This is a genomic window from Novosphingobium mississippiense, assembly GCF_044029535.1.
Classification (GTDB): Bacteria; Pseudomonadota; Alphaproteobacteria; order Sphingomonadales; family Sphingomonadaceae; genus Novosphingobium.
Genome location: NZ_CP147003.1, coordinates 580185 through 636070, shown reverse-complemented (window position 1 = coordinate 636070; position 55886 = coordinate 580185). Strand labels below are relative to the sequence as shown.

Below are 55886 nucleotides of genomic sequence, written 5' to 3'. Positions count from 1 at the left end.
TTCGAACAGGTCGATGTCCTCCACCCGCATTCCTGCCTTGGCGAGCGCGTGCTGGGTTGCCGGGATCGGGCCGGTGAGCATCCACACCGGGTTCGCCGCCCGCACGGACAAGTGATGGATGCGCGCCCGTGGTTTCAGGCCATGTTCCTTCACCGCCCGCTCGCTGGCGATCAGCATGGCGGCGGCAGCATCGCAGTTCTGGCTGGCGACACCGGCGGTGATCGCGCCGCCCTCCCGCACCGGGTTCAGCGCGGAGAGCCCTTCCAGCGTAGTGCCCGGGCGGATCGTCTCGTCCTTCGCCAGCCCCTCGAACGGCGCAACCTCACGGTCGAACCAGCCGGCATCCCACGCCGCCTGCGCGCGTTGATGGCTAGCAAGGCTAAACTGCTCCATTTCCGCGCGCGAGATGCCCCACTTCTCGGCAATCATCTCGGCCGAGCGGATCTGGTTGACCTCTTCGTCTCCATAGCGCGCGTCCCAACCCTTCGAGCCTTGGAACGGGCTGTCGAAACCATAAGCGGCCCCGGCGAACATCGCCGCCGAGATCGGGATCGCGTTCATCGCCTGACTGCCGCCGGCGACGACCAGATCCTGCGTGCCCGACATCACCCCCTGCGCGGCGAAATGAACCGCCTGCTGGGAGGATCCGCACTGCCGGTCGATGGTCACGCCGGGAACATGTTCGGGCATGCCCGCCACCAGCCACGCCGTGCGGCCGATATCGCCGGCCTGCGGGCCGATGGTGTCGCAGCAGCCCCAGACGACATCGTCCACCAGACCGGCATCGATTCCGGTGCGCTCCACCAGCGCCTTGATCGGATGCGCGCCCAGATCGGCGGGGTGCACTTGGGCCAAGCTGCCCTTCTTGCGGCCGACGGGCGTGCGAACGGCGTCGACGATATAGGCTTCAGGCATGGATCATCTCTCTGGTGGCCGCGCCGGCATGGGCTTCGCGGGCGAAGGTCCGGTCGGGACCGACAGGCTGGGTGAACAGGCGCGTGGCGACGCGCGCGCGGTGGAATGCGGGCGTGCCCCAGCTTTGGGTCAGCGCGAGCGTGCGCTTGAGGAACAGGTGCGCGTCGACTTCCCAAGAATAGCCCATGGCGCCGTGCACCTGGATCGAGGCGCGCGTTGCCTTGTCCGCCGCTTCCAGCGCGACGATCTTGGCGTGGCTGACCCGCGCGCGCGCCTGTACGTCGCGATGCCCGATTTCGGCAGCCGCAGCGCGCACTACCGGCCGCGCGAACTCGATGGCGACCTGTGCGGAGGCGAGGTGGTGCTTCACCGCCTGATAGGAACCGATCGGCTTGCCGAACTGCTGGCGTTCCTTGGCGTAGTCCACCGCCATGTCGACCGCGCGCTGGGCAAGGCCGAGGCCCTGTGCGGCGGCGAACAGCGCGGCGCGATCCAGTGCGAGATCCCAATCGGCCACGCCAAGATCCTCAGCGTCGGCTGCATCCCACTCCACGCGGAACAGACGGCGCAGCGGGTCGATGGTTTCGGACGGCATCAGCCGTACGCAATCCGGGCTGGCCAGGAAGGCATGCCCGTCGCGTTCCAGCAAGATCGCGGCGGTGCGGCCCGCATCGGCCACTACCGGGTTCAGCGAATGGGCAATCGCAATCGTCGCGCCCGGATCGGCCAGCAGCGGATGATCGGGCGCGAGCGCCGCCAGCATCGGCGCGGCCACGCCAGCGCTTTCGACCAGCGGTTCCGGCAGCGCGACATAACCTGCCTCCTCCGCGATCAACGCGAAGTCCAGTTCGCCAAGGCCCATGCCGCCCGCCTCTTCAGGCAGCATGACCAGCGTGAAGCCGTTCTCGACGATCGCGTCCCAGCGGGCAGGATCGCTATTGTCACCGCGCTCCATCATCTTGCGCCAGTGATCGGGCGTACAGGTGTCGCCCAATAGGGTGCGCGCGGTTTCGGCGAACATGAGCTGTTCGTCGCTCAGGGTGAAATCCATGACCCGGTCCTCCTCAGCGCGGCAGGCCGAGCATGCGCTCGGCGATGATGTTGCGCTGGATCTCGTTCGATCCGGCGTAGATCGGCCCGGCGAGGGCGAAGATGTAATCGTCCAGCCAATCGTGCTGCCCCGGCTCCACCACCAGCTCAGCATCCGGGCCGAGGATCGAGAGCGCGGTCTGGTGCAGGTGGATGTCGAGTTCCGACCAGAAGATCTTGTTGGTGGAAGCCTCCGGCCCGATCTTCGCGCCTGCCATCAGCCGCGACGCGGTCTGGTAGATCGACAGCGCATAGGCATCCGCGTTCATGTAGGCGCGCACCACATCGGCTTCGAGCAGCGGATCGGCATCCGCCTTGCGTTCCTGCCAAAGCCCGGCCAGCGCCGCAGCGGCGACCTGATAGCGCGCCGGACTGCGCAGCATCAGGCCGCGCTCGAACCCTGCCGTCGCCATGCAGATGTGCCAACCCTGCCCTTCGTCCCCCAGCCGGTTGAAGGCGGGCACGCGCACGTCCTCCAGGAAGATTTCCGCAAAGCCGACATGGCCGTTGATCTTGCGGATGGCGTTGACCGTCACCCCCGGCGCATCGAGCGGGAAGAAGATCAGGCTCATCCCCTTGTGCCGCTCCGTGCCCGGTTCGCGGAACAGGCCGAAGGCCCAGTCGGCAAAGACCGCGCGGCTGGACCAGATTTTGTGGCCGTTCAGCACATAGTCGTCGCCGTCTCTGGTGGCCGTCGCGCGCACGCCGGCAAGGTCGGACCCGGCCTGCGGTTCGGACCAGGCCTGCGCCCAGATTTCCTCACCCGATGCCATCGGCGGCAGGAAGCGCTGCTTCTGTTCGGGCGTGCCGAACTCGATCAAGGTGGGGCCCAGCAGGAAGATGCCGTTCTGGTTGACCCGGCCGGGCGCGCCGGCGCGGTAGTATTCCTCCTCGAAGATCAGCCATTCGATCAGGTCCAGCCCGCGACCGCCATATTCCTTCGGCCAGGTGACCATGCCCCAGTCGCCGGACTTCAGCGTGCGTTCCCAGTCGCGATGCGCCTCGAACCCTTCGCGCGTGGCGTCGAAGTGTTCGAGCGGCTGCGCGGGCACGTTCGCCTCAAGCCAGTCGCGCACTTCGGCGCGGAACGCCTGCTGGGCGGGGGTGTAGGAAAGGTCCATCAGAACGAGGCCGCCTTGCCGGTTTCCACGAAGGCATCGCGCGACTTCTGGCTATCCTCATGCATGTACATTTCGAGGGTGAAGCCCTGCTCCCAGCGGTAGCCGCGATCGACGTCGCGCGATTCCAGCCCGTTCAGCGCTTCCTTGGCGATCACCAGCGCCTTGCGCGACTTGCCGGCGATGCGCGCGGCGAAGGCGCGAGCTTCGGTTTCGAGCTGATCGCGCGGGACGACCATCTCCACCGCGCCCAGCCGATAGGCTTCCTGCGCGGGAATATTGCCGCCGGTGAAGAAGGCCGCGCGCACCTTGTGGAGCGGCAACATGCGCGACATGTGGCTGGCCCCGCCCATCGCGCCGCGATCGATCTCCGGCAGCGAGAAATAGGCATCGTCCGCCGCGATGATCGTGTCCGACGCGCCGCAGATGCCGATGCCGCCGCCGATCACGAACTTGTGCACGGCAACCACCACCGGCACTTCGGCCTCGTGAATCGCCTTGAACGTCAGGTAATTGCCGCGATTGAGCAGCGGGATGCGTTCCGGATGGGCCTGCATCTCCTTGATGTCCACGCCGCCGCAGAAGCCGCGCCCATCGGCACGGATCAGGATGCAGTGGACGTCCGGATTGCGCGCCGCCTCGTTGATGATCGCGGGCAGGCTGAGCCAGGTTTCGCTGTCGAACGCATTGACCGGCGCCACGTCGAAGACGATTTCGGCAATCCGGTCCTGAATGGTGCAAGTAATCGGCATGGGTTCTCTCCTCCCCCGGTTTCAGGCCGCGACGGTGGCGGCGGCGGGTACGCCGAGCGCGCTGAGCCTTTCGCGCGCTTCGGCCATGATGCTGTCGACAAGCTGCTGGCAGCTTGGAATTTCGCGGATGCGGCCGCCGACGACGCCGGTGGCCATCACGCCGTTCTCGATATCGCCGTCGATCATCGCCTTCTGGATCAGCATCGGCGTGGTCGCGGCCATCATCGCCTGCTTCAGCGGCATCGCGCCGTGCGCGGTCATGCCGCGCGCGCTGCGCATGAAATCACCCCACGAAGCACCGGTCTGGCGCTTCATCGCTCGACCCGCCTCGAACGCGCGCAGCCACATGGCGAGCGGGCCGGACTTCTCGATCCGGTCCATCAGCCGCGTGCGCACCATGCGCTGGGGAATGCCGTCCAGCTTGGTGGTGACGACGATGCCGTCAGTGGAAGCTGCGAGGTAGGCGCCCTTGGCGCTGTCCGGCACCGGACTTTCCTGCGTCAGCAGAAAACGCGTGCCCATGGCGATGCCGACGGCGCCGTAAGCCAATGCGGCCACCAGCCCGCGCCCGTCGGCGAAACCGCCGCTGGCGATCACCGGCACCTGTACAGCGTCCAGCACTTGCGGCAGCAGCACCGTGGTCGGCACCGATCCGGTATGGCCGCCGCCCTCGCCGCCCTGCACGTTGATCATGTCGACGCCCAGTTCGACCATCTTCTTCGCGTGCTTCAGCGCGCCGACGGTAGGGATGCAGAGGATGCCGGCGTCCTTGAATGCACCGATCATCTTGGCATTGGGCCCGCGCCCGAACGAGACCGCGCGCACCTGATCGCGGTTTTCCAGGATCAACTCGACGATCTTGTCCGCGCCCGGCTGAAAGCTGTGGAAGTTGACGCCGAAGGGGCGATCGGTGCCACGGCGCACTTCCAACAGCTTCGCCCGCGCCTCGTCCGGCGTCATCACCGCCGCGCCCAGGAAGCCGAAGGCGCCCGCGTTCGAACTGGCGATGACCAGCGAGGGTTCGGCCACCCAGCCCATCGCGGTCTGGATCACCGGCACTTTGCAGCCGAGGCGTTCGACCAGGATAGTGTGTAGCGGATCGGTCATCTCAGCCTTCTCCCGCCTGCTTCTTGTTGGCCGCCGCCATTGCCTTGCCATCCAGCCCGGCGATGGAATTGCCCTGCACCAGATCGTTCTGGGCATGGGCGAAGTGGTGCATGTGGAACACGGCATCCATCGCCGAACGCTTGCCGCGCAGTTCTTCCACGTGGTTGACCGCCTGCTTGGTCAGCCAGTTGCCAAGGCGCGGCTGCGCAGCGAGTTTCGCGGCCATCGATGCCGCTTCCTCGCGCAGTTTCTCACGCGGGACGATCCGGTTGACCATGCCGAACTGTTCGGCGCGCTGGGCGCTCATGCGTTCGCCCAGCAGCAGGAATTCCTTGGCCACGCGCGGCGGCAGTTCGAAGGCGTGGGCGAAGTATTCGACGCCGGGGATTCCCATCCGGTTGACCGGGTCCTGAAAGAACGCGTCTTCCGAAGCGACGATCAGGTCGCAGACCCAGGCCAGCATCAGCCCGCCCGCGATGCAGGCGCCCTGCACCATGGCGACGGTGGGCTTGGGAATGTCGCGCCAGCGGCGGCACATGCCCAGATACTGCTCCTGCTCCCGCGTGTAGAGCAGTTCGGCCGCCGGCTTGTTGACGTGGCCCGGCACCATCAGCCGGTTGTCGAACGCCTTGTGCAGATCGCGTCCCGGCGTGCCGATGTCGTGCCCGGCAGAGAAGTGCTTGCCGTTGCCCGCCAGCACGATGACCTTCACCGCATCGTCCTGCACGGCGCGGTTGAAGGCATCGTCCAGCGCATAGGTCATCTGGCCGTTCTGCGCGTTGTTGAAGTCCGGCCGGTTGAGCGTTACCCAGGCGACCGGACCGTCCACCTCGTAAAGCACGGGGCTGTCGGTCTCGTAGACGATGTCGACCTTTTTCGGTTCGACCAGATCATCGCTCATGATGCCTCTCCCGATCCCGCTCAGGCCCTGACGGCCGGCGGGTTGTCCTTGATGACGGTGGCGCGGATGTCGTGCGGGTCGAGCGCGGCGATCACTGCCAGCGCGTCTGCATCCGGAAGCGGTGTGGTGCCCATCTCCGGCGCCCGTTCCAGCGCGAAGCCGGTTGCTTCCTGCACTTCCTCGAACGTGACGCCGGGGTGCAGCGAGACGACGCGGATTGCCCGATTGCCTTCAGCGTCGGTGCCGCCGAAGTCCATCACGCAGAGGTTGGTGACGATGCGCTTCAAGTCGACGCCGGAATAGTTGCCGCCCGCCACGCGCTTGGCCGGATTGTAACCGACGCCGGAGATCATATCGACTTCGCCCGGCACGAAGACGCGGGGGCCATGCGCCGGGAAGAAGAACGAATTGGCGTGGTAGATCGTATTGCCCGGAAAGCCGCGCACGCCCAGCATCTGCGTCTTGGGCTGGCGATAAGTGCCCCCCATGTACGAGAGGTTGATCTGGCCGAAACGGTCCAGCTGCGTGGGCGTGACCATCGCGTGGCGGCGCCCGGTCCAGACCGCGCTGTCGAAGAAGCGCGAGAACGGCAGGTATCCGGCCCGCTTGCGATCGTCATAGGCGCGCGGGCCGATCGGCACCGGCTGTTCGACCAGATAGGCCTCACCATCGGTCATCATCAGTTCGGGGCTGTGCGTCAGCTTGGCGAGCCCGGCGGCAAGCCGGGGCACCGGGCCGACGCCCGTGGCGATCACCTCACCATTATTGCGGAATGCCTCGGAGGCGGCGAAAATGCAGAGTTCTGCAAGGGTGATCGTCGTGATCGGGGTAACCTGATTCATCAGAATATCGGGAGCGGGAGAGCCGCCACCGCCTCCTTTCCGCCAATGCTGTCGAGATAGTCGGCCTCGTTCGCGCCGACGAAGCGGTCCTGCACCGCGCCCCAGTCACCCGGTTCCTTGGCGGAGGCCGCGTAAGCCTTGAACGCCTTCATGTCCCAGCCGTAGTGCGGGGGCATCGAACTGGGATGCGCGCCGCCGGGCATTTCGATCACGCCGCTGATAAAGCAACGCTCGATCAAGTTGTCGCGCGCCTGATCGGGGTAGTGGTCCTCCATCCGGTCGACCAGTTCCTCACACGATACGAAGGTCTTCGCGGCAGCCTTGGCGAACCACTCGTCGTAATAGGCGTCCGGCCCGAACACCTGCACATTGCCGCGCCAGTCGCTGCGGTTGACGTGCAACAGCGCGACATCGAGCTTGAGCGCAGGCATCGCGATCAGCGTCTCGCCATCGGCATAGGGGCTCTGCACCGTCTTCAGCCCGCCAAGTTCGGCCAGATCGGTGCCCAGCCCCACGCGCGTCGGCAGGAAGGGCAGCCCGAAAGCGGCGGCCTTGAGGCCCCACTGGAACATGCCTTCATCCAGTTCCAGCACGTCCAGCGCGCCGCTTTCCCGGCTCTTGCGGAACCACGGTTCCAGCGGAATCGCATCGAGCGAGACGAAGGCGAAGACCAGCTTCTTCACCTTCCCCGCCGCGCACAGCATGCCGACGTCGGCACCGCCATAGGCCACCACGGTCAGGTCCTTGACGTCGGAACGCAGCAGTTCGCGCACCAGCGCCATCGGCTTGCGACGCGGCCCCCAGCCGCCGATCCCGACGGTCATCCCGTCCTCTATCTGCGCGACGATTTCTGCCGCGCTCATGCGCTTGTCGAGCATCATGCTCCCTCTTCCTGTTTTTTCTGTTCCTGTTCCTCAAGCGCCTTCTGCCAGGCCCAGACATGGCCCCATTCGCTGGGCACGAGATGCGCGGTCGGCTCCCAGCTGGCCGGATCGATCACCAGCGGATCGGCACCGATCTCGAAGTCGAAACCGCCGGGCGACTGCATGTAGAAGCCGAAGGTCTGGTCGTTCACATGGCGCCCGATGCTGGCGCTTTCGGGCACTTTGGCCTGGCGCATGCGGTCATGGCATTTGCCGACGTCTGCCTGCGCCTTCATCTCCAGCATCAGGTGGACGCAGCCCGAAGGCGGCATCGGCATCTCACCCAGCGCGACGGAGTGATGGCGGCCGTTGTCTGCGTGCATGAAGGCGAAGCCCATGCCCGGATCGTCGGCCGCATCGCTGAAGTGGAAGCGTGGAATGTCGGTGTCGTGGAAGCCGAGGGTGCGATAGAATTCGTGGCACTCGGCAAAGTTCGGTGCCGCGAAGACCGCGTGACCCATGCCCATGTCGCCGGTAACGAAGCCGCTGACCCCGGCGGGCGAGACGAAAGCCACATCGTCACGGGTGTCGCCGTGGAAGAATTCCAGCCCATTGCCCGCCGGATCGCTGGTGCGGAAGAAGGCGGCCACGCCGCGCTCCTGCGCCTCCTCTGCCGTGCCATCCTCGATCGGGCGGCCGGCGGCGGCGACTTTCGCGCGCGCTTCCGCCAGTTCGCCGGCATCGCCCACTTCATAGGCGGCCGCGCGGAAGTGCTCCTTGGCCCCCGTCTCTATGCGGAATCGGAATGGGCGATCGTCGATCCGGTAGAGGGCGACGCCCTCCTTCCCGCTCTCCACGCGCATCGTGCCGACCACGTCGGCAAGGAATGCGTCCCACTCGGCAGGTTTCGCGGTTTCGATCACCACGTAACCGAGCGCCTTAATACCCATGGCCTTCAGTTTCCTTTCACGAGGTCGAGGAAGTACGGCCGCTCGCCGCCCCCATCGACGTTGATGCGCGCGCCGCTGACCCAGCTCGCCAGATCGGAGCAGAGCCAGAGAACCGCGCCTGCGATATCTTCGCCGCGCCCCATCCGGCGCAGCGGCAGCGAATGGCCGACGGCCGCCTGCGCTTCGGCATCGCCGTAAGTCGCGCCCGCCGTTTCGGTCTGCATCAGGCCCACGATCACCGCGTTCACGCGGATGCCGTCCGGCCCCCATTCCTGCGCCAGGCTCTGCGTCAGGTTCAGCAGCCCCGCCTTCGCCGCGCCGTAGGCGGCGGTCTGCGGCGACGGGCGAATGCCCGAAACGCTGGCGATGTTGACCACGCTGCCGCCGCCCTGCGCCTTCATGGGCGCGTGCGCGGCCTGCGCCATGTACATCGCCGCATGAAGGTTCAGCCGCACGATGGCGTCGAAGAAGCGCGGGCTGGCCGTGGCGGCATCGGCCTGCGGCGAACCGCCGGCATTGTTGACCAGGATGTCGATCCGGCCGTGTTCGGCCACCACCGCATCGACAAGCCCGCGCGCCTGATCCGCCTCGCGAATGTCCGCCGCGTGGAAGGTCAGCCCGGCGGGCAGCGATTCCGGCGCATTGCGCCCGCACACCACGACACGCGCGCCGCTGGCGGCAAGCGCCTGCGCCATTGCCAGACCCAGGCCGCGCGTGCCGCCGGTGACGATCGCGACGCGCCCTGAAAGATCGATCTGCTGCCTGCCCTGCACGGCGGCCCTCTCCCTCTGATCCCGTTCACTATTCCGATTGCAGGATTCGTTCCTGCACCAGATTCGAATTTGGCAATATCGAAAGCGGAATGGGTTTTCAATTGACGATTTGCGTATCCAATGTCATTTCAAATTACGAAGTCATCGCCAAAGGGCGCAAATTGATTCGAATGAAGGGAGAGATCGCAAAGATGGCCAGCGCAGCCTCCGCGCCGTCAGACGCCGCCGTGCCCAGTCCCGAGGAACTGGTTGCCCGTGCGCGCGCCATGGTGCCCACGCTTAAGGAACGCGCCCGCCGCTGCGTCGCAGAGCGCGACGTTCCGGCCGAAACCATGGCCGAGCTTCACGAAGCCGGCTTCTTCCGTATCCTGCAGCCGCGCCGCTGGGGCGGGTACGAGATGCATCCCAATGTCTTCTTCGATGTGCAGAAGACGCTGGCCGAAGGCTGCATGTCGACTGGCTGGATGTACGGCGTGGTCGGCTGCCACCCTTACGAGATCGCGCTGTTCCACGAAGAGGCGCAGGTGGAGATCTGGGGCGGGGATACGTCCGCGCTCGCCTCTTCCAGCTATCAGCCGGTGGGCAAGGTCACGCCGGTGGACGGCGGCTTCCGCCTTTCGGGCCGCTGGGGCTTCTCGACCGGGTCGATGCATTGCCAGTGGGTGATTCTGGGTGCCCTGGTGCCGCCCAGCGAGCCGGGCGGCGCGCCGGACATGCGCGCATTCCTGCTGCCGCGCAGCGACTACACGATCGATACCGACGCCTGGCATGTCTTCGGCCTGCAGGGCACCGGCAGCCATGACGTGATCGTCGATGATGTGTTCGTGCCCGAATACCGCACGCACCGCGCGATGGACGGGTTCCTTTGCGACAACCCGGGTCAGGAAACCAATCCGGGGCCGCTCTATACCCTGCCCTGGGCGCAGGTCTTCACCCGATCCGTCTCCACGGCCGCTTTCGGTGGCGCCCGCGCGGCCATCAACGCGGCGATGGACATCGCGCAGAGCCGCGTTTCGACGAACACCGGCAAGGCATCGAAGCACGATCCCTTCCTGATGGCGGCGATCTCGCGCGCCGAAGCGGAAGTGACCGAGATGGAGCAGACGCTGCGCCTGACGTTCGATGACCTGATGGCCCATGCCGAACGCGGCGAGGCGATCCCGATGGAGAAGCGCACCCGCTACGCCTACAATTCCTCCTCGGTCGTGCGGCGCATGGCCGAACTGGTGGATGACATGGTGAAGCTGCTGGGCGGCCGCGCGGTCTACATGTCCAGCGAGATCATCCAGCCCTGGCTCGATCTCCACGCCGGCCGCGCCCACGTCGCCAACGATCCGAACAACCGCACGACCGATTTTGTCGGCGGCATGCTGGGTCAGGCACCCACTTTCACGTTCCTTTGAGGGAAGGCGGCACGATGGCTACGTTGAAATCGGCCCGTTACCGGGTCAGCGGCGGTCACGAGATCGAAATCCGCGAGGCGGGCACAGGCCCCGCAGTCGTGTTCATTCACGGCAGCGGGCCCGGCGCATCGGGCGCGTCCAACTTTCGCGGCAATATCGACGCCTTCGTGGCGGCGGGCTTCCGCGTGGTGCTGCCCGATCTGATCGGCTACGGCACGTCCTCCAAGCCGGAGGGGATCGACTACACGCTCCAGCTCTTCACCGACACGCTGCATGAGGCGCTGGTGGCGCACGGCATCGATCGGGCGGTTCTGGTGGGCAACTCGCTGGGCGGCGGGATCGCCCTGCAGATGACGCTGGATCATCCCACCTTCGCCGAAAAGCTGGTGCTGATGGCGCCCGGCTGCGTGGCCGAGCGTGAGGCCTATTTCGTGATGCCCGGCATCGCCAAGATGGTCTCCAACTTCGGCGGCGCGGATTTCAATCTGGACGAGCAGCGCCGCCTGATCGGCAACCTGCTCCATGCCGAGGCGCATCACCTGATCACCGACGAACTGGTGGCCGAACGCTTCGAAGTGGCCCGCACCCAGCCCAAGGACGTGATCGTGCGGATGCGCACGCCCGATCTCAGCCCCCGCCTTGGCGAAGTGAAGCAACCGATCTTCGTGCTCTGGGGCCTGGACGACGAGTTCTGCCCGGAAAGCCACGCCCGCCTCTTCCTCGAACGCTGCCCGAACGTGCGCGCAATCACTTTCGCGCATACCGGGCACTGGGTGCAGGTGGAGCGCGCGGCCGAGTTCAACCGCTATGTCGTGGAGTTCCTGCGATGACGGTCGCGACACGCCACGGGCAGGAACTCTATGAGGCCCTGCGGGAACGCCGCACCCTCTCCCCGCTGATCGCGCGCGATCCGGCGCTGACGGTGGACGATGCCTATGCCATCAGCCTCGATTTTCTGAAGCGACGGCTGGCCGATGGCGAAAAGGTCGTCGGCAAGAAGATCGGCGTCACCAGCAAGGCCGTGCAGGACATGCTGGGCGTGCATCAGCCAGACTTCGGCTTCCTGACCGACTGGATGCATGTCGACGGCGATATCGACGTGGACGCCAAGGCGCTGATCGCCCCGCGCGCGGAGGCGGAGATCGCCTTCATCCTGAAGGAAGGACTGTCCGGCCCTGGCGTCACGGCCGAGCAGGTTCTGGCCGCCACCGAAAGCATCGCGCCCTGCTTCGAGATCGTCGACAGCCGCATCACCGACTGGAAGATCGGCATCGTCGATACCGTGTCGGACAATGCTTCCTGCGGCGTCTACGTGCTGGGCAAGGAGCGCCTGGACCCGCGCGCGTTCGATCTTCCCGGCCTGCATGTGGCAGTGACCAAGAACGGAGAGCCGCTGTCCGAAGGCTACGGCCACGCCGTGCAGGGCGATCCTGCGCAGGCAGTGGCGTGGCTGGCGAATACGCTGGGCGCCTATGGCGTCACGCTCGATGCCGGCGACGTGATCCTTTCCGGATCGCTGGTGCCGCTGGCCGCCGCCGTGAAGGGCGACAGCTTCGAAATGATCCTTTCCGACAGGAACCCCGCGGAAGGCGGCAAGGCGATCGGCCGCTGCCTCGCCCGCTTTGTGTAAGGACGCAGTACCCATGGCACGCGTGAAAGCCGCGATCATCGGCTCGGGCAATATCGGCACCGACCTGATGATGAAGATGATCAAGTATCCCCAGAACATGGAACTCGTTGCCGTGGTCGGTATCGATGCCGCTTCGGAAGGCCTCGCCATGGCGCGTGAGCACGGCGTGGCAACCACGCACGAGGGGATCGAGGGGCTGAAGAAGCTGCCCTGCTATCCCGAGATCGGCATCGCCTTCGACGCCACCAGCGCCTATGCGCACAAGGTGCATGACGAGGCGCTGCGCGCCGACGGCATCCAGGTGGTGGACCTTACCCCCGCCGCGATCGGCCCGTTCATCGTGCCGCCGGTCAACATGCGTGCCAATCTGGACGCGCCCAACGTCAACATGGTGACTTGCGGCGGGCAGGCGACGATCCCGATGGTCGCCGCCGTCAGCCGCGTGGGCAAGGTGCACTATGCAGAGATCGTCGCCTCGGTCTCCTCCCGCTCCGCCGGGCCCGGCACGCGCGCCAATATCGACGAGTTCACGCGCACCACTTCGCGCGCGATCGAGGCGGTGGGCGGCGCCACCAAGGGCAAGGCGATCATCATCCTGAACCCCGCCGAACCGCCGATGATCATGCGTGACACGGTCTTCACGCTATCCGAAGGCGCGGATGAGGATGCCATTCGCCAGTCGGTGAAGGACATGGTGGCCGAAGTGCAGAAGTACGTGCCCGGCTACCGCCTGAAGCAGGAAGTGCAGTTCGAACGCTTCGGCGACAACAATCCGCTGAAGATCCCCGGCATGGGCGAATTCACGGGGGTGAAGACGATGATCCTGCTCGAAGTGGAAGGCGCGGGCGACTACCTGCCCAGCTATTCCGGCAATCTCGACATCATGACCGCCGCCGCTAAGGCCACCGGCGAACTTCTCGCCGAGCGCCGCATGGCCGCCGCGACCGCAGCCTGATCCGCAGGAGTTAGCATAATGGGCAAGTTCAACGTCGATGCGGGCGAAAAGATCTACATCCAGGACGTGACGCTGCGCGACGGCATGCACGCCATCCGCCACATGTACGGCATCGACCACGTGCGCGCGATCGCATCCGCGCTGGACAAGGCGGGCGTGGACGCGATCGAGGTGGCGCATGGCGACGGCCTCAGCGGCACCAGCTTCAACTACGGCTTCGGCGCGCATACCGATTGGGAATGGCTGGAAGCGGTGGCGGACGTGCTGGAAAACAGCGTGCTCACCACGCTGATCCTGCCGGGGCTCGGCACCGTGGAGGAACTGCGCCGCGCCTACGACATCGGCGTACGCTCGGTACGCGTCGCCACTCACTGCACCGAGGCGGACGTTTCGAAACAGCACATCGGCATCGCCCGCGATCTGGGCATGGACGTTTCCGGCTTCCTGATGATGAGCCACATGATCGAGCCGGAAGCGCTGGCCGCGCAGGCCGTATTGATGGAAAGCTACGGCGCGCAGTGCGTCTACGTCACCGACAGCGGCGGCGCGCTGGACATGGACGGTGTGGCCGCGCGCCTTGCTGCCTATGACCGGGTGCTGAAGCCGGAAACCCAGCGCGGCATGCACGCGCACCACAACCTGTCGCTGGGCGTCGCCAACTCGATCGTCGCCGCCCAGGAAGGCGCAGTGCGTATCGACGCCTCGCTGGCGGGCATGGGCGCAGGCGCGGGCAATGCGCCGCTGGAGGTTTTCGTGGCCGCTGCCGACCGCAAGGGCTGGAATCACGGCTGCGACGTCATGGCACTGATGGATGCGGCCGAAGACCTCGTCCGTCCCTTGCAGGACCGCCCGGTCCGCGTCGACCGCGAGACGCTCGCGCTCGGTTATGCCGGCGTCTATTCCTCGTTCCTGCGCCATGCGGAGAAGGCGGCCGAGACGTACGGCCTCGATACCCGCGCGATCCTGGTCGAACTCGGCCAGCGCAAGATGGTGGGCGGGCAGGAGGACATGATCGTCGACGTCGCGCTCGACATGCTCAAGGCCGCAAAGGTCTGATGCGAAAGGATGCTGCCGGTCACCGACCGGCGGCATCCGCCCCGGCACAGCTTTCCGCGCAAAGACGGAAGCGTGCCACCCGAGAGGAAGCCCGAGGGAGAACCATGCCCGACATTTCGTTGCACAAGCCCTTCCCGGCGGCGCAAGTCCCGAGCTGGGATCATGAGACCGACGTGGCCGTGGTCGGCTTCGGTGCCGCCGGTGCCTGCGCCGCCATAGAAGCACGCGGCGGCGGCGCCCGCGTCATGCTGTTCGAGCGCAATTCGGGCAGCGGCGGCGCCTCCGCATTGTCCGGCGGCGAAATCTACATCGGCGGCAGCGGGGGCACCGACGCCCAGCGCAACGCCGGCTTCGAGGACAGCACCGAGGATTTCGCCCGCTATCTGAAGATGGCCGGCGGCCCTTGCGCGGACGAGGCGAAGTGCGACCTCTACGCCCGCGAAGCGCTGACTCACTACGAATGGCTGAAGGCGCAGGGCGTGCCCTATCGCGGCAACTTCCTGCCCGGAAAGCATATCGAGCCGACCGACGATTCCACCCTGATCTGGTCCGGCAGCGAAGCCGCCGCACCGTTCCGCGATCACGCCAAACCGGCCCCGCGCGGCCACGTGATCCAGCACGTGGGCTGGGGTGGCGGGCGCCCTTTGGTGGACATTCTGGAAGCCCGCGCGCGGGAGGCCGGGGTTGAGGTAATGACCGACGCCCGCGTGATCGCGCTGGTGGAAGAGGACGGGCGCATCGTCGGCCTCGTCGCCCGGATCGACAATGCGAACCGCTTCGTGCGCGCCACGCGCGGGGTCGTGCTGGCGACCGGCGGCTTCGCGATGAACCCGGACATGCTGCGCCGCTACGCCCCGCTCACCAGCAGGATCCACGATCCGATTGGCGAGAAGGACGATGGCACCGGCATCCTGCTGGGCATGGGCGCGGGCGGCGATGCCATCCACATGGACCAGTTCTTCACCACCTGCCCCTGGACGATGCCCGAAAGCCATGCCTATGGCGTGTTCGTCAACGAGCAGGGCCAGCGCTTCATCAACGAGGATTGCTACCACGGCCGGGTCAGCCGCACGATGCTCGACCAGTCGGGCAGCAAGGTCTACCTCCTGCTCGACATGGCGCATTTCGTGCAGCCGCTCGACATCGCGCGCATCACCATCGCCGCGACGGGGGAAAGCTGGGAAGAGGTCGAAGCCGAACTGGAGATGCCGCAGGGCACCCTTTCTGCCACGATGGCGTTCTACAACCGCCATGCCCGCGAAGGCCGCGATCCGCTGTTCGACAAGCAGTCGCCGATCCTTACACCGCTGGAAGACGCGCCCTTCGTGGCGCTGGAGCTGAATTTCGACAGCACCTACTTCTCATTCTTCACATTGGGCGGCCTGCACACCGATATCGATGGCCGCGTGATCGGCCGGGACGGGCAGCCGGTGCCCGGCCTCTACGCCGCCGGGCGCTGCGCGTCGGGCCTGCCGGCCTGGGGGCATGGCTACAGCTCCGGCCTCAGTCTGGCCGACTGCACATTCTTCGGGCGACAGGCCGGACGCGCGGCGGTGGCGGATACGACAATAACGATAAGCGCGGGAGAACTGGCATGATTCTGAAGGACAAAGTCGTCGTGATAACCGGCGCGGGCCCCGGCATGGGGCAGGCGCTCTGCCGCGCGGCGGCGCGCGAAGGTGCGCGCGTGGTCGTCTCCGCGCGCTCGCGCGATGCCATAGAGGCGCTGGCCGCCGATATTCGTGGCGAAGGCGGAGAGGCGATCGCCGTGCCTTGCGACGTGGCCGACATGGCACAATGTCGCGCGCTGGCCGATGCCGCGCTGGCGAAGTGGGGCCGCATCGATGGCCTTGCCAATTCGGCCTATTACCACCCGGACTGGCAGCCGCTGGAAAGCCACGACCTCGACCAGCTGCGCACCGCGCTGGATGTGATCGCGATCGGCGGCCTGCGGATGGCCCAGGCGGTGATCCCGACGATGAAGGCGCAAGGGGGCGGCTCCATCGTCAACGTCTCCACCCTCGCCACGCGCAAGCCGATGCCGGGCGAAGGCGGCTATGCGATGGCCAAGGCCGCGCTGGGCCAGATGACCCGCCAGCTTGCCGTCGAACTTTCGGGAACGGGCATCCGCGTGAATACCGCGCTGATGGGCTGGATGATGGGCGCCCCGCTGGACGCCTGGCTGGAAACGCAGGGCGACGGCGCCGATGCTTTCCTGAAGGAGCGCATCGCACAGATCCCGGTCGGCCACATCCCGCGCGATGCGGATTGCGCCAAGTCCGTGCTGTTCCTGTTGTCGAACTACGCCAGCGAGATCACCGGCGCCGCGCTGGACGTCAACGGCGGCGACTGGGTCGCACCCTGAGGAGATGCATATGTTGCCGGAATGGATCGACCTCGACTGGATGAAGACCGCGCGTTTGCTGGCCGAAGACCCGGTGGAGGGGCTGGACCCCGAAGCGGTGACCGTCAGCGATACCGTGGAAATCGCCGCCCCTGCCCGCGTGGTGTGGCAGGTGCTGACCGATCTCGACGCCTATGCCGACTGGAACCCGTTCTGCGTGCGCGCCCGCTCCACTCTGGAAATGGGCGCGCCGGTGGAAATGGCGCTTGTGAACTACGCTGCGCCCGGCACGCTGGTACCCAATTGCGAATTCATCTGCGGGTTCGAGCCGGAACGCCTGCTCTCCTGGTCGCTGCCGTGGTCGCGCGAATGGCCCTACCCCGCCCGGCGCGATCAGGTGATTGCCGCAACGGGCGCGGAGTCATGCCGCTATGCCTCCACCGACGCTTTTTCTGGGCGTGAACGGCATCCATGTCCAACGCTTCGCCGGCCCCTGGGTCAAGCGCGCGTTCGATGACAGTGGCCGCGCCCTCAAGACCCGTGCCGAAGCGCTCTGGGCCGCCTCCAAAGGAAACTGACATCATGGCCATGACCCTTCAGCAACTGACCGATCTCGAAGAGATCCGCATGCTCAAGCACCGCTACTTCCGCGGCATCGACACCGCCGACATGGCGCTGCTGGAAGGCCTGTTCACCGATGATATCGCCGTGGACTATCGCGGCGGTGCCTATCGCGTGACGTTTTCGGGCAAGGCGGAGATGATGACCTTCCTCGCCAATTCGTTCCATTCGGGCGCGCTGGCGATGCACCACGGCCACAGCCCGGAAATCACGCTGACCGGCGACAATTCGGCCGAAGGCGTGTGGTATCTGGAAGACATCTTCATCGATCTGGAACGCGGCGACCACACTTTCGGCAGCGCCATCTACCGCGACCGCTATCGGCGTGAGGGCGGGCAATGGAAGGTCGCCAGCACCGAGTACGACCGCGTGATCGAAGTGGTGCAGCCGATCGGGCCAGATACCCGCATCACCGAACACATGCTGGCAAGAACCGGCCTGAAACCGGCGGAGCGGACCGATATCACCCACCTCATCCAATGGGACGAGGTCGCCTGACTTTCGCGGGAGATTGCCCGATGCTTTCACGCGTTATCCTTGGCGGCACCGATCTTTCGGTCAGCCCGCTATGCTACGGCACCAACATGCTGGGCTGGATGATCGACCAGCCCCGTTCGAACGCCATCTTCGATACGTTCGCCGCCCACGGGGGCAACTTCATCGACACCGCCCGATCCTATGGCGACTGGATGCCGGATGCTCCGGCGGGAGCCAGCGAGCGCGCGGTCGGCGCCTGGCTAAAGACCCGCAAGCGCGAGGATTTCGTGATCGCCACCAAGGGCGGCTTCTTCGACTTGCGCAAAGGCGACTATCGCAACCGCTGCACGCCCGAGGATGTGGCGCAGGACCTGCAACAGAGCCTCGACCACCTCGGCATCGAGACTATCGACCTCTATTTCCTGCACATGGATAACGAGGATGCGCCGGTCGAGGTGATCGTCGATGCCCTCGTCCAGCATCAGGAGGCGGGACGCATCCGCCACTTCGCCGCTTCCAACTGGTCGGCCGAACGCATCAAGGCGGCCAACACGTATGCCGCATCGATCGACAAGCCGGGCTTCGTCGCGTCCGAGACGTTCTGGGGCCTTGCCGTGCCCGACACTGCCGCAGCCGCGCAGCAGGGCTATGTCCACTACTACGAGGGCGAGTACGAGGGCGTCCACGCCGCCGGCTTGCCGGTCCTGGCCTACGCCGCGCAGAGCGGCGGCTATTTCACCAAACGGGCCAAGGGCGCCGACCTCGGCGATCAATTGACCGCGCGCTATGCCAATCCGGTGAACGACGCCCGCCTCGCGGCAGCCAGCGCGCTGGCGGATCGGCATGGAGTGTCGATCAACGAGGTCGTGCTCGCCTATCTCACCAATCAGCCCGACCAGACGGTGCCGATCTTCGGCGGATCCAGCCCCGAGCAGGTGACCGAGAGCGTCAAGGCGGCGGCGCTGACCCTTTCCGCAGCGGAGCTGGCCCAGCTCCACGCGGCCTGACCCACGCGGACCGCGGGTCAGGTAACGGCGGGGAGCGGGGAGGCTCCCCGCCGTTTTTATTACCGGGAAAGCGCACTGCGCACGCTTTCGACCGCACGCATGGCCCGGGCCTCGCGCGGTTCGGCAAGGGCGTGATTGCGGGGAATTTCGACGCTGAGCGGCGTGCCCACAGGCAGGGCGCGCACGAAGCCGGCAAGGTCGAAATCGCCCTCTCCCCCAAGCCGCCGGGCCGACGATGCTTCCGCATCGAGATCGTCCGGCGCCGTGGCCGGGCCGTCGCAAAGCTGCCCGTAGAGGATGTACTCGCCCGGTGTCGCCGCCAGTTCCTCCAGCGTTCCGCCGGAGCGCATGAGGTGAAGCAGGTCGACATTGATCCCCACCTGCCCCGGCCGCCCGACCGCCCGAACAAGATCGAGCGCCTCCGCCAGCGAACGGACCTGCGAGGGCGGATAGAATTCGACCGCAACACGCAGCCCGTGCGCCGACGCGCGTTCGCAGAAGCGGCCGAATACATCCGTCCGCCTTGCCGGTTCGCGATCATAAGCCAGCACGTTGATGAAGCCCGCCTCCAACTCCGCCGCACATTCCAGCGCCTGTTCGAAACCCAGCGGATCGGTTCGCCCTGCCAGCGTGAAGGGATAGGCCAGGTCCAGTACCACCCCGCAATCGCTCAAGACGCGCTTGAAGTCGGCCCGGGCGCGGGTGTCGCCGATGATGTCGAACTGCGGCATCACCGGCAGCACCGCCATCGGCTCCATGAACAGACAGATCCCGCCGCACCCCGCCGCGGATGCCGCCCTGGCAAGCTGGGCGGGCGTGGCGTCCACCGTCGTGATGTGGTCGAGAGCGAGTCGGTTCGTCATACCTTTCGATAACGAACTTGCGTTGATTTAAATACGCAATCAATCATCCCGATTTCATTTTACATGCTATTCCGTGGATTTTTCCATATAATGATACGCAAACATTGATTCCATGGCGCATGACGTTCAATGTCCCGGCAATCTGTCGAGACGCGAGAGGACGCATTGCCATGGCCACGGTGCCCGCGAACGATATGACGAATGCCCTGCCCAGCCCCGAGGGTCGCACCATGGGTCATCTGGCGCTCCATTATGGCCCGGCCGGGGATGGACCAGCCGCCGCGCGGCTGCTTTCGCTGCTGGGACTTGTCGAAACCCAGATGCTGCCGCTGCCCCATGGCAACTTCTATCGCTTCGTGGTCAATCCCACCCACTTCGCGCGGGGTGACGGGATCGTCTATCTTTCCGCCCTGCCCGAACCGCAAGTCCGGCTGATCGAAGCCATGCACGCAACACTGGGCCTGGGCACAGCGCAGGAGCACCCGGCGGTGGGGGCGTACCGCGCGATGCTGGCTTCCGATCCGGAGGCCAGCTTCCACTTCGGCTTCCTGGTGCCGTCATTGGAGGATCTGGAAGACCTGGCGCTGGCCTTGCGCGATCTGGCCGAAAACGATCCCGAATTTCGCGGCCGCATCAAGGTCACCGCCAACCGCGCGCGGCGGGGCGATGCCGCCGTCGATGCGCGGCTCGATGCCTCACCGGTGTTCGGGGATTGCACCCGCTTCGCCTATGGCCGCAATGGCGTGCAGGTCTTCATCGAGACCGATCTGGTCAAGGCCGGCCAGCTTGGCGAGTGCATGTTTTTCGAACTGGACTACGTGTTCCCGGGGGATGGCGATCACATTCTCTCCGTGGTCGAAGTGTGAGCCGGATGCTCACACTTCCGCCAGTTTGACCACGCGGCAGCGCGGCACCGGATAGTCCTTCGCCCCGATCCAGCGCCACAGCCCCGTCCCCGAACGATGCCCGGCCAGATCGATCCAGTTGCCGAAGCCGGGATCGGCATCGGCGCAAACCACTACCACGCTGCCATCCGCCTCGTACCGCGCCTGAGAGCCATTGACCCAGACCTTCTGATGCACGTGATCCAGCGATTCCATCCACCAGTTGTCGATCTGGAAATTCCACATGCGGCATTCGGGCACTTGTGCCTCGATCACCAGCGCCTCCCCCGGCGCAAGGTCGAAATGGAGGTGGCCGTACCAGATGTTCGGGTCGCCGCCGGCCTTCCAGAACACCTGCTGATCGCCGTCATAGATCGCGTTGGATTGGCCCTTGAACCATTCGGACCAGTCCGCAAACGTATTGGCCGTGCCGCGTACCCATTGCGCCGCGCCCATCAGTTGCCCCTCGATCGCAGCGGGCGTGAGCACGGCGGGCGTCGCGGGGCCGGCACCGATCCGCTCGACATGAACGTCCGCCGCCACTTGCGTGCGCTTGTCGTCGAACGTCTGGCGCACGATCAGCAGCGACGTGTCCTGCGCCATAGGCAGCCAGTTGCCCGGATGCGGCGCGGCGCTGACGATCACTTCGAAGCTGCCGTCCGGGCCGAATTCCATGTCCGCGAATTCAAGCTCTCCGGTGGAGACCATTGTGCCGTCGGTGGCGTAGCGGTTCGCCTTGCTGCCGATGGAGAAGTAGGGAACCGTGTTGCGCTTACCGGTGATGCGATAGGTCCGGTCCGGGCTGACGACGCATTGCTGGTAGATATTGTCCGGGTTGTCCGCGCCGATCTTGATCCTGTCGTCACAGAGCATGAACAGGCGCGGGAAATCGGGATCGGCGGAATCCACCAGCATGTTCAGCGCCGTGCGCGTCAGGCGGCTGAGATAGCGCAGCCCTTCCGCCTGATCGATCGGCGTGGTGGGCGTGGCCGGCCGCGCCAGCACTTCGCCCGCCTCCGCCAGCGCGGCGCAGAACTGGCGCCAGACGCTATCAAGATGGCCGCTATCGAGATGACCGCTTTCGAAATTCCGGTGATCAGCCATGGCTGCAAACCCCTTTCCGATGGGAGGAATAATGTCCGAACTGCTTGAATCGCTGGCCGCGCGGCTGCGCGTGCTGGAAGACCGCGAAGCGATCCGCGATATGATCGCCAGCTATGGCCCGCTGGCCGATGCCGGGCAGGCGGCGGCACTGGCCGCGCTCTGGGCCGAGGATGGCATCTATGAAGTGGTCGGCTTCGCGCAGGCCCAAGGCCATGCCGCGATCGCCGCCTTGATAGAAGGCGAAACCCACCGTGCGCTGATGGCCGATGGGTGTGCGCATCTGCTGGGCCCAGTGGCGGTGGAAGTCGACGGAAACGCCGCTACCGCTCGGGGCCATAGCGTGGTGTTCCGCCATGGCCCCGCAGGGTTCGCGCCCTATCGCGTCGCCGCCAACCGCTGGACGCTTGCGCGCCGCACAGAAGGGTGGCGAGTGGTTCACCGCCGCAATGCCCTGCTGGACGGCAATGAGGCCGCACGCATCTTGCTGATCCCCGGTCAGCCTGCGAGCTGACCGCCATCCACGGTGAACAGCGCCCCGGTCACCTTGCTGGCCTGATCGCTGGCAAGGAAGGCGAACATGTTCGCCACGTCATCCGGCGTGCACGATCCGTCGCGCAACTTGGGCGCGTTGCGCATCACCAGCGACCAGTCGATATCGCCTTCCGGCACCGGCGTATCGCGGGTCATCGGCGTTTCGACATGGCCGGGGCAGATCGCGTTCACGCGCACGCCCTTGGCACCGTATTCGATGGCCAGCCCCTTGGTGATCGCCGCCACGCCATGCTTCGATGCCGAATAGGCGATCGTATAGGCAATGCCCTGAAGCGCGGCGGTGCTGGCGGTGTTGACGATGTTGCCGCCGCTCTTCACCAGATGCGGCAGGGCGGCCTGGCACAGCGCGAAGACGCTGGTGGTGTTGATCTTCAGCAGCAGTTCGAAATCGTCGAGCGAGAACGTCTCCGACGATCCCCACTTCAGCATTCCGGCGATGTTGCACAGCACGTCCAGCCCATCGCGGGCCGCCACGTCCACCAGTGCGCGGCAGGATGCCAGGTCCGTGGCATCGTAGGTCTGGATCACCGGCGCGATCGCCATCAGCGCGGCAGTCTCTTCCAGACCCGCCGCATTGCGATCGCCGATGGTGACCGCCGCGCCTTCCGCCGCGAAGCGGATGGCGGTGGCGCGGCCGATGCCCGATGCCGCGCCGGTAATCAGTACCTTCTTGCCTGCAAAGAGCATGGCCGTCTCCCGTTCTCGTTCTTGTTTCCGGCGCTGTGTCAGAACTTCACGCCGGCCGTCACCCCGAAAGTGCGCGGTTCGGGGAAATAGCCCACGACCATGCCGCCGAAGCTGGGGCCGAAGTCGATGAAGTTGCCCGGATTGGCTTCCTTGGTCAGGTTACGCACGAAGAACGAAAGTTCCGCATCGGTGCCCAGCAGCGGCAGCTTGGTCAGGCTGGCGCGCAAGTTGACGATGGTGCGCCCCTTGGACTGCGTGGTGTGCGCGTTCTGGTCCGATGGATTGTCGGTCACCAGTGCATAGGGGAAGGTGTAGTACTTCGCGACGTAGCTGACATCGGCGTAGAAGTTCAGCTGGCCCCAGTCACCTTCGGCAACACGCAGGTCCGCGCCGCCCGATGCCGTTACCTTCGGCGCATGCGGGAAGGCGCGATTGTCGGCCACGTTGGTCTCCACCCCGTTCACCAGATCCATGAAGCGCTTGTACTTGGGATCGAGCAGCGCCAGCGATCCGTTCAGCGTCAGCGCGTCGAAGGGATGGAACACCGTTTCGAACTCAAGCCCCTGGATGCGCGCCGCACCGGCATTGCGCACGATGGAGGCGGCGCCAAGGCCGGCAGTGAAGACTGCCAGCTGCATGTCCTTGTGCTCGTCCCGGAAGGCCGACACGTTGAAGATCAGGCGATTGCCGAAGGTCTTGGTCTTGATGCCCAGTTCGTAGCTGTCGACCGTTTCGGGCTTGTATGGATTGCACAGTTCCAGCGCGCCCGAGGGGCAGTCCGGCGTCGGCGCGACGAAGACGTTGGTTTCGCCATTGAAGCCGCCCGACTTGAAGCCCTTCGCATAGCGGGCATAGACGTTGACCTGGTCGGTCACTTCATAGCCCAGCGTAACCGCGGGGGTGAAGCTGTTGTACTTGGCATCGGGCACGCCGCCATAGGGGATGTCGGCCACGACGACCGGAGATGTGATGCCGTTAGCAGCATCGTAATTGACGCGGAAGAAGCGGCGGATGTCCTTCTTCTCATGCGTGTAGCGTCCGCCCACGGTCAGCTTCAGGCCGCGCAGCAGTTCGTAATCGAGTTGAGTGTAGAACGCGAAGGCCTTGGTGTGCGATCCGTAGTCGGAATCAAGGTTGGTGCCGCCGCCGAAATAGCTTTGCGGATTGTCGGTTGCCGCCTTCTCGGTGAAGTAGAAGGCCCCCGCCGCGTAGGACAGCTTGTCGGACAGCGCCTTGCCGGTGACCTGCAATTCCTGGCTGAAGGCATGATAGTCGGTCAGGCGCTGGGTATAGGCCACCGGCAGCGGCGATCCATCGAGATCCAGTCCGTCGTCATACTTCAGGTTGCGATAGGCAGTGGTGGACTTCACCGTCGCCGCGCCGAATTCGCCGGTCAGCGTCAGCGCGTGGCCGTAGCTGCGGGTCTTTTCATAGACGTCGGCATCGATCGACGCAGTCGTGACGCGCTTGGGATCAGTGTAGAGATTGAGCGGGAAATTCGCGCCGACGAAGGGATAGCTGGGCGAATTGGGATCGAAGATGTCCCGCGGATCGCCGTTCTGGTTCACTTGCAGAAGCTGCGACAGCTGCGGCGTCTGCTTGCTGCGGCTGTAGTCGTAGGTGTAATCCGCCGTGACGTTGTCCGCCAGTTCGGCGCGGACCTGCACCATGAAGCTGCCGCTGTTGATCGAGTCCGTCTTGTTCACGCGCAGCGGCTGCGCGGCCGGCACGTTCGGGATCGGATTGGGCACGATGTCGATCAACCCGCCCCGGCTACGATACTGGCCGGAGAGCTTGACCGAGAAGATGCCCATCTTCGGCAGATCCAGCACGCCGCGCAGCTTCATCTCGTCAAAGCTGGCGTAAGTCATTTCCATCGTGCCGCCCAGTTCGCCGCTGGGCTTGCGCGTGATCAGGTTCACCGCGCCGGCCAGCGCGTTGCGGCCATAGAGCGTGCCTTGCGGGCCGCGCAGCACTTCCACCCGCTCCAGATCGGCGATGTCGAAGATGGAGCCCTGCGCCTTGGCGATGTAGACGCCGTCGAGGTAGAGGCCCACTGCCGGTTCCCAGGTGATCGCGGGGTTGATCGTCACCGAGCCACGGATCGAGATCTGCGAAACGGTCTTGGAACCGGGCGCACGCTCGATCTTCATGTTGGGGGCGATGGTGCCCAGCTTGTCGATGGAATCGACGCCACGGCTATCGAGGTAGGCGCTGCTGACCGCCGAGATGGCAATGGGCACGTTCTGGACGTTTTCCGAACGCTTCTGCGCGGTAACGACGATGTCACCGATGCCGATCTCCACTTCCTGCTTCGCCCCCTGCGGCGCCGGCGCAGCAGCCTGGGTTCCATCCTGAACGGCATCCTGGGCAAGTGCCGGAACGGCGACGATGGACATGCTGGTGGCGAGGGCCGAGGCGGCCAGGAACCTATTCACGATCTTTCTCTCCCGAAACCCTTGTGCGCGTCTGCGCATCTGAATCCTTGTGCGCCCTTGCGCATCTGAATCACGGCACGCTTTCGCGCATCCGATTCACCCTCATTGAATATGATTTGCCTAATCATATGGCAATATGTTTCTTGTTCGCGCGTATTTTTGATGCCATATTTACGCAAATGACGGTTCGCTGCGCGCGTCCGCGAGAATGCGTTGGGAGAGAGCATGGACCATGGAATCGCCCCAACCGGCGATGTGCAGCGCTTTGACTTCGTCATTGCCGGGGCGGGCGTTGCCGGCTGCATCCTGGCCAATCGCCTGTCCGCCGATCCCGGTTGCCGCGTCCTGCTGCTGGAAGCGGGCGGAAACGACCGCAGCCCGCTGATCGCCGCACCGGGCGGTCTGCTACCGATCATGATGCGCGGCAGCCATGCCTGGCGCTACATGTCCGCGCCGCAGCGAAACCTTGATGACCGGCCGCTCTACCTGCCGCGCGGCAAGGTTCTGGGCGGGGGATCTTCCATCAACGGCATGACGTACGACCGGGGTTTTCATTCGGATTATGACCGGTGGGCGGCGACGGGCTGCACCGGCTGGTCCTTTGCCGAAGTGCTGCCCTACTTTCGCCGGCTGGAAAGCTATGCCCCGTCTCAGGATCGCTGGCATGGCGCCGATGGGCCGATCGCCGTTACCCGCGCCGGGCAGGATCACCCCTTTGCCCGGGCGTTCGTCTCAGCGGGGCAGCAGGCAGGCCATCCGTTCTGCGCCGACCTGAACGGCGCGACGCGCGACGGCGTGGGGCCGGTGGACCTCACGATCGGGCGCGGGCGGCGATCAAGCGCATCCTCGGCCTATCTCCGACCGGTGCGCCATCGACCCAATCTGACCGTGCTGACCGACGCGCAGGCCTTGCGCGTGCTGTTCGAGGGCAAGCGCGCTTGCGGCGTGGTCTATCGGCAGCAGGGCAAGCAACACACCGCCCTCGCCCGGCGTGAAGTGATCGTCAGCAGCGGCGCGATCAATACGCCGCAACTGCTGATGCTGTCCGGGCTTGGCGATGCGGAGCAGTTGCGCGGCCACGGGATCGAAGTGGTCGCGCATATACCGGAAATGGGCCGCAACCTGCAGGACCACCTTGCCACGCACGTGAAGTATCGGTCGACCAAACCCTGGTCGATGCTCCGCTATCTGAGCCCGCTGCGCGGCGCGATGGCGATGGGACAGTATCTTGCCACGCGCAGCGGGCCGTTGGCCGATCCCGGCATGTCGGTCGCCGCCTTCGTGCGCTCCGACCCGGCGCTGACGGAACCCGACATCAAGATGCTGCTGGTCATGGCCCTGTTCGCCAACAACGGCCGCACGATGGAGCCCAGCCACGGCTTCTACGCCCACATCAACGTCGCGCGCCCCGAAGCGCGCGGCTCCGTCACACTGGCGAGCGCCGATCCCGCCACGCCGCCGGTGATCGACCAGAACTACAACGGCACCGAGCACGATCGCCGCGTCATGCGTGAGGGAATCCGCGCCGCCCGCCGCATTTTCGCCCAATCCGCCTTCGACGCGTGCCGGGGCGAGGAACTGGCGCCCGGCGCTTCCGTAGAGAGCGACGAAGCGCTGGACGCCCACATCCGCGCCCATGCGGAGGCCGATTACCACTCGGTAGGCACCGCACGCATGGGCGCCGACGCAGGGGCCGTGCTGGACCCGCAATTGCGCCTGCGCGGCGTGGACGGGCTGCGCGTGGTCGATGCCTCCGTCATGCCGCATCTGGTGGGCGGGAACACGGCGATCCCCGTCGCCATGATTGCGGAGAAGGCGGCCGACATGATCCTGGGCCGCACGCCCCCGCCTGCCGCCCAGCTTCCGGGAGAGAAAGCATGAAAGTTCAAGCGATGGTCTGCCACGCGCCGGGCGCGCCGCTGGTGCGCGAGGAACTGGACCTTGCCCCGCCGGGCGAAGGCGAAGTCCTGATCGAGATCATGGCAAGCGGACTGTGCCACACCGATCTCAGCCAGTTGGACGGCAAGGCCGCGCCCTACCCCTTCCCCGTCGTCGTCGGCCATGAAGGCGCCGGAATCGTGCGCGCAGTGGGTGTGAACGTCGCATCGGTGGCGGTGGGAGACCATGTCATCGCGCTGGCCATCGGCGAATGCGGCGCCTGCGCAAACTGCCTTTCCGGCAAGACCAACCTCTGCGAAGTGTTCCTGGGTGAAATCGCCACGCAGCCGACACGCTTTTCGCTGAACGGCAGGCCGGTTTCCGCCTACTCGGGCGTGGGGTCGCTGGCCCAGTTCGTGGTCATGCACGAACGCAATGTCGCCCCGATCCGTGCCGACGTGCCGTTGCATCTGGCCTGCACCGCCGGCTGCTGCGTGGCGACGGGCGTGGGTGCGGCGCTGCACACCGCGCATGTCCACGCGGGCGCGAACGTCGCGGTATTCGGCCTTGGCGGCATCGGCCTCAACGTCGTGCAGGGCGCGCGATTGGCCGGGGCCCGGACGATCATCGGCATTGACCTGAACCCGGACCGCGAAGCGCAGGGAAAGCGCTTCGGCCTCACCCATTTCATCGATCCCACCAGCACCGATCCGGTCGCCGCCATTCGCGCCATCACCGGCGGCGGCGCGGATTTCGCCTTCGAATGCGTGGGCAAGGCAACACTGATGCGGCAGGCATTCGAAAGCACCCGGATCGGCTGGGGCTGCTGCGTCGTGCTGGGCGTGCCGGCGGATGGCGAGACGATGCAGATCGTGCCGTTCGACCTGCAATTGGGCCGCACGGTCAAAGGATCGTTCATGGGCAATGTGCGTGGGCGCAGCCAGCTTCCGGCGCTGCTCGATCACTATGCGGAAGGGGCGCTCAATCTCGACGATCTGGTGACGCATCGCCTGCCCATGGCGCGGGTGAACGAAGGCTTCGCGCTGATGAAATCGGGCGATGCGCTGCGCGTCGTGGTGAGCTTTTCGGAAGAATGACGCATCGCCCCCGGCGCAATGCCGGGGGCGAGGTTTTCCTCACTGGCGGGGCGAATGGATATTCCCGCCGTCCACCACGATTTCGGACGAGGTGATGTAGCTGGCCTCATCCGATAGCAGGAAGCGGATCACCCGTCCGACTTCCTCCGGCGCGCCGAAACGGCCCAGGAAGATGCGCCGCTCGAACACACCGGGCAGCGCGGCCTTGGCAGCAGCGATGATCGGCGTATCGATCTGGCCGGGGCTGACCGAATTGATGCGGATGCCATCGGCGGAAAGCTCGTCCGCCATCGAACGCACCAGCGAGATCACCGCGCCCTTTGCCGCGCTATAGATCGGGATCAACCCACTGCCCAAAGTCGCGTTGATCGAGGACAGCGCCACCACGCTGCTACCGGGCAGGCTGCGCATGTCGGCGCGGAACGCCTGCACCAGACTGACGATTGCCCGCACATGCAGCGCAATTCCCTTGTCCCACAATTCGGGCGTGACCCCGTCGATGCCAGTCACTTCGGCGGTGCCGGCCGAATGGACGATTCCGCCCACCAGACCCAACGCCTCACGCGTTTTCGCGGCGGCCTCTGCAATCGCCTGCGGATCGCGCAGGTCCACCGCCAGCCCGATGGCGGCGACACCCCAGGCGTCGGCGATTTCCGCCGCCGCAGCCGTCGCGCCAGCCTCGTTGATGTCCCACAGCGCCACCGGGCGGCCAACCGCCGCCAAAGCGCGGGCGCTGGCAAGGCCAATGCCGGAGGCTCCGCCCGTCACCACCACCGGGCTGGACGGCGCGCCCAGCGCGGGTTCGAAGTTCTGCTTTTCCATCTCTCTTCCCTTTCGCCCGATCAGTCCATTCGCCCCGTCAATCCATTCCTGGGGCGCCGGGCATTCCCTGATAATAGGCGCCGACGATCATGCCCCCATCCACGACGATTTCCGCGCCCGCCAGATAGGATGCCTCGTCACTGGCAAGGAACACGGTGGCCGCTGCCACTTCCTCCGGCGCGCCCACGCGCTGAAGCGGGATATTGCCGAAGCGTTTGTCCACCTTGTCGCGCGGCGAACCGTCGTGGTTGGTCATCACCGTATCGACGCCGCCGGGATGGACGGAGTTCACGCGCACGCCCTTGTGGCCCAGTTCCATGGCGGCCACGCGGGTCAGCCCGCGCACGCCCCACTTGCTGGAGGCATAGGCCGAAAGGCCGTTCGCGCCCTTCATCCCGTCCACCGAGGATACGTTGACGATGGCGCCTTTGCCGCGCGCCACCATGCCCGGTGCCACCGCCTTGATGCCCAGAAATTCGCCGACCAGATTGACGTCCAGCACGCGGCGATAGTCGGCCAGACTGGTATCCAGCAACCCCGCGAAATGCAGGATTCCGGCATTGTTGACCAGCACGTTCACCGGGCCGAAGCGTTCCTCCACCCCCTGCACGACGGCGGCCCAATCAGCCTCGCTCGTCACGTCCAGATGCCAGAACCCGGCAGCATCTCCCAATTCGGCGGCGAGCGCCCGTCCGGCTTCGTCCAGCACATCGGCAATGGCCACCTTGGCCCCTTCGGCCACGAAGCGGCGGCAGGTTGCCGCCCCCATGCCGCGTGCGCCGCCGGTGACGATCGCCACCTTGCCTTCAAGCCTTCCCATTATGCATGTCCTTCATTGTCGAAATCAGAGTGATTGGTCGTCATGTCCGTCTCATGGCGGTGCATCCTCAGCAGCCGGGCCGCGATGCCGTCCGGCGGCGGTCCCGGATCGTCGTGCCCTGCCAGCCAGAGCACCGCGTCGGCAGGAAAACCGCTGGTCCGGTCGATCAGGATGTCCAGAACCACACCGGAGCGACGCCGGGCCAGATCCCGCCCCCAAGCCATGGCAGGGTCGCCCCACGCGAGAGCATCGGCAGTGGCTTTCAACAGCACCGCCAGGCGCCGCCCGTCGGCATCGGCAGGATCGCCGGAAGAGAGGACATGTTCCTCCACCCGCGCCGGGGTAAGGCGCGTGCGGTCTAGAAAGCGATCCTCGTCCGCGCGCAGCATGGCGGCGTGCGGCCCCTCGATGACGCGCTGCGGCGCCAGCGGGTCGTTCACCCAGAACTCCGAAATCGTGTCCCAGCCGAATCCGTCCGCCATGTCCACATGATTGCGGGCATAGCCCCGGAACGGGAACAGCCGCGCCGCCAGCGGGGCATGATGCTGTTCATAATAGCGCTGGAAAAAGGCCCGATCCCGATCCGGCCGATGCACCAGCGCGCAGATGCTTTTCATGGCCTGCCTCCTGCCCTTGACGGAGCGATACAGCACTGAGGCTGCGTCGCTCCGCTCCGGCATCATTCACCGCCGAAGTGGTACTTCAGCCGCAAACCGTACATCCGCGGCTCGCCATAGAGCGTCGCGCGATAGAGCAGCCCGGTGTCTTGATAGACGTCCGAATTGCTGATCCGGTAGAGGTTGTCGGTCAGGTTGGTGCCGAACAGGCCAAGGTCGAAATTGGTGCCGGCCACGCCCTTCCAGTCCAGCGACGCGCTGAGCAGGCCGAACGCCTCCAGATAGGCCCCCGGCTGGTTTTCCGGCAGCTGCACCGCCTCGGTGTACTGGCGGGAGGTGTGCGAGTAGTTCACGAAAAGCGTCAGCGTACACATATCGCCACCAAGATCGTGATCGGCGGAAACGTGGACACTCCAGATGTACGGTGCGGTATACTGGAAATCGAGGCACGAACTGTCGGCTATGCCGGTACCACCATAGGCCTTGGGCAGAACATAACCGTTACAGGCCATGATCGGCGTGTTCGTCTCAAACTGATACTTGGTGTACTTCGCATCGGTATAGCTGAAGTTGCCGCCGATCTCCAGGCCGGGGAACGGGCGCATCGATGCTTCCGCTTCCACGCCGTTGATCCGCGCATCGGCATTGTTGGTGCGCGCGCCGCCGGCGTTGGTGGCCGGGTTGTAGTCCCCCGTGGCGCGCTGGATGTCCTTGTAATCCACATGATAGATGGACGTATTCAGGCGAAACGGCACCTCACCCACGAAGAAATCGGACTTTACGCCCGCTTCGTAGCTGGTCACCTTCTCCGGCTTGAAAGTGCGCGTGTTCTCGAACACGGCATACTGGTTGAAACCGCCTGCCTTGTAGCTGTGGCTGACTTTGCCGAAGACCAGGATGCTGGGCGTGATCTTGTAGTCCAGCCCCACCGTCCACGACGGCGCCTTGGTCCGCAGAGAGGCTTCCAGACGGCAGGTATCCGCCGCCGTCGCGAAATCGACCAGCGAACTGTCCGACCCGCAAACCGCCTTGGTCGGATCGGTGGTGGAACGCTGGTACTGGGATGCGAACCCGTCGATATGGTCCCAGGTATAGCGGAAGCCGCCGGTGAAGCGCAGCTTGTCCAGCGCCGGCGTCAGCGCCCCAAGGTCCAGCGTCGCCTGCGCATAGAGCGCCTTGGACTTCGTGCTGGTGCCATAGGTGTTGTAGCCTGCCTCGCAGAAGCCGGTGTAGAGCGCCGGGCAATAGACGACGGCGCGCGAACCCTGCGGGCCGTCAGGCTTCTGGTCATAGTAGAACCCGCCCACGGTCCAGTCCAGGTGGCCGCCCAGCGTCTTGCCCTGAAGCTGCAGTTCTTCGGTGATCTGGCGCATGTTGTCGCGCGGCAGTTCGCTGTCCAGCGTGGCGTTGGTGTAGGTCACCGGATAGCCCAGCACCGGCATCGTCACAACGCCCGGCGCGGGCACCACGCCGGGATCGGCATCGTGCTGCTGCAGGATCGAGGCGTCGCCGTCATAGCGATAGCCCAGCTTCAACTTCTGGTAGCTGGCGATATTGCGCAGCGTGACCGTGTCCGACAGGTCGATCGCGGTGGTGTTGGTCACGCCCCAGGTCACCGTGCGCTGGAACACATCGGTCGAGAATGCGGTCTTGCGCGGGCCCAGCGCCTCCGCATCGGCCGTCACCGCACGGTAGACGTCGCAGGGCACGCCGATGGGGCCGGGCGTGTCCGGCGCGTCGGCGCAGAAGCCCCGACTCTTCAACGCATCGATGTTGAAGCCGCGATTGACCAGCCCGGCGCCATTGTTGCTGGACTTGGAGTAGTAGGCCATCGTGTAGTTCTCGATGCCGTCCACCGGGCGCAGCGTCAGGCCGACGCGGCCCGAATACCAATGCTCGTCATCGCGATCCTTGTTGAAGGTGACGTCGCGGGTGAAGCCGTCGCGGTCGTGATAGGCGCCGGCCACGCGCAGCAGCACTTTCTCCTCGACGATCGGCAGGTTCACCGCGCCTTCCAGATACGTGCGGTCGTAATTGCCGAATTCGCCCTTGATCCAGCCGCCCAGCAGTTCGCCCGGCTTCTTGGGCACCAGCAGTACCGCGCCGCCGGTGGTGTTGCGGCCGAACAGCGTGCCCTGCGGACCGGCCAGCACCTGCATGCTCTCAAGATCCAGGAAATTGCCCGGCCCGCCCTGCTGGCTGAGCGTCAGCGCGCCCGGCAGCGGCACTTCGTTCATGTAGACCACGACGCCGGGGGACGCCTGGAAGGTCGCGCCCTGTCCGCGCAAGGTGAACGACATGGAATCGCGCGAACCCTGCCCATTGGGCCCCACCACCAGCGAGGGCACGCTGGCCTGAAGGTCCTGCTCCTTGGCGATGCTCTGCTTTTCCAGCCGGTCGGGCGAGATTGCGGTGATCGCGATCGGCACGTCCTGCCCGCGTTCCGCGCGGCGGTTGGCGGTGACGATGATCTCGGTAATGCCCGCCGGGGCGGCATGGGCCTGCGGTGCGGCATCAGGGGCGGTTTGCCCGCCATCCTGCGCCTGAACCGCCATCGGCAACAGTGCCGCCAGTGCCGCGCCCGACAGCCAGCAATGCTTCGCCCGCATCCGCGTGGCGGACGCCAGTTCCTTCTTCTTGGTCACGATTGTCTCCCTCTCCACTCGACATCGTTCTTGTATTCTTGTGCGGCGGGGGCCGCAGGTCCGGGGAAAGACACAAGGACGATCGCCTGCCGAAACGACAACGCCGCGGCGGGTATGGTCCTGTCATGATATGGCCGAGATGATCCGCTGCCGGGAATCGGCAGGCGGGCCGTGCGGCGCCTTTCCCTTTTCTTGTGATCTTGCTCTTTCTGAAGACCTATCACTTACGCAAAACGTCATCAAGATCATATTTTATGTGATGATTGCGCATGATTATCGGAATTCAATCCGCAAATGGTCAAAAGTAAAATCGCAGCGAAAGCGGCGGAAATCCGCGCCATCCGGGTCATCGCAGCAGCACATGGGAAAAGGGCCGGAGGCATGCCATTCCGCACACCCCCGACCCCGACAATCGAAACATGATGCTTCAGGAAGAGGTCAGACTCCGAATCCCCCGGAGACCGAGATCGACTGCCCGGTGGTGTACCCGCCCTCGTTGCTGGCGAAGTAGACGCAGGCGTGGCCGATTTCCTCCGCCGTGCCCCAACGCGGCAGGCAGAGCAGCTTGTGCGTTTCTTCCACCCAGGCCTGATCGAACTGGCCCTGCTGCGTCAGTTCGTGAAGCTGCCCGGCGTCGATCACGCCCACCAGCACCGAATTGGCGCGGATGCCGAAGCGCCCCTCTTCCTTGGCAATCCCTTTGATCAGCTGCTCGTTCGCGGCCTTCACCGCCACGGACATGCCATCACGCGCCGGCCACCAGTCATGCCCGGCGGAACCCAGCGTGACGAAACTGCCGCCGCCCTGCTCGCGCATATGCGGGATCACCGCCTGCGCCGCGGCAAAGAAGCCGTGCACTTCGACATCGAAGGCATGCCGCCATTCGGCCATCGGCGTTTCCGCCAGATAGCGCTGGTTGACCAGTGGTCCGGCTCCCCAGATGACGGTGTGAATGCGGCCATGTTCGGCTATGGCGGCAGCCACGGCATCCTGCACTTGCGCCGCATCGGTCACGTCCGCCGCATGGACGCTGGCCTTGCGGCCCTTTCCTTGGACATAGGCGGCAACGGTCTTCGCAACATCGGGCTTGCTGCGATAGACCACGGCCACATCGCTGCCCCCATCGGCGAAGCACCGCGCCACGCCCTGCCCAATTCCGCCGCTGCCGCCGAACAGCAGCGTACACCCCGCTGGAAATGTCGCCACGGGTCCTCTCCCTTCGATGTTTTGGAATGCATGAGCGGCCTGCCGGAACAGGCCGCTCCGATCAGGCCGCCCCGTTCACGCTGCGACGCTGCCGGGTCGCTTGTCCAGCGTGACCACCAGGCCGTTCACGCGGCCCTGGATTTCCGGGGCCTTCGCGCGGGGATTGAAGAACTGGCGATACCAACTGCGCACTTTGCCATAGGGCCCGTCCGCAGGCACCGCCATGGGATTGAGGCAGGCCCGCTTGTTCGCCCAGATCTCCACGTCCTGCGCGAAGGCAAGGCGGCTGCCTTCCTGATACATGGCGGCATTGGCGCGATCCTCGTCGGTAATCTCGCGCGAGCCGTCGTGCACTTTCACCATCAGCCCGTGCCATGCGCGTGATCGGCCATCCTCGATCGGCGTGTTGGCGATCATGATGAAGCTATCGAACGCGCCGGCCATTTCCGACTGGAGGAAACCGGGCCCTTCGTACCAGGTGTCCAGCACCAGCTGATCCTCGGCAGAGGCGGTCAGCGTGCGGTGCCCCGCGCTGTAGTACTGGTGGACCACGTGGTTCTGGAACTCATTGGCGAAGTACTGGAAGTCCTTGGCGCCGTGGATCGGCACGAAGTGGCCGTAATCCGCCATGTTGTCGACGATCTCGACACCGTGGACGTTCAGATCGCCCATGAAGTCGATCTTCCATTCCACCCAGCCCGGCTCGCCGTAATGCCCGCCGAACTGGGGCAGTTCGTAATCCGGCTCCAGCCCTTCCTCGTCATGCCACATCCACAGGATGCCGGCGCGTTCGACCACCTTGTAGGTGCCCAGCTTCGCCGCCTTGGGCACGAAGTCCGAATAGGGGATGTGGTTGCACGCGCCGTCCGGCCCGTAACGCCAGCCGTGGAACGGGCAGCGGATCGATTCGCCTTCGACATGTTCGGCGTCACGCACAATGTAGGACGTGCTGTTCTTCGCCAGATGCGCGCCCATGTGCGGGCAATAGGCATCGACGACATAGGGCGTGCCCGATTCCCCGCGATAAAGCACCAAATCCTTGCCGAAATACCGTATCGCGGCGGGCGTGCGCGTCGCCTCCTCCGCTGCTCCGATCATGAACCAGCCACGCGGAAATGCGTGAGGCCCAAGGCCATAGTCGCTGGTAGTGGCCATTTGCATCGACTCCTTATGCTGCGCCTGCTCACGGCGGCGCATTCCTTGTCCATTTAGCCTTCCGATTGCCGATTTGCGAAGGTAATTGACCTGCACATAGGTTGTGCAAATATGCACGCGTTATGGAATGGAGCGATCTTCAGGTCTTTCTGGCTGCCGTGCGCGCCGGTTCGTACACCGCCGCGGGGCGTCAGTTGGGCATCAACCGCACGACAGTGGGCCGCCGGGTCGACGCGCTGGAAGCGGCGCTAGGTGTCGCGCTGTTCGAGGAAGGGCCACTGGGGCCCGCACCCAACCGGGCCGGCAAGCGATTGCTGGCCGCTGCCGAGGTCATGGAGCGCGAAGTCGCCCAGATGCGCAGGGATCTGGCGCTGCCCCATCTGGCGCAAGGCCCGGTGCGCGTGGCGGGCAGCGGGGGCATCGTTAGCGAGTTCCTGCCCGAATTCGCAGAATTCCGCCGCCTTCACCCCGAAGTCTCCATCGAACTGCTGGGCGAACTGGATCCCATCGACGCCGTGACCTACCGCCGCGCCGATCTGGCCATCGCGCTTGTGCGCAAGCCGCCGCTGCGGCTCTGGGGCGTGGAACTGGCCACGCTGGTGCAGGCTCCTTACGCCCGGCGGGACAGGACGGCACAACCTATGCAATTGGGCTGGGGTTTCGAACTCGACGCCGCACTGCCCGGCAGCCAGTGGACGGCCAGCAATCCGGCCGGCGAGGCGGCGGAAAAGGCCGGCCTGACCACGTTCAACGCCTGGCCGCAGATGAAGCAGGCCGTGCTGGCGGGACTAGGCAGCGCAACGCTCTGGTGCTTCGCCGCAGATGCCGAGGTGGATCTGGAACGCCTGGCCCCGCCCGACCCGCGCCATGACTGCCCGCTGTGGCTTCTGCATCGCGCCAAGGCCCCGCCCAGCCCGGGATTGAGCGCCCTGATCGCGTTCCTGACCGACGCCCTCAGCGCGCGCGTGAAAGGCCCGCCAGCATGCTGAATTCCCACGACGGATCGCCACCATCGGCGCGGCCGTGGCTGGCTTCCGCGCCCAGTCTGGCCATTGCTGCTTCGTCGACCGCGCGAACCTCTCCGTGATCGAAGACCAGTTGGCGGTGGAGGAATTTCCAGACGCCCTCGCGCCGCTCGTACCGATCAAGGTAGCGGCCGTGGACGATATATTCGTTCCTCTCCGGTGGATGCGTGCGGTGCCATGCCCGGACGAGATGCTCACCCTCCGCCCGGTCGCCGTCGATCGCGACCACGCTGTTGGCGATCGCATGGATCGTCAGTTCCCACGGCGCCATCGCCTGCGGCAGCCATGTGACGAAGGCATCGGGGCCGCCGCGAAACATCGTGCCGTGATCATCCACCGCATCGTCATGATAAAGCGTTCGGACCAGCGCGAAATCGCGCCGGTCGCACCCCCGGCAGTAGCGTGCGACCAGATCGATGATCGCCATGCGATCGCCATGCTCCCGCCAATCAGGCACCATCCCATGATCCTTTCGCTCGAAGAGCCGATTATTTTCGATTTTCAGATAATATCGCCTCATGTATTACGCAAATCCATGATTGAATCAAATTTTACAGATGGATTGCCGAATCATCCGGCCATGAGGGCCGCGCTCGATGCCTATGTCGAACGCATCAATGCGGGCGACGTGGAAGGCATTCTCGCACTCTTTGCGCCAGACGCGGTCATCGAGGATCCAGTGGGTAGCGAAGCGAAGACGGGTGCGGCGATCCGCGGATGGTTTGCCGATACGGTCGCGTTCGAATCGCGCATCCATCCCCTCGGCCCAGCACGCGGATCCCACGGTCGCGAAGCGGCATTGGCCTTCGATGTGGAATTCACCCCACCAGGAAGCACGCGCCTGCGCATTCGCTCGATCGATGTCTGCAGCTTCGACTCGCAGAACCGGATCACGCATCTGCGCGGATACTGGGGGCCGGACGACATCGGCCCCGCATAAGAAACAACGCCAAGGCCGAAGACGGCACGGCACAATGGAGAGGATTGTACTCATGGCCACCATCGCCCCCACTGACGAGGCAGCGTCGTTCACCTGCGACGCCCTGCTGGACGCTGCCCGGCAGCGCGCCGGGCTCGACGATTTCGGAGACACCTGGTTCCTGGAACCGATGGAACGCTATGTTGAGGCGGTCCACCGCGAAGCGCGGCTGACGCCCGCCGGCTATGCCGCGCAGCGAGAAGTGGTGGTGAAGGGACTGACCAGCCGCCTGCGAATGATGGCGGACATTCGCCGCGCGCCCGAAATCCTGGAGGAACAGGTCGAAGTGGCGGGCGTGATCCTGGGCCTGCCGCGCACCGGCAGCACGATCTTCCACCGCCTGCTGGCCGCCGCGCCGGGAATGACCGCGATCCGCTGGTACGAAGCGCAAAACTTCGCGCCGTTCCCGAACGAGACGCCGGGCGATCCACGCGAACGGCGCGCCTATGCGCAGGCCATGATCGACGGCTGGCTGCAGCTATCGCCCGAACTCGTCTCGATCCACCCCCTCGATCCCGAGGCCCCGGACGAGGAAATCCTGATCCTTGGCCAGATGTTCGTTTCGACGATGATCGAGGGCATGAGCTTCGTCCCCTCCTTCGCGCGGTGGCTGGATGGCTATGACCAGTCGCGCGGGCATGAGGACCTGAAGACCATCCTCAAGTACCTGCAATGGCAGGATCCGGCCCGGCGCGGGGCGAAGTGGATCCTGAAAAGCCCGTCAAACCTGCCTTACGCCGAACTGGCCGCGCGCGCCTTTCCAGAGGCTTTGTTGATCATGACCCACCGCGATCCGGCCGAAGTCGTGCCCTCCTACGTCAGCATGGAAGCTGCGCTCTACAAGCTGGCGGCGACGGTGGACGACCGGGAGGTTGGCCAGTTCTGGTCCGCCCGGTTGGCCGAGTGGATGGCCCTGTTCGAACAGGCCCGCGCCCGCATCGGCGAGCACCGCTTCGTCGATATCGATTACCGTGCCGTGGCGCGCGATCCGGTCGGGCAGGCGGAGCGGGTCCTGGCGCGGATGGGCGTTGCCCCGAACGAAGCCGCGCTGGCCGAATTCATGGCCGGGAACAGCCGCGAACAGCGCCCGACGCACGATTACGCGCCGGAGCGCTTCGGGGTCGACATGGCAACGGTGCGCGAAGCCTTCGCCGGATACCGCGCCCGCTACCTTTCTTAAGGAGGCCATTTGAAAAATGCCCGGCAGGGTATTTTTTAGCGGCACCGGCCCACTCCCGCGCCCGATCACCCACTAGAGTACAATCGTTGGGTGGTCGGGTGGGGAATGGGCCGGTGGCGGATTTTCAAGCAGACTCTAAGGAAGCAGGTCTCCGGGACCGGCGCGATCAGTTGTTCGCGCCGGTCAGGTCCCGCGCGGCGATGTAGCCGAAGGTCATGGCCGGGCCGATGGTGACGCCGGCGCCCGGATAGCTCTCCCCCATGGCGGAGGCGGCATTGTTGCCCACCGCGTAGAGGCCGGGGATGGCCGCGCCGTGATCGTCCACCACTTGCGCGCGCGCATTGGTGCGCAGGCCGCCGTTGGTGCCGATGTCCCCCGGATAGATCGGCAGGGCATAGAACGGCCCCTCGGTCAGCGGACGCAGGCAGGGGTTCGGGCCATGGCGATAGTCGCCGTACATCTTGTCATAGGCCGCCTCGCCACGATGGAAGGCGGGATCGCGGCCTTCCGCCGCATGGACATTGAATTCCGCAACAGTGCCGGCCAGCGCGGCGGGATCGACGCCGATCTTGGCCGCCAGTTCCTCCACGCTCTGCCCCTTGCACAGGATCTGGCGCACTCCGCGCGATTGCAGCCAGTCCGGCACCAGCGGCAGCAGCGGGCCCATCGGGAACTGCTGGCGATAGCGATTGTCGAAGATCATCCAGCTGGGGCTGGCATCGCCATGGTCGCGCTGGCGGCGCGCCATTTCCTGCCCGGTGACGTGGTAGGACGCCGCTTCGTTCAGATAGCGCTCGCCCTTCTGGTTGACCATGATGCAACCGGGCAGCGCCCGCTCGATCGTGCAGAGCCGGCCGCGATCCTCACCGGGAACGTAGAACACCGGTGCGGCCCAGGCCGATTGCAGGTTCATCGTGCCCGCCCCGATCGCCGCACCCGCGCGAATGGAATCGCCGGTATTGCTGGTGACGCCGCCGGACAGTTTCGCCTGCGGATAGAGCGGCGCATTGGCATCGCGCATCTGCTGGTTCTTGTCGAACCCGCCCGCCGCCAGCACCACGCCCTTGCGAACGCCGATCCGCAGCGGCTTGCCGCCGCGCTCCACCACGATGCCGGTGACGCGCCCGTCCTCGCGCACTATCTCCCACATAGGGCAGCCCAGCCAGACCGACACACCCGCCTCGTCCAGCGCCAGCCGCAGCGCACCGGTCAGCGCCCCGCCCAACGTCAGACGGCGATCCTTGCGCGAGGTGAAGCGAAACGGCAGGTCCAGCCAGTACTTGCCCATGTTGGCGACAAGGTGCGTGAACCAGCCCTTGGTACGGTAGAGCAGTTGGTACGTCTCGGCGAACGTCCACTGGAGATAGCCGAACAGGCTGGCCGCCGGGGACGGAAAGCGCTGCGTGCGGATCGCCGCGCCGAGCAGCTTGCCGTCGAACTCCAGCGGCAGGTGGGTGCGAAATCCGGTGGGCGAGCCGCCCGGATTTTCCGCATGATAGTCGGGATAGGGCTGCGCCTGATAGCGCACGCGCGTGTTTGCGGTGACCCAGCGCAGCATCGGCGCGGCATTGTCCACAAAGGCGCGGATGTTCTCATCGGGCACATTCGCGGCCGAAAGCCCGCGCACATAGCGGAAGGCATCGTCCAGATCGTCCACGAACCCGGCTTCGCGCGCTTGATCGCTGCCTGGAATCCAGATGCCGCCGCCCGATGTGGCGGATGTGCCCCCCCACAGCGCATCCTTTTCAACGATCAGCACATCGGCCCGGTTATGCGCCGCCACCAGTGCGGACAGCATTCCGCCCGCACCCGATCCGACGACGACAACGTCGACGACCCTGTCCCACTGTGCGTCCCACTGCGCGTTCGAATTCCCGGTCATGCCTCTCACCCGGCCGGCAGCCCGGCCTCTTTATAGGATCTTGTGACGCATGTTGCGATTGATATTGCACTCGTGTCAACTCCATGCGTAAATTGAAGCTTCATTTTTTACGAGTCATTCGGGTAAAAGAGCATAATGGTGGAGATGAAAGGCAAAGTGGCGCTGATTACCGGCGCGGGACAGGGGATCGGCCTGGGCGTGGCGCGGGCGATGGCCCAGGCTGGCGCGAAAGTGATGCTGTCAGGCCGCACGTATGACAAGGTGGCGCAGGCGGCGCAGGCTCTAGTCGCGGAAGGGTGCGAGGCGCAGGCGCTGGCCTGCGACGTCTGCAGCGCCGAACAGATCGACGCGGCGGTAGAGGCCACTTGCGCCGCGTTCGGCGGAATCGACGTGCTGGTCAACAACGCACAGCAAGTGCCGCTGGGCAAGCTGGACGACGTTACGGATGAGGCTTTCATAGCCGGCTTCCAATCCGGCCCGCTGGCCACCTTCCGCCTGATGAAGCGTGTGCAGCCGGTGATGGCAGCGCGCGGCGGCGGCACGATCTTCAATTTCGCCTCCTCTGCCGGGATCCGCTGGGACATGACCGGATACGGCGCCTATGCCGCCGTCAAGCAGGCCACGCGCGCACTCACCCGCGCCGCCGCCGCCGAGTGGGGGCGTGCAGGCGTGCGCGTTCTGACCATCGCGCCCCACGCGGAATCGCCGGGTCTGAAAGGTTGGGTGGAACACAATCCGGCCGAGGCCGAAGCGTTCTTCCGCACCATCCCGCTCGGCCGGATCGGCCGCCTGGAGGAAGACATCGGCCGCGCGCTGGTGGCCCTGTGCGGCACCGACCTTGGCTATCTGACCGGCGCCACCATCCCGCTCGACGGCGGGCAGGCCAATTTCGACTGAAGGACGGCAGTTCGTGGAAAAGATCGTCGTCGCCCTCTGGGCCCCTCAAGACGAAACGCGCGCCGCCTATGCCGAGCGATTGCTGGCCGGGTTGCCCGCCGCGCTGCAGGCAGCCGGCGCGCAGCGCGTGCGGCTGAACTTGCGCGATGCAGCGGTAACTCCGGCCGATCAGATAGTGCAGCGCTGGCAGGTTCCGCAGCAGGACGCAGTGGTGCAGTTCTGGATGGAATCGGCCAACAGCCGGTTTCGCGGCGCGGTGGACGCGATTCTGGCGCAATACTGCGACCGTTTTGCGGCATGGCTGGTCTGCGAATCGACCATCATCGCCAATGAGGCGCATCCGCCCCGGCCCGATGCGCGGACCTGGGGCTGGAGCCAGTCGACATTCCTGGCCTTCCGCCGCGACATCAGCCGCGACGCCGCGCTCGCGCACTGGGTGGGCGAGCACACCCGCGTCGCCATCGAAACGCAATCGAACTTCGAATACGTGCAGAACATCGTGGTGCGCCCGCTTACCGCAGATGCGCCGGCCTACGATGCCTTCGTGGAAGAGTGCTTCCCGACCGAGGCCATGTCCGCGCCGGAAGTGTTCTTCGACGCGGCGGGCGATCCCGCCAAGTTCGAAGAGAACGCCCGCATCATGATGGACAGCTGCACGCGCTTCATCGACTTTTCGCGGATCGACGTGATCCCGACCAGCCAATTCCAGTTCGCTGACTGAAGAGCGGACTGACACACGAATAGAACCAACGGGAGAGAGAAGATGGCGCAAGGAAACGGAAAGGTCGCGCTCGTCACCGGCGCAAGCCGGGGCGCCGGCGCGGGCATTGCGCGCGGCTTCGGCGAAATGGGCTATACCGTCTACGTCACCGGCCGCACAACCGTGCCCGGCGATGCCAAGGGGTGGGACGGATCGGTGCTGCCGGGCACGGTGGCGGAAACCGCCGCCCGCGTGAACGAGTTGGGCGGCACCGGCATCCCGGTGGTCTGCGACCATGCCGACGACGCGCAAGTCGCCGCGCTGTTCGATCGCATCCGGCAGGAATCCGGGCGGCTGGACGTGCTCGTCAACAATGCCGCCTACATGCATCACCAGCTGATCGCCAAGATGCCGTTCTGGGAGAAGGAGCTGGACGCGCAGAAGATTCTCGATGTCGGCCTCCGCTCCGCCTATGTCGCCAGCTGGCACGCGGCGCGGATGATGGTGCCGCAGGGATCGGGCTGCATCGCCATGACCTCTTCCTTCGGCGCCTCCTGCTATATGCACGGCCCCGCCTATGGCGCGCAGAAGGCCGGTCTCGACAAGCTGGCGCACGACATGGAGCACGATCTGCGCGGCACCGGCGTGATCGCCATCTCGCTCTGGCTTGGCCCGCAAGTCACCGAACGGGCCGAGATTGCCCGCCGCACCAATCCCGAACAGTATGAAGCTTTCGCGGAAATGGCGGAAAACCCGGAATTTTCCGCGCATGTGCTGGAAGCGATCCAGCACGCCCCGGATCGGGAAGACCTGTCCGGCCAGACGCTGATCGTGGCCGAAGTGGCGCGCACCCTGGGCGTTACCGATCGCGGGCGTGAGCGCCCCTCGCACCGCGAGATGCTCGGCAGCCCGCGGCCGAAGAACCCGGCGGCAGTCTATTGACGCAGACGGCCCGCAGACCAGACTGACGATCACAACCGGCGAGGCGAACGCGCCCGCCGGTCAAGGAGAGGAACGCACCGAGGATGCTCGATCCCCATATCAAGGCGCTGCTGGACATGTTCTCCGCTGCCCCGCAAGTCGATTACGCCACGATCACGCCCGAAGCGCTGCGCGCGATCAACGATCAGCCGATGGCCTTCGCGCCGCCGCCCGAAGTGGCACGGGTGCAGGATCTGGTGCTGCCCCTGCCCGGCCGCGACATTCCCGCCCGGCTCTACGTGCCGGAAAATGCGCATGAAACGCCGCCGCTGGTGGTGTTCTACCATGGCGGCGGCTGGGTGATCGGTACGCTGGATACGCATGACGCCACTTGCCGCCAACTGGCGCGCGAAAGTGGCGCGGCGGTGCTGTCGGTGGGCTATCGCCTCGCTCCGGAGCACCCCTTTCCCACACCGCTCGACGATTGCTACGACGCGCTGGTCTGGGCTGCGGCCCATGGCGAAACGCTGGGTGTCGATGCCACGCGACTGGCCGTGGCGGGCGACAGCGCCGGGGGCAATCTTGCCGCTGCCGTGGCGATCCGCGCGCGTGACGAGGGCGGCCCCGCACTGCGCCATCAGACGCTGGCCTATCCGGTCACCTGCAACAGCTTGGGCCACGGCTCCTACGAAGAGAATGGCGATGGCAGCTATTTTCTCTCCACCGATGCCATGCGCTGGTTCTGGCAGCACTACCTGGGCAGCGGCACGACCGGGCATGTCCCGCTCGCCAGCGTGCTGGGCACGGCCGATCTTGCCGGGCTGCCCTCTGCCACAGTGATCACGGCCGAGCACGATCCGCTGCGCGACGAAGGCATGGCCTATGCCGCGCGGCTGGGCGAAGCGGGCGTGACGGTCGATAGCGCGGTGGCGCCGGGGATGATCCACGGCTTCCTGTCGATGTTTCAGGCGGTGCCCGGCGCGCTGCCATGGATGGAGCGCGCCGGGAGGGGATTGCGCGAAGCGCTCGCCTGATCGCTCAGGCGAGCATGGTATCGATCAGATGGCGGTCGCACCGCCATCGATCACCATCGGATGGCCGGTGACGAATGCCGACGCGTCGGAGCAGAGCCAGACGACGGCCTCGGCAATCTCTTCCGCCTTGCCCATGCGGCCCATCGGGGTCATCCCCTCGATCACCTGCTTCATTTGCGGATCGGCGACCAGCGGCGCAGTCATCGGCGTTTCGATCACACCGGGGCACACGGCGTTGACGCGGATGCCGGCCTTGGCCCAGCGCAACGCGCCGTGGCGGGTCAGGCCGATGACGCCGTGCTTGGTGGCGGTGTAGCCAGGCTGGCTGGGATTGCCGACCATACCGTTGATCGACGCCGTGTTGACGATCGCGCCACCACCCTGCGCCAGCATCACTTCCGCTTCCTCACGCATGCACAGCATCACGCCCGTCAGGTTGATGCCCACGCTGCGCGCCCAGACCTCGTCCTCATATTCGTTGGCGGTGATGGAGTTGATCCCGGCGTTGTTGAACGCATAGTCGAGGCGGCCGAATGCGGAGACTGCGGCGGCCACCATCGCCTTCACCTCGTCTCCCTTGCTCACGTCGCAGCGCTGCCACGCCGCCTTGCCGCCGGCCTTCTCGATCAGCGAGACGGTTTCGCGCCCGCCTTCCTCGTTGACGTCGCTGACCAGCACACTCGCGCCAGAGCGGGCGAAGGCCAGCGCGGCGGCCCGGCCGATGCCGCCGCTTGCACCGGTGACCAGCGCGACCTTGCCGGCCAATCCGTAATCGATCATTCCCGTATCCTCTCTCAAATCTCTATCAGGCGGCGCCTCAGGCAGCCACTGGCACTTCGCCGCAGGCGATGACGCGCAGCGCGCCGTCCTTGCCGATTTCCTCGGTAATCATCGACGTCACCCGGCTCACCGTTTCGGCGATGAACCAGCGGCCCTGATGGCGGCGGTAAACGTCCTCATATTCCACGGCGAGGCGGGTAACGCGCTGCGCGCTCATCAGGATCGTGCGGAAATTGAGCGACCAGAGCCCGCGCGCCTCGTCCGGGCCGACAAGGTCGATCTCCCAGTTGGTGGCGTGGTGGATATCATGCACGCCGGGCTGGCACGCCATCTGGCTGAACACCTCTACGAAGGCATCGCGATCGGCAAATTCGGGGAACCCTTCATAGGCGATGCGCGCGCCGGTGGGCAGAAAACAGTCCCGCACCACCTCCGGCTCCTTGAGATCGCAGGCGCGCAAATAACGGGCCTTGAGCGCACGGATCGCCTCCTTGTCCTCCAGCGCGGCAAGGCGCGCGGCGATCTCTTCCAGGCTGATGGGCATTCGCGTCTCTCCGAATTTATCTGGTTGCTTCATTAGGCTTGCGACGGGATCAGTCCGCGGCGATCTCGTGCGCGATGTCCGGCATGAACGGCGGTGTCTCGTTCTGGAAGAAGGCCATTCGTCCTTCCAGTACCTGCCGGCTCATCTCGGGCTGACTGTGGACCCAGAACTTGTTCTCCGCGATCTGTTCCAGGAACAGGCGGCAGCCTTCGTCCAGATCCATGCCGTAGGCGTTCATCATCTCCGCCATCTTGCGGCGATGGCTGGCGGCCGCCTCGGGCTCGCCCGCGCCGGCTTCGGCATTGAAGATATTGGTCTTGAGCATGCCCGGAATGATCGAGGAGACGTGGATCGGCGCCTGCTTCAGCTGCATTTCCAGATAGAGGCACTCGCTGAAGGCCTGCACCGCATGTTTGGTGACGATATAGGCCGTTTGCGCCGGCATGACCGAAAAGCCGCCGATCGAGGACAAGTTGGCGATCCAAGCTTCCTTGCCGCTTTCCAGCATACGCGGCACGAAGGCGCGCACGCCGTGGATCACGCCGTGGAGGTTGATGTCCAGCGTGGCTTCCCAGCGGGCGACGGGGATTTCCCAGGTGAAGCCCACTGTCTCGATCCCGGCGTTGTTGACCAGCAGCCGCACGTCGCCGTGGGTGGCGAAGACGTGGTCGGCCAGCCGGTCCAGTTCCTCGGGCTTGGAAACGTCCACCCGCACCGCCTCGGCCTTGCCGCCGGCGGATACGATGGCATCGACCGTCGCCTGTGCGGCGGCCTGGTTGATGTCGGCTACCACCACGGTCATGCCCAGCGTGCCGGCACGCCGGGCAAGGCCCGCGCCGATGCCCGATCCGGCCCCGGTGATGACGGCCACGCCGCCAGCGAAAACTTCGGCGTCACGCGCCATGCACACTCTCCCTCAAACCCTGTTGTCATGTGGGAAGAAAGGATGCGCCTGGCAGGGTTGCCGTCATCCCTTCTTCCCGCCTGGATCACGCGGAGGCTTCTTCCTCCAACTGCGCGGAGCTGGCGGCATTGGCCTGTGCCGACGACGGGCCGGAAAGCCCGTAATCCGCGAATACCGGCGCGCGCATGGCATCGGCAAAGGCGTCGTAGCTCCACGGCCAGCTGGCCGGAACGCCCTCCGCATCGAGATACCAGCTGGTGCAGCCCGAACCGAAGATCGTCTTCTTCGCTGCATCGATCCGGCGTTCTTCGTAGTCCGCGTGCGCCTCGGCCGTCGGTGCGATCTGCCGCACTTCGCCGGCGCGCAAGCGGTCCAGCAATTGCTCCACATAGTCCCACTGCCGTTCGGCAATGTCGATCAGCGAGAAGTTGCCCACCGGCCCTGTCGGCCCGTTGAGCAGGAACAGGTTGGGAAAGTGCGGCACGCTGAGCGCATAATAGGCGGTGGGCCGCGTGGCCCAGGCCTCGTCCAGCGAACGGCCGCCCTCGCCCGTCACCGTTGCCGGGCGAATGAAGCGATCGGCATGGAACCCGGTGGCCAGGATCAGCGTGTCCAGCGGGTGGAACATGCCGTCCACCATGCGCACGCCTTCCGGCTCCACCCGCGCGATACGCCCGGTTTCGACGTAGACGGAGGGGTTCTGCACTTCCTCATAGAAGCACCACGAATAGATCAGCCGCTTGCAGGCCGCGCGGTAATCGGGGCGCAGCTTCTCGCGCAGTTCCGGATCACGGATCGAGTTCTCCAGATTGACGCGGCAGATCTCCTCAATCTCCGCCATCTCCGGACCATCGATGTCGGTAATGCCATCGGTGAAGCGCCGGATCGCGCCGATATAGTCCTCGTGATAGCGGATCGCGTCCATCAGTGCGGGATCGGCGCGGAAGGCAGCGCGGTCCTCGTCGGTATAGGGGAACTGCGGCACCGGCATGATCCACTGCGGAGAGCGCTGGAAATGCACCAGCTTCTCCACGCGCTTGTTGATCGCGGTCAGTATCTGCACGCCGGTCGATCCGCAGCCGATCAGGCCCACGCGGGCACCGTCGATCGGGGCATCGTCATCCCAGCGCGCCGTGTGGAAGGCATGGCCGGCGAAGGTATCCAGTCCCTCGATCGGCGGCGTCTTGGGATGGTGCAGCACGCCGGAGGCAGCGATCACCACGTCGAAGCGGTGGCTCTCGCCATTGGCCAGCGTCACCGTCCATTCGCTGGCGGCTTCATCCCAGACCAGCCCCGCCACTTCGCAACCGAAGCGTATGGAGCGGCGCACGTCGTACTTGTCCGCCACCATTTCGAAATAGGCCTGAATTTCGGGACCGGCGGCGTAATAGGCCTTCCACTCCGGATAGGGTTCGAACGAATAGGTATAGGCATGGGCCGGCACGTCGCAGGTGAGGCCCGGATATCGGTTTTCGCGCCAGGTGCCGCCCAGCTTGTCGGCCTTTTCGAAGAGCGTGAACTCCTCTCCGTTCTGCCGCAGCTTCACCCCGGCGAGCAGCCCCGCCATGCCTGCGCCGACGATCGCGTACCGCAACTTGCGCGTCGTCTGCTTGTCCTGTGCCATAGTCTTCCTCTCTCCATTCGGTGGCCGGTCCCGCCAGTGGTCAGCATGCAGGCCCGGCCAATTCTCTGTTCTACGATTTCAATTCAGCAGAGCGCCGCCATTGACGTGGACGACTTGCCCGTTGATCCAGCGCCCGTCTTCGGACAGCAGCATGGCCGCCACCCCGGCAATATCCTCCGCCTTGCCCAGTCGCGTCGATCGGGTCTGCGCCAGGCAAAGATCGGCCCATTCGGGGGGCACCTGCCCGCCCGCGATCATCTCCGGCGTCATCACGAAGCCGGGGGCGATGCAGTTGGCCGTCACCCCCTCCTTCCCCCAGCGCGACGCGACGTGCCGCATCAGCGCATTGAGGCCGCTTTTCGACGCGGCGTAGCTGGGCCGTTCCGGCTCTCCGCTGTCACCCGCGCCGGAGCTGGTATAGACGATCGCTCCGCCGCCCGCCGCAAGCAGGTGCGGCAGCATCGCCCGCGTGCACAGCAGATGGCCGCGCAAGTTCACCGCGATCGTCCGGTCGAACACGGCCAGATCCAGCGCCAGCGCATCGCTGTCCGCAAAGATAGCGCGTAAGTCGGCGGCGTTGACATGGGCACCGTCCAACCCGCCCAGCCGCTCCGCCGCTGCGGCTATCGCGCCATTGACCGATGCCTCGTCCACAATGTCCACCGCCAGCGCGAAAGCCTCATGCCCATTAGCGGCCATGCGCGTGGCGACTGCCTGCGCCGCAGGCAGGTTGATGTCCAGAACGGCGACACGCGCACCCTCGGCGCAGAGACGCTCAACGGTCGCAGCACCGATTCCGGTGCCCGCGCCGATCACCACAAGCCTCTTGCCTGCGAGCCGATCCGCCATCATCTCTCCGCCTGGTTCATCGCCCCCGGTTCCATCGCTACGACGCATATCGCCAAGCCATGAACCAAGTTTGCCTTGATTATCGTAAAATCATCGCCAATAATTTGCGCAATGACAAGCCAAAAGGCGATGGGAGAGGCAAAATGCGATATTGCACGGGGTTATGGCCCTGCCAATCGCCGGTCTGCCGCTTTTCCGCCGCCCAACCGCGCCCCGGGGAATAAGAGAGCCAGCCGCATGACATCCAATACCTATCCGCATCTGCTTTCCCCGCTTCGGATCGGTGCGATGGAGATTCGCAACCGCATCGCCGTCACCGCCATGGGGGTGAGTCTGTCCGAAGACGACGGCACCGTGGGCGAACGGCTGATCGCCTATCATGAGGAACAGGCGCGCGGCGGCGCCGGGCTGATCATCTCGGGCGTGGCGGGCGTCGCCTGGCCGGTGGGCGCGGTGTCGATGGGCCAAACGGCGATTTCGGAAGACCGCTTCATTCCCGGCCTGCGCCAGTTGACCGACCGCGTCCACGCACACGGCGCGAAGATCGCCGCGCAGCTTCACCACGGCGGCCTCGTCGCCAATTACAGCCACGCGCGCTGGGGCCATCCGCTCTGGGCGCCGGCCTATCCCAAGCCGCCGAAGGGCAATTTCACCGAATACTTCCTGATGGAGGAACTGGCCCCGCTGGCCGGGATGAAGCCGCCCGCGATCAAGCCGTTGGAACAGGCGGACATCGACCTTGCCGTCAGCCAGTTCGCCGCGGGCGCCCGCCGCGCGAAAGAGGCCGGCTTCGACGGTGTGGAGATCCACGCCGGGCACGGCTATCTGCTCTCCTCCTTCATCTCGCCCTTTACCAACACGCGCACGGACGCTTACGGCGGCCCGCTGGAAAACCGCGCGCGGCTGGCGCTGGACGTGCTGAAGGCGGTGCGCGCCGAAGTCGGGCCCGATTTCCCGGTGTGGATCAAGATCGATTCGCGCGATGTCGGCAAGCCGGGCGGCATCACCATCGACCTTGCACGCGATCTGGCCAAGCTGGTGGAGGCCGCCGGGGCGGATGCGATCACCGTCACCGCCTATCACGACACCGATCAGGGCAAGCTCCATTCGGAATCGCACACGCCGCAGACGCCCGGCTGGAACCTGGAATCCGTGGCCGCCATTCGTGAGGTGGTATCGGTTCCGGTACTCGGTTCGGGCCGGGTAGGGCCCGACGTGGCGGACCGGGCGATCGGGCGCGGCGAACTGGACGTCGTCGCCATGGGGCGCAAGCTGCTGGCCGACCCGCACCTGCCGCGCAAGCTGACCGAAGGCGCGGAAGAAACCGTGCGCCCCTGCATCTATTGCTACACCTGCATCAGCGCGATCTACATGGGCGAAGCCGTGCGCTGCGCGGTCAATCCCGCGCTGGGCCGCGAGTATCAGGGTGAACCGGAAGCCGGGTCGCCGCGCCCCATCGCGGTGGTCGGCGGTGGCCCCGGCGGCATGGAATCGGCGCGGCGGCTGGCGGCGCTGGGCCACAAGGTGACGCTGATCGAGAAATCGGACCGGCTGGGCGGCACCCTGCGCTTCGCCAGTCTGGCCTACGAACCCAACGAGCGCATTCTGGACTGGCTGCGCCGCGAAGTGCGAGAGGCCGGCGTGGATGTAAGGCTGTCGACGGTGGCCACGCCCGAATTGTTGCGCGAACTGGGGGTGAAGGACGTGATCGTCGCCACCGGCGCGGTGCGCGCAATGCCGCCGATCCCCGGGGGCGATCTGCCGCATGTCTTCTCCGGCGACGACATGCGCCGGATGATGCTGGGCGAAAGCTCGGACGAATTGAAGCGCAAGACGGGCCTGTTCACCCGCCTTGCCACCAAGGTCGGCGCCGCGACAGGGGCCACCGCCAACCTCGCACTAGTGCGCAAGGCCACGCATACGTGGATGCCGCTGGGCGACCGCATCGTCATCGTCGGCGGTGAACTGGTCGGGCTGGAACTGGCCGAATTCCTCAGCGAACGCGGCCGTACCGTCCATGTGATCGAGGAAGGCCCACGGCTGGGCCGCGGATTGATGCTGGTACGGCGGATGCGCATTCTGGCCGAACTGGCCGAGCATCACGTCGGCCTGCACGGCGGCGCGACAGATATCGCCATCGGCCCCGACACAGTGACTTTCACCGACCGCGAAGGCCAGGTGCAGGGCATTGCAGCGGACAACGTGATCGTCGCGCGCGGAGCGGAAGGCGATCTGTCGCTGGCGCATGCTATCGAGGCGGCGGGCTTCACCGTCCATGTCGTGGGCGATGCCAACGGCGTCGGCTACATCGAGGGGGCGATGCGTGGCGCGGCCGAAGCGGTGCGGGAAATCGCAGCGGCCCACCATCCGCAACCGGCCTGAGGCCGGGCACAGGCGATCAACGGAAAGGGGGCGAACGATGGAAACGGCCGATTTACGCCGCGTAGATACGCGATTTGAATTCTACGCATACGCGCCATCACTGCCACAAGTAAGCGGCTTTGGCGCTTCGATTTTCGGCCCTGCCGCACATTTCCAGCGGTCACTATGAGGTTGACGAGCAAGCGCTCCATGCGCAAACCGGCCGCTCGTTCCACGCTCCGTTCGGGAAGCAGGTTGCCGGAAGACATGACGCAGACGTTCCAGTTCGATGCGACCGACGCCAAGATCGTCGAGTTGCTGCGCCTCAACGGCCGCGCCAACAACCAGCAGATTGCCGAGACGCTGGGGCTGACCGCCACCACCGTTTCCACCCGCATCAAGCGGCTGGAAGACGCCAACCAGTTGCGCGTAGTCGCCGTTTCGGACTTCTCCGCGCATGGCTACAACGTCCTGCTGAAGATCGCGGTGGAAGTGGACGGCCGCCCGGTGAACGACGTGGCGCACGATCTGGCCGCGCTGCCGGAAGTCTTCGCCGTGCATCTGGTCACCGGCCGGTACGACATCGACATGCTGGTGGCGCTGCAGGGGTTCGAGGATCTGTCCGGCTTCCTGCTCGACGATCTTTCCACCGTACGCGGCATCCGCTCACTGACGCCCGCCGTGGTCGTCGATATCATCAAGTACCAGTTCGACGTCGCGCCGATCGAAGCAAGGGATCGCTGAACAATGTCCTCCCCCGTGCTCGACGCACTCGACCATCAGCTGATCGACCTGCTTGCGCGTGACGCGCGCGTTTCCAACCGCAAGATCGCGGCGGAACTGGGCGTTACCGAAGGCACCGTGCGCGGCCGTATCAAGCGGCTGCAGCAGGACGGCCTGATCGCCTTCACCGCGATCACCGGCTTCGAAATGGGCAAGAAATCGCGCCTGGCCTTCATCAACGTGCAAGCCGACGTGCACCGCGTGCGCGAAGTGGCGGAAGCCATCGGCGCGCTGCCCGAAGTCAACGCCGTGCTGGTGACGATGGGCCAGTTCAACATCGCCGCGCTCTGCCTGTTCGACGAATTGGAGACGCTGCAGCACATCGCCTCCGAACTCGTGCTGATGATCGACGGCGTGCACCATGTCGAAACCTCGATCGCGGTCAGCACCGTGAAGTACGAGGCGCGCATGGCCAAGATCACCCCGCCGGAGCATGTTGCCGACGAGGATTGACGCCGGATTTCGCGTTTTCGCCAAATCCAGCCCAATCTTGTTTGCATTTGCGTAATTCAATGGATATACGATGACGCAAATCTAAAGCGTCATCGTTGAGTCGCACTCGCTTGCGCAGCTCCCGATGGCCTACGGGAGCAGGCATATGAGCGAGACCCAAGCGGCACCTGACCGTACCTTGGAAGCACCTGCGCTGGATGCGCGCCTGAAGCGTGTGCTGCGGCACCTGCCGGCGCCGGTGGGCGTGGTCACCAGCTTCGATCCCGAGACGGGCGAGCCGGTCGGCCTGGCGATGTCGGCGATCATGCCAGTCTCGCTGGAGCCCTGTTCGATGGCCATCGCGGTCAACCGTTCGGGGTCCAGCCATGACGCGCTGGTGCGTAGCGGCGAGTTCTGCATCAACCTGCTGGACAGCGAACGCCACGGCCACATGGAGCCTTTTGCCCGGCCGGAAGCGCGCGCGCTGCGCTTCACCCAGCCCGAATGGCAACGCCGGGGCCGCGTCTGGTTCATCGAGGGCGCGCCCGCCAACATCTTCTGCCGCATCCGCGAGCGGGTGGCCTACGGCACGCATGACCTGCTGATCGGCGATGTCCACGAACTCGTCTCCACCGGGGGCGAGGATATCCTGGGCTGGGCCAATGGCTGCCTGGGCCGGCTGGCCCCGCTGGCTGCCTGAACTCACCCCTTTGCAAGAGAACCCAATGCCTGAAAACGATGCCCTGCTTGCGCGGATAGACCGTCTGGAATCGCTCGACGCCATCCGCCAGCTTCCCGCCAAGTACGCCCTCGCCCTGGACATGCGCGACAGCGATGCCTGGGTAAACCTGTTTCCGGCGGACGTGAAGGTCGGCGGCGGCCAGTCCGGCCGCAAGGCGCTGCGCGACTGGTTCGATGAAACGCATTCGCGCCAGTTCACCGGCACCTCGCACCACATCGGCGGCCATGTGATCGACTTCGACGATGCCGACAATGCGCAAGGCGTGGTCTATTCCAAGAACGAGCATGAGGCCGGCGGCGACTGGGTGGTCATGCAGATGATGTATTTCGACCGGTACGAGCGGATCGACGGCCGCTGGTATTTCCGCCGCCGCCTGCCGCTCTACTGGTACGCCAGCGACCTGAACCGTCCGCCGATCGGCGAACGCAAGATGCGCTGGCCCGGCGAGCCGCCCTACGAAGGCAGCTTCCACGACCTGTTCCCCAGCTGGAAGACCTATTGGGATCGCCACGGCATGGCGCACGATGGCCCGGTAGACGCCCCCGCGCCGCTGGAAAAATTCATCGAAACGATGCGACGCGGCGCCCCGCTGCCCCGTCCACGCGTGCGGAGTTAAACCTGCCGATGGATCCGCTTTTCACCCCCGTCCGCCTTGGCGCAATCGAACTGCGCAACCGCGTGGTCATGGCACCGATGACGCGGGATCGCGCCGGCCCCGAGGACGAGCCGACCGACCTGATGGTCGAATACTACCGCCAGCGTGCCTCCGCCGGGCTGATCGTCACCGAAGGCACCCAGCCATCGCCCGCCGGGAAGGGATACTGGCGTACACCGGGCATCCATTCGCCCGCGCAAATCGAAGGCTGGCGCAAGGTGGCCGATGCGGTCCATGGCGAAGGCGGCCGCATCGTCGTGCAACTGATGCACGTGGGCCGCGCTTCCGTGCGGGCCAACAAGGCCGCCGATGCCGAAACCGTCGCGCCATCGGCGCTGCCCTGCGCCGATCCGATCCCCGGCCCCGATGGCGTGCCAATGCCCACCGAAATGCCGCGCGCGCTCGAAACTAACGAGATCGCCGGGGTCATCGCCGAATACGTAGCCGCCGCGCACAATGCCCGCGCGGCCGGGATCGATGGCGTGGAACTCCACTGCGCCAGCGGCTACCTGCCGATGCAGTTCCTCTCTTCCAACAGCAATCAGCGGACCGACCGCTACGGCGGTTCGGTGCAGAACCGAGTGCGCTTCGTGGTGGAGGCGCTGGAATCGCTGGCCAAGGCGATCGGTGCGGACCGCGTGGGCCTGCGCATTTGCCCCGGCGTCACCTTCAACGGCATGGCCGATGCCGATCCGTCGGAAACCTATGCCACCCTGCTGGACGCCATCGACCCGCTGGGCCTGGCCTACTGCCATCTGATCCACATCCCCAATGCCGGTTTCGACGCGCTGGACCTGGTCCGCGCGCACTGGTCCGGGCCGGTGATCGAGAACTGCGCGCTCACACCCGAAAAGGCGCGGGCCGTGCTGGCCGATGGCAAGGCCGATGCCGTCTCGTTCGGCTTCGCCTACATCGCCAACCCCGATCTTGCCCATCGCCTACGCACCGGTGCCCCGCTCGCCAAGGCGGACCGCGCCACGTTCTACACTGGCATGGGCGACGACCGGCGCGGCTACACCGATTATCCGGCACTGGTGGACTGATAGCGATACACTGACACCAAAACGGGGATGCAGCGATGAGCGACATGCAGGTTCTTCTCGACGAGCGGCAGATCACCAGAGGGCTGGGCCAGTTCGCACGCATCCTTGACCGGAAAAGCTGGGCCGATCTTCCGGATGTCTTCGCACGGGAACTCACGTTCAACTACGGTCTGGGCGAGGAAGCCGGCATCGATGCGCTGGAACGGAACATGCGCCGCTATCTGGACCGGTGCGGCCCCACCCAACACCTGATCGGCAGCGTGATCGTCGATGTGGACGGGGATGATGCCACCAGCCGCGCCTATGTGCAGGCCCGCCACCAACGGTGCGACGATCCCGTGGGCGGCATATTCGATTCCACCGGCGAATATGTCGACCGCTGGCAGAGGGGCGATCACGGCTGGCGCATCGTCCGGCGCGATGCCCTGTGGTTCCTGCATGCCGGCGATCCGGCGGTGATTGCCATGGAAAATGCGCAGCTTGGCTAGCCTTCCCGAAGCGGCAAGGCGCTCATGCCGGTGAAATGGGGCGGAAGCGATGAAGGATGACCACATGGCCGCAAATGTCCGCCAGCTTTCGAGCCGTGTCGCGCTTATCACCGGCGGCGGACAGGGCGTGGGGCAAGGGATTGCCCGTGCACTCGCCGCTGCCGGCGCCGATATCGCGATCGCGCAGCGCCGGCTGGACGAGGCCGAGCGTGAGGCCGAATGGCTGCGCCAGACCCACGGCGTGCGCGCCATTGCCCTTCAGATCGACGTGACCCGGCCCGAGCAGGTCGATCGGATGGTCACCGAAACGGCGGAGCGGATGGGCCGGTTGGACGTGCTGGTGAACAACGCCGGCTCCAGCTTTTCGCGCCGGCTGGAGAACCACACCGATGCCGAAATGGCCGCGGCTTTCGATCTCAACTACTGGTCCGCGTTCCGCGCCATGCGCGCGGCGTTTCCGGTGATGAAGGCGCAAGGGTTCGGCCGCGTCAT

General features: G+C 65.5%; 56 protein-coding genes (2 of these 56 cut by a window edge). 29 read left to right on the top strand and 27 right to left on the bottom strand.

What is annotated here, in order from left to right; all coding sequences use genetic code 11:
- The 10 genes in view from WBP06_RS21530 to WBP06_RS21485 are tightly spaced (at most 21 nt apart) and all read right to left on the bottom strand, a layout consistent with a single transcriptional unit that may run on beyond the window.
- Positions 1 to 915 carry the 5' portion of an acetyl-CoA C-acetyltransferase gene (locus tag WBP06_RS21530; protein ID WP_395337111.1) on the bottom strand. Its footprint begins 237 nt before the window's first position, so only the first 915 of its 1152 coding nucleotides appear in the window; its start codon is at positions 913 to 915; its stop codon lies off the left edge, out of view.
- A complete protein-coding gene (locus WBP06_RS21525) occupies positions 908 to 1966 on the bottom strand; it encodes an acyl-CoA dehydrogenase family protein (RefSeq protein WP_395337110.1) in 1059 nt (352 codons plus the stop codon). The genes WBP06_RS21530 and WBP06_RS21525 overlap by 8 nt, the downstream gene beginning before the upstream one ends.
- A gap of 13 nt (positions 1967 to 1979) precedes the next feature.
- Positions 1980 to 3125: an acyl-CoA dehydrogenase gene (locus WBP06_RS21520; protein ID WP_395337109.1), complete on the bottom strand. Its 1146-nt coding sequence runs from the start codon at positions 3123 to 3125 to the stop codon at positions 1980 to 1982.
- Positions 3125 to 3874, bottom strand: coding sequence for an enoyl-CoA hydratase family protein (locus WBP06_RS21515; protein WP_395337108.1), 750 nt, complete (start codon positions 3872 to 3874; stop codon positions 3125 to 3127). Before WBP06_RS21515 ends, WBP06_RS21520 begins: the two co-directional genes overlap by 1 nt.
- Before the next feature lie 21 nt (positions 3875 to 3895).
- Positions 3896 to 4981: an NAD(P)H-dependent flavin oxidoreductase gene (locus WBP06_RS21510; protein WP_395337107.1), complete on the bottom strand. Its 1086-nt coding sequence runs from the start codon at positions 4979 to 4981 to the stop codon at positions 3896 to 3898.
- Between the two features lies 1 nt (position 4982).
- On the bottom strand, positions 4983 to 5882 hold the full coding sequence (locus WBP06_RS21505) for an enoyl-CoA hydratase (RefSeq protein ID WP_395337106.1): 900 nt from the start codon (positions 5880 to 5882) through the stop codon (positions 4983 to 4985).
- A gap of 20 nt (positions 5883 to 5902) precedes the next feature.
- Complete coding sequence (locus WBP06_RS21500; protein ID WP_395337105.1) at positions 5903 to 6724, bottom strand: CoA-transferase subunit beta; 822 nt, start codon at positions 6722 to 6724, stop codon at positions 5903 to 5905.
- The gene (locus WBP06_RS21495; protein ID WP_395337104.1) at positions 6724 to 7605 is read right to left on the bottom strand and encodes a CoA transferase subunit A; all 882 of its coding nucleotides are present in this window, start codon (positions 7603 to 7605) and stop codon (positions 6724 to 6726) included. Before WBP06_RS21495 ends, WBP06_RS21500 begins: the two co-directional genes overlap by 1 nt.
- Positions 7602 to 8537, bottom strand: a complete 936-nt coding sequence (locus WBP06_RS21490; RefSeq protein ID WP_395337103.1) for a VOC family protein — start codon at positions 8535 to 8537, stop codon at positions 7602 to 7604. The genes WBP06_RS21495 and WBP06_RS21490 overlap by 4 nt, the downstream gene beginning before the upstream one ends.
- 5 nt (positions 8538 to 8542) lie before the next feature.
- A complete protein-coding gene (locus WBP06_RS21485) occupies positions 8543 to 9310 on the bottom strand; it encodes an SDR family oxidoreductase (RefSeq protein WP_395337102.1) in 768 nt (255 codons plus the stop codon).
- A 191-nt stretch (positions 9311 to 9501) separates the two neighbouring features.
- Here WBP06_RS21485 and WBP06_RS21480 point away from each other — a divergent pair, with 191 nt between their 5' ends.
- The 10 genes from WBP06_RS21480 to WBP06_RS21435 all read left to right on the top strand — a co-directional run bounded on the left by WBP06_RS21480 (position 9502) and on the right by WBP06_RS21435 (position 18803).
- Positions 9502 to 10713 carry an acyl-CoA dehydrogenase family protein gene (locus tag WBP06_RS21480; protein ID WP_395337101.1) on the top strand — a complete coding sequence of 404 codons (1212 nt, stop codon included), beginning with the start codon at positions 9502 to 9504 and terminating at the stop codon, positions 10711 to 10713.
- A 14-nt stretch (positions 10714 to 10727) separates the two neighbouring features.
- Positions 10728 to 11543, top strand: a complete 816-nt coding sequence (locus WBP06_RS21475; RefSeq protein WP_395337100.1) for an alpha/beta fold hydrolase — start codon at positions 10728 to 10730, stop codon at positions 11541 to 11543.
- Positions 11540 to 12343 (top strand): fumarylacetoacetate hydrolase family protein, encoded by an 804-nt coding sequence (locus WBP06_RS21470; RefSeq protein WP_395337098.1) that lies wholly within the window; start codon positions 11540 to 11542, stop codon positions 12341 to 12343. The genes WBP06_RS21475 and WBP06_RS21470 overlap by 4 nt, the downstream gene beginning before the upstream one ends.
- Before the next feature lie 13 nt (positions 12344 to 12356).
- Entirely contained in the window at positions 12357 to 13298 is a 942-nt protein-coding gene (locus tag WBP06_RS21465; RefSeq protein ID WP_395337095.1) for an acetaldehyde dehydrogenase (acetylating), read from the top strand.
- Between the two features lie 18 nt (positions 13299 to 13316).
- On the top strand, positions 13317 to 14354 hold the full coding sequence (gene dmpG, locus WBP06_RS21460) for a 4-hydroxy-2-oxovalerate aldolase (protein WP_395337092.1): 1038 nt from the start codon (positions 13317 to 13319) through the stop codon (positions 14352 to 14354).
- Between the two features lie 104 nt (positions 14355 to 14458).
- Positions 14459 to 15952, top strand: a complete 1494-nt coding sequence (locus WBP06_RS21455; protein WP_395337090.1) for an FAD-dependent oxidoreductase — start codon at positions 14459 to 14461, stop codon at positions 15950 to 15952.
- Entirely contained in the window at positions 15949 to 16719 is a 771-nt protein-coding gene (locus WBP06_RS21450; RefSeq protein WP_395337088.1) for an SDR family oxidoreductase, read from the top strand. The genes WBP06_RS21455 and WBP06_RS21450 overlap by 4 nt, the downstream gene beginning before the upstream one ends.
- A 10-nt stretch (positions 16720 to 16729) precedes the next feature.
- Positions 16730 to 17215, top strand: coding sequence for an SRPBCC domain-containing protein (locus tag WBP06_RS21445; RefSeq protein ID WP_395337086.1), 486 nt, complete (start codon positions 16730 to 16732; stop codon positions 17213 to 17215).
- Positions 17216 to 17280: 65 nt separating this feature from the next.
- Positions 17281 to 17817, top strand: coding sequence for a nuclear transport factor 2 family protein (locus WBP06_RS21440; protein ID WP_395337084.1), 537 nt, complete (start codon positions 17281 to 17283; stop codon positions 17815 to 17817).
- A 20-nt stretch (positions 17818 to 17837) separates the two neighbouring features.
- Positions 17838 to 18803, top strand: a complete 966-nt coding sequence (locus WBP06_RS21435) for an aldo/keto reductase (RefSeq protein ID WP_395337082.1) — start codon at positions 17838 to 17840, stop codon at positions 18801 to 18803.
- 59 nt (positions 18804 to 18862) lie between these two features.
- Here the strand turns inward: WBP06_RS21435 and WBP06_RS21430 are convergent, their stop codons facing one another.
- A complete protein-coding gene (locus WBP06_RS21430) occupies positions 18863 to 19666 on the bottom strand; it encodes a sugar phosphate isomerase/epimerase family protein (RefSeq protein WP_395337080.1) in 804 nt (267 codons plus the stop codon).
- A 170-nt stretch (positions 19667 to 19836) separates the two neighbouring features.
- Between WBP06_RS21430 and WBP06_RS21425 the strand changes: the two genes are divergently transcribed.
- The gene (locus WBP06_RS21425; protein WP_395337078.1) at positions 19837 to 20532 is read left to right on the top strand and encodes a hypothetical protein; all 696 of its coding nucleotides are present in this window, start codon (positions 19837 to 19839) and stop codon (positions 20530 to 20532) included.
- Positions 20533 to 20541: 9 nt separating this feature from the next.
- Here WBP06_RS21425 and WBP06_RS21420 read toward each other — a convergent pair whose 3' ends face one another.
- Positions 20542 to 21654 carry a DUF1214 domain-containing protein gene (locus WBP06_RS21420; protein WP_395337076.1) on the bottom strand — a complete coding sequence of 371 codons (1113 nt, stop codon included), beginning with the start codon at positions 21652 to 21654 and terminating at the stop codon, positions 20542 to 20544.
- Between the two features lie 31 nt (positions 21655 to 21685).
- Between WBP06_RS21420 and WBP06_RS21415 the strand changes: the two genes are divergently transcribed.
- On the top strand, positions 21686 to 22165 hold the full coding sequence (locus tag WBP06_RS21415) for a nuclear transport factor 2 family protein (RefSeq protein ID WP_395337074.1): 480 nt from the start codon (positions 21686 to 21688) through the stop codon (positions 22163 to 22165).
- Here the strand turns inward: WBP06_RS21415 and WBP06_RS21410 are convergent.
- Together WBP06_RS21410 and WBP06_RS21405 are read right to left on the bottom strand one after the other, a co-directional pair.
- Entirely contained in the window at positions 22150 to 22893 is a 744-nt protein-coding gene (locus WBP06_RS21410; RefSeq protein WP_395337072.1) for an SDR family NAD(P)-dependent oxidoreductase, read from the bottom strand. The genes WBP06_RS21415 and WBP06_RS21410 overlap by 16 nt on opposite strands.
- Before the next feature lie 38 nt (positions 22894 to 22931).
- Entirely contained in the window at positions 22932 to 25331 is a 2400-nt protein-coding gene (locus WBP06_RS21405; protein ID WP_395337070.1) for a TonB-dependent receptor, read from the bottom strand.
- Positions 25332 to 25556: 225 nt separating this feature from the next.
- Here WBP06_RS21405 and WBP06_RS21400 point away from each other — a divergent pair, with 225 nt between their 5' ends.
- Entirely contained in the window at positions 25557 to 27212 is a 1656-nt protein-coding gene (locus WBP06_RS21400; RefSeq protein ID WP_395337068.1) for a GMC family oxidoreductase, read from the top strand.
- Positions 27209 to 28306 carry a zinc-binding dehydrogenase gene (locus tag WBP06_RS21395; protein WP_395337066.1) on the top strand — a complete coding sequence of 366 codons (1098 nt, stop codon included), beginning with the start codon at positions 27209 to 27211 and terminating at the stop codon, positions 28304 to 28306. The genes WBP06_RS21400 and WBP06_RS21395 overlap by 4 nt, the downstream gene beginning before the upstream one ends.
- 39 nt (positions 28307 to 28345) lie before the next feature.
- Here WBP06_RS21395 and WBP06_RS21390 read toward each other — a convergent pair whose 3' ends face one another.
- From WBP06_RS21390 to WBP06_RS21365, 6 genes are all read right to left on the bottom strand, one after another.
- Positions 28346 to 29128 carry an SDR family NAD(P)-dependent oxidoreductase gene (locus tag WBP06_RS21390; protein WP_395337064.1) on the bottom strand — a complete coding sequence of 261 codons (783 nt, stop codon included), beginning with the start codon at positions 29126 to 29128 and terminating at the stop codon, positions 28346 to 28348.
- 37 nt (positions 29129 to 29165) lie between these two features.
- Positions 29166 to 29948 (bottom strand): SDR family NAD(P)-dependent oxidoreductase, encoded by a 783-nt coding sequence (locus WBP06_RS21385; RefSeq protein WP_395337062.1) that lies wholly within the window; start codon positions 29946 to 29948, stop codon positions 29166 to 29168.
- Positions 29948 to 30565 (bottom strand): EthD domain-containing protein, encoded by a 618-nt coding sequence (locus WBP06_RS21380; RefSeq protein ID WP_395337060.1) that lies wholly within the window; start codon positions 30563 to 30565, stop codon positions 29948 to 29950. Before WBP06_RS21380 ends, WBP06_RS21385 begins: the two co-directional genes overlap by 1 nt.
- Before the next feature lie 62 nt (positions 30566 to 30627).
- The gene (locus WBP06_RS21375; RefSeq protein ID WP_395337057.1) at positions 30628 to 33210 is read right to left on the bottom strand and encodes a TonB-dependent receptor; all 2583 of its coding nucleotides are present in this window, start codon (positions 33208 to 33210) and stop codon (positions 30628 to 30630) included.
- Between the two features lie 438 nt (positions 33211 to 33648).
- Complete coding sequence (locus tag WBP06_RS21370; RefSeq protein ID WP_395337054.1) at positions 33649 to 34416, bottom strand: SDR family NAD(P)-dependent oxidoreductase; 768 nt, start codon at positions 34414 to 34416, stop codon at positions 33649 to 33651.
- Between the two features lie 75 nt (positions 34417 to 34491).
- Positions 34492 to 35571, bottom strand: coding sequence for a Rieske 2Fe-2S domain-containing protein (locus WBP06_RS21365; RefSeq protein ID WP_395337052.1), 1080 nt, complete (start codon positions 35569 to 35571; stop codon positions 34492 to 34494).
- Between the two features lie 122 nt (positions 35572 to 35693).
- Here WBP06_RS21365 and WBP06_RS21360 point away from each other — a divergent pair, with 122 nt between their 5' ends.
- Positions 35694 to 36560 carry a LysR family transcriptional regulator gene (locus WBP06_RS21360; RefSeq protein WP_395337050.1) on the top strand — a complete coding sequence of 289 codons (867 nt, stop codon included), beginning with the start codon at positions 35694 to 35696 and terminating at the stop codon, positions 36558 to 36560.
- Here the strand turns inward: WBP06_RS21360 and WBP06_RS21355 are convergent.
- The gene (locus WBP06_RS21355) at positions 36526 to 37056 is read right to left on the bottom strand and encodes a nuclear transport factor 2 family protein (RefSeq protein WP_395337048.1); all 531 of its coding nucleotides are present in this window, start codon (positions 37054 to 37056) and stop codon (positions 36526 to 36528) included. The two genes, WBP06_RS21360 and WBP06_RS21355, sit on opposite strands and share 35 nt — an antisense overlap.
- Positions 37057 to 37059: 3 nt before the next feature.
- On the opposite strand from WBP06_RS21355, the gene WBP06_RS21350 reads away from it, so the two are divergent.
- Entirely contained in the window at positions 37060 to 37536 is a 477-nt protein-coding gene (locus tag WBP06_RS21350) for a nuclear transport factor 2 family protein (RefSeq protein WP_395337046.1), read from the top strand.
- A 52-nt stretch (positions 37537 to 37588) separates the two neighbouring features.
- Positions 37589 to 38755 (top strand): sulfotransferase family protein, encoded by a 1167-nt coding sequence (locus WBP06_RS21345; protein ID WP_395337044.1) that lies wholly within the window; start codon positions 37589 to 37591, stop codon positions 38753 to 38755.
- A gap of 166 nt (positions 38756 to 38921) precedes the next feature.
- Here WBP06_RS21345 and WBP06_RS21340 read toward each other — a convergent pair whose 3' ends face one another.
- Complete coding sequence (locus WBP06_RS21340; protein ID WP_395337042.1) at positions 38922 to 40637, bottom strand: FAD-binding protein; 1716 nt, start codon at positions 40635 to 40637, stop codon at positions 38922 to 38924.
- 135 nt (positions 40638 to 40772) lie between these two features.
- On the opposite strand from WBP06_RS21340, the gene WBP06_RS21335 reads away from it, so the two are divergent.
- The 4 genes from WBP06_RS21335 to estDL136 all read left to right on the top strand — a co-directional run bounded on the left by WBP06_RS21335 (position 40773) and on the right by estDL136 (position 44189).
- Positions 40773 to 41534 carry an SDR family NAD(P)-dependent oxidoreductase gene (locus tag WBP06_RS21335; protein WP_395337040.1) on the top strand — a complete coding sequence of 254 codons (762 nt, stop codon included), beginning with the start codon at positions 40773 to 40775 and terminating at the stop codon, positions 41532 to 41534.
- A 13-nt stretch (positions 41535 to 41547) separates the two neighbouring features.
- On the top strand, positions 41548 to 42255 hold the full coding sequence (locus WBP06_RS21330; protein ID WP_395337037.1) for an EthD domain-containing protein: 708 nt from the start codon (positions 41548 to 41550) through the stop codon (positions 42253 to 42255).
- 42 nt (positions 42256 to 42297) lie between these two features.
- Complete coding sequence (locus tag WBP06_RS21325) at positions 42298 to 43176, top strand: SDR family NAD(P)-dependent oxidoreductase (RefSeq protein ID WP_395337035.1); 879 nt, start codon at positions 42298 to 42300, stop codon at positions 43174 to 43176.
- An 83-nt stretch (positions 43177 to 43259) separates the two neighbouring features.
- Positions 43260 to 44189, top strand: a complete 930-nt coding sequence (gene estDL136, locus WBP06_RS21320) for a chloramphenicol hydrolase (RefSeq protein ID WP_395337032.1) — start codon at positions 43260 to 43262, stop codon at positions 44187 to 44189.
- A 24-nt stretch (positions 44190 to 44213) separates the two neighbouring features.
- Here estDL136 and WBP06_RS21315 read toward each other — a convergent pair whose 3' ends face one another.
- The 5 genes from WBP06_RS21315 to WBP06_RS21295 form a co-directional block, all read right to left on the bottom strand.
- Entirely contained in the window at positions 44214 to 44969 is a 756-nt protein-coding gene (locus tag WBP06_RS21315; protein ID WP_395337029.1) for a glucose 1-dehydrogenase, read from the bottom strand.
- A 37-nt stretch (positions 44970 to 45006) separates the two neighbouring features.
- A complete protein-coding gene (locus tag WBP06_RS21310) occupies positions 45007 to 45513 on the bottom strand; it encodes a nuclear transport factor 2 family protein (protein ID WP_395337027.1) in 507 nt (168 codons plus the stop codon).
- 49 nt (positions 45514 to 45562) lie between these two features.
- On the bottom strand, positions 45563 to 46417 hold the full coding sequence (locus tag WBP06_RS21305) for an SDR family NAD(P)-dependent oxidoreductase (RefSeq protein WP_395337025.1): 855 nt from the start codon (positions 46415 to 46417) through the stop codon (positions 45563 to 45565).
- Between the two features lie 85 nt (positions 46418 to 46502).
- Positions 46503 to 48041, bottom strand: a complete 1539-nt coding sequence (locus tag WBP06_RS21300) for a flavin-containing monooxygenase (protein WP_395337023.1) — start codon at positions 48039 to 48041, stop codon at positions 46503 to 46505.
- 78 nt (positions 48042 to 48119) lie between these two features.
- Positions 48120 to 48890: an SDR family NAD(P)-dependent oxidoreductase gene (locus tag WBP06_RS21295; RefSeq protein ID WP_395337020.1), complete on the bottom strand. Its 771-nt coding sequence runs from the start codon at positions 48888 to 48890 to the stop codon at positions 48120 to 48122.
- A gap of 237 nt (positions 48891 to 49127) precedes the next feature.
- On the opposite strand from WBP06_RS21295, the gene WBP06_RS21290 reads away from it, so the two are divergent.
- The 8 genes from WBP06_RS21290 to WBP06_RS21255 all read left to right on the top strand — a co-directional run.
- A complete protein-coding gene (locus WBP06_RS21290) occupies positions 49128 to 51272 on the top strand; it encodes an FAD-dependent oxidoreductase (protein WP_395337017.1) in 2145 nt (714 codons plus the stop codon).
- Between the two features lie 246 nt (positions 51273 to 51518).
- Positions 51519 to 51995 carry an Lrp/AsnC family transcriptional regulator gene (locus WBP06_RS21285; RefSeq protein ID WP_395337015.1) on the top strand — a complete coding sequence of 159 codons (477 nt, stop codon included), beginning with the start codon at positions 51519 to 51521 and terminating at the stop codon, positions 51993 to 51995.
- 3 nt (positions 51996 to 51998) lie between these two features.
- Positions 51999 to 52487: an Lrp/AsnC family transcriptional regulator gene (locus WBP06_RS21280; RefSeq protein ID WP_395337012.1), complete on the top strand. Its 489-nt coding sequence runs from the start codon at positions 51999 to 52001 to the stop codon at positions 52485 to 52487.
- Between the two features lie 145 nt (positions 52488 to 52632).
- A complete protein-coding gene (locus tag WBP06_RS21275; protein ID WP_395337010.1) occupies positions 52633 to 53166 on the top strand; it encodes a flavin reductase family protein in 534 nt (177 codons plus the stop codon).
- A gap of 25 nt (positions 53167 to 53191) precedes the next feature.
- Positions 53192 to 53824 (top strand): nuclear transport factor 2 family protein, encoded by a 633-nt coding sequence (locus WBP06_RS21270; RefSeq protein ID WP_395337008.1) that lies wholly within the window; start codon positions 53192 to 53194, stop codon positions 53822 to 53824.
- 8 nt (positions 53825 to 53832) lie between these two features.
- Positions 53833 to 54906, top strand: coding sequence for an alkene reductase (locus WBP06_RS21265; protein ID WP_395337006.1), 1074 nt, complete (start codon positions 53833 to 53835; stop codon positions 54904 to 54906).
- A 35-nt stretch (positions 54907 to 54941) separates the two neighbouring features.
- Positions 54942 to 55394: a nuclear transport factor 2 family protein gene (locus WBP06_RS21260; protein ID WP_395337004.1), complete on the top strand. Its 453-nt coding sequence runs from the start codon at positions 54942 to 54944 to the stop codon at positions 55392 to 55394.
- A 64-nt stretch (positions 55395 to 55458) separates the two neighbouring features.
- A protein-coding gene (locus WBP06_RS21255) for an SDR family NAD(P)-dependent oxidoreductase (RefSeq protein ID WP_395337002.1) crosses the window boundary here: on the top strand, positions 55459 to 55886 show its 5' portion. Its footprint extends 373 nt past the window's final position; the window shows 428 of its 801 coding nt (coding positions 1–428); the start codon lies at positions 55459 to 55461; its stop codon lies off the right edge, out of view.

Excerpts from the sequence above, each read along its gene's own strand:
- WBP06_RS21515 (WP_395337108.1), bottom strand. The coding sequence starts at position 3,874 with ATGCCGATTACTTGCACCATTCAGGACCGGATTGCCGAAATCGTCTTC.
- WBP06_RS21505 (WP_395337106.1), bottom strand. The coding sequence starts at position 5,882 with ATGAGCGATGATCTGGTCGAACCGAAAAAGGTCGACATCGTCTACGAG.
- WBP06_RS21480 (WP_395337101.1), top strand. The coding sequence starts at position 9,502 with ATGGCCAGCGCAGCCTCCGCGCCGTCAGACGCCGCCGTGCCCAGTCCC.
- WBP06_RS21280 (WP_395337012.1), top strand. The coding sequence starts at position 51,999 with ATGTCCTCCCCCGTGCTCGACGCACTCGACCATCAGCTGATCGACCTG.
- WBP06_RS21290 (WP_395337017.1), top strand. The coding sequence starts at position 49,128 with ATGACATCCAATACCTATCCGCATCTGCTTTCCCCGCTTCGGATCGGT.
- WBP06_RS21400 (WP_395337068.1), top strand. The coding sequence starts at position 25,557 with ATGGACCATGGAATCGCCCCAACCGGCGATGTGCAGCGCTTTGACTTC.
- WBP06_RS21500 (WP_395337105.1), bottom strand. The coding sequence starts at position 6,724 with ATGAATCAGGTTACCCCGATCACGACGATCACCCTTGCAGAACTCTGC.
- WBP06_RS21490 (WP_395337103.1), bottom strand. The coding sequence starts at position 8,537 with ATGGGTATTAAGGCGCTCGGTTACGTGGTGATCGAAACCGCGAAACCT.
- WBP06_RS21510 (WP_395337107.1), bottom strand. The coding sequence starts at position 4,981 with ATGACCGATCCGCTACACACTATCCTGGTCGAACGCCTCGGCTGCAAA.
- dmpG (WP_395337092.1), top strand. The coding sequence starts at position 13,317 with ATGGGCAAGTTCAACGTCGATGCGGGCGAAAAGATCTACATCCAGGAC.
- WBP06_RS21475 (WP_395337100.1), top strand. The coding sequence starts at position 10,728 with ATGGCTACGTTGAAATCGGCCCGTTACCGGGTCAGCGGCGGTCACGAG.
- WBP06_RS21430 (WP_395337080.1), bottom strand. The coding sequence starts at position 19,666 with ATGACGAACCGACTCGCTCTCGACCACATCACGACGGTGGACGCCACG.
- WBP06_RS21340 (WP_395337042.1), bottom strand. The coding sequence starts at position 40,637 with ATGACCGGGAATTCGAACGCGCAGTGGGACGCACAGTGGGACAGGGTC.
- estDL136 (WP_395337032.1), top strand. The coding sequence starts at position 43,260 with ATGCTCGATCCCCATATCAAGGCGCTGCTGGACATGTTCTCCGCTGCC.
- WBP06_RS21395 (WP_395337066.1), top strand. The coding sequence starts at position 27,209 with ATGAAAGTTCAAGCGATGGTCTGCCACGCGCCGGGCGCGCCGCTGGTG.
- WBP06_RS21380 (WP_395337060.1), bottom strand. The coding sequence starts at position 30,565 with ATGAAAAGCATCTGCGCGCTGGTGCATCGGCCGGATCGGGATCGGGCC.
- WBP06_RS21435 (WP_395337082.1), top strand. The coding sequence starts at position 17,838 with ATGCTTTCACGCGTTATCCTTGGCGGCACCGATCTTTCGGTCAGCCCG.
- WBP06_RS21410 (WP_395337072.1), bottom strand. The coding sequence starts at position 22,893 with ATGCTCTTTGCAGGCAAGAAGGTACTGATTACCGGCGCGGCATCGGGC.
- WBP06_RS21520 (WP_395337109.1), bottom strand. The coding sequence starts at position 3,125 with ATGGACCTTTCCTACACCCCCGCCCAGCAGGCGTTCCGCGCCGAAGTG.
- WBP06_RS21360 (WP_395337050.1), top strand. The coding sequence starts at position 35,694 with ATGGAATGGAGCGATCTTCAGGTCTTTCTGGCTGCCGTGCGCGCCGGT.
- WBP06_RS21465 (WP_395337095.1), top strand. The coding sequence starts at position 12,357 with ATGGCACGCGTGAAAGCCGCGATCATCGGCTCGGGCAATATCGGCACC.
- WBP06_RS21420 (WP_395337076.1), bottom strand. The coding sequence starts at position 21,654 with ATGGCTGATCACCGGAATTTCGAAAGCGGTCATCTCGATAGCGGCCAT.
- WBP06_RS21345 (WP_395337044.1), top strand. The coding sequence starts at position 37,589 with ATGGCCACCATCGCCCCCACTGACGAGGCAGCGTCGTTCACCTGCGAC.
- WBP06_RS21270 (WP_395337008.1), top strand. The coding sequence starts at position 53,192 with ATGCCTGAAAACGATGCCCTGCTTGCGCGGATAGACCGTCTGGAATCG.
- WBP06_RS21285 (WP_395337015.1), top strand. The coding sequence starts at position 51,519 with ATGACGCAGACGTTCCAGTTCGATGCGACCGACGCCAAGATCGTCGAG.
- WBP06_RS21305 (WP_395337025.1), bottom strand. The coding sequence starts at position 46,417 with ATGGCGCGTGACGCCGAAGTTTTCGCTGGCGGCGTGGCCGTCATCACC.
- WBP06_RS21450 (WP_395337088.1), top strand. The coding sequence starts at position 15,949 with ATGATTCTGAAGGACAAAGTCGTCGTGATAACCGGCGCGGGCCCCGGC.
- WBP06_RS21315 (WP_395337029.1), bottom strand. The coding sequence starts at position 44,969 with ATGATCGATTACGGATTGGCCGGCAAGGTCGCGCTGGTCACCGGTGCA.
- WBP06_RS21275 (WP_395337010.1), top strand. The coding sequence starts at position 52,633 with ATGAGCGAGACCCAAGCGGCACCTGACCGTACCTTGGAAGCACCTGCG.
- WBP06_RS21335 (WP_395337040.1), top strand. The coding sequence starts at position 40,773 with ATGGTGGAGATGAAAGGCAAAGTGGCGCTGATTACCGGCGCGGGACAG.
- WBP06_RS21295 (WP_395337020.1), bottom strand. The coding sequence starts at position 48,890 with ATGGCGGATCGGCTCGCAGGCAAGAGGCTTGTGGTGATCGGCGCGGGC.
- WBP06_RS21265 (WP_395337006.1), top strand. The coding sequence starts at position 53,833 with ATGGATCCGCTTTTCACCCCCGTCCGCCTTGGCGCAATCGAACTGCGC.
- WBP06_RS21440 (WP_395337084.1), top strand. The coding sequence starts at position 17,281 with ATGGCCATGACCCTTCAGCAACTGACCGATCTCGAAGAGATCCGCATG.
- WBP06_RS21325 (WP_395337035.1), top strand. The coding sequence starts at position 42,298 with ATGGCGCAAGGAAACGGAAAGGTCGCGCTCGTCACCGGCGCAAGCCGG.
- WBP06_RS21525 (WP_395337110.1), bottom strand. The coding sequence starts at position 1,966 with ATGGATTTCACCCTGAGCGACGAACAGCTCATGTTCGCCGAAACCGCG.
- WBP06_RS21260 (WP_395337004.1), top strand. The coding sequence starts at position 54,942 with ATGAGCGACATGCAGGTTCTTCTCGACGAGCGGCAGATCACCAGAGGG.
- WBP06_RS21495 (WP_395337104.1), bottom strand. The coding sequence starts at position 7,605 with ATGATGCTCGACAAGCGCATGAGCGCGGCAGAAATCGTCGCGCAGATA.
- WBP06_RS21350 (WP_395337046.1), top strand. The coding sequence starts at position 37,060 with ATGATCCTTTCGCTCGAAGAGCCGATTATTTTCGATTTTCAGATAATA.
- WBP06_RS21390 (WP_395337064.1), bottom strand. The coding sequence starts at position 29,128 with ATGGAAAAGCAGAACTTCGAACCCGCGCTGGGCGCGCCGTCCAGCCCG.
- WBP06_RS21300 (WP_395337023.1), bottom strand. The coding sequence starts at position 48,041 with ATGGCACAGGACAAGCAGACGACGCGCAAGTTGCGGTACGCGATCGTC.
- WBP06_RS21310 (WP_395337027.1), bottom strand. The coding sequence starts at position 45,513 with ATGCCCATCAGCCTGGAAGAGATCGCCGCGCGCCTTGCCGCGCTGGAG.
- WBP06_RS21445 (WP_395337086.1), top strand. The coding sequence starts at position 16,730 with ATGTTGCCGGAATGGATCGACCTCGACTGGATGAAGACCGCGCGTTTG.
- WBP06_RS21470 (WP_395337098.1), top strand. The coding sequence starts at position 11,540 with ATGACGGTCGCGACACGCCACGGGCAGGAACTCTATGAGGCCCTGCGG.
- WBP06_RS21355 (WP_395337048.1), bottom strand. The coding sequence starts at position 37,056 with ATGGTGCCTGATTGGCGGGAGCATGGCGATCGCATGGCGATCATCGAT.
- WBP06_RS21415 (WP_395337074.1), top strand. The coding sequence starts at position 21,686 with ATGTCCGAACTGCTTGAATCGCTGGCCGCGCGGCTGCGCGTGCTGGAA.
- WBP06_RS21365 (WP_395337052.1), bottom strand. The coding sequence starts at position 35,571 with ATGGCCACTACCAGCGACTATGGCCTTGGGCCTCACGCATTTCCGCGT.
- WBP06_RS21425 (WP_395337078.1), top strand. The coding sequence starts at position 19,837 with ATGGCCACGGTGCCCGCGAACGATATGACGAATGCCCTGCCCAGCCCC.
- WBP06_RS21455 (WP_395337090.1), top strand. The coding sequence starts at position 14,459 with ATGCCCGACATTTCGTTGCACAAGCCCTTCCCGGCGGCGCAAGTCCCG.
- WBP06_RS21385 (WP_395337062.1), bottom strand. The coding sequence starts at position 29,948 with ATGGGAAGGCTTGAAGGCAAGGTGGCGATCGTCACCGGCGGCGCACGC.